Source organism: Citrobacter sp. Cf116 (genome assembly GCF_030336505.1).
GTDB classification, from domain to species: Bacteria; Pseudomonadota; Gammaproteobacteria; order Enterobacterales; family Enterobacteriaceae; genus Citrobacter; species Citrobacter freundii.
Map to the genome: position 1 here is coordinate 863,896 of NZ_JAOWEQ010000037.1, position 57,671 is coordinate 921,566.

Below are 57,671 nucleotides of genomic sequence, written 5' to 3' on the forward strand. Positions count from 1 at the left end.
TATAACCAGGCCCGCAATCATCAGCACAATAACAACGCCTGCATAAATGAGCCACAGCGGCCAGTAGTCCGGCGCATAGTTAAGCTCTGCTCCCCAGATAGAATTCATGCTTTACCCTCCTGATGGATCTCTTTACGCCGATAAACACTCACCGGGCCGCTACGCGTATCCTGCTGGCGATAAACCTCTTTTTGATTTATCCAGTGCTGAATTTCCGGGTCGTCACGACGACCAAATTTCAGCGCATCCGTCGGGCAAACGGAAACGCAGGCGGGCGATTGTCCAGTCTCCAGTCGGGTATCTGCACAGAAGTTACATTTGTCGGCAATTCCCGTTTGCGGATTGAGATAACGGACGTGGAACGGACAAGCGGCAACGCAATAGTCACAGCCAATACAGCGAGACTTATCCACTTGCACAATGCCATTTTCGTCGCGAAATGACGCACCGGTCGGACAAACGCTGACACACGGCGCATCTTCACAATGCTGACAGGAAACGCGAACAAACTGGAAGTGGGATAGCACCTCGGGTTCATGTTCGGGTGAACGGATCTGCACCTGTAGACGGCTAAATCCCTCTGGCACGTCATTCAAAACTTTGCAGGCAACCGTACATGCCTGACAGCCGATACAGCGTTTCTCGTCATGCAGCATGACATAAGGGTTTGTTGCTTGATTCATGATGTTCTCCTTTCTCATGCCCGACGAAGCGTAACGCCAGCGGTGTGGACCACTGTACCGGAAACCGGACTGGTGACATGCGGAAGCAAATTACCGCAATGGATACCGTGCGTTGTCGCCGCGGTTTTGGCTCCCGCCTTGGCGCCAAACCCCATATAAACAAACAGCGTATCGGGCCGAATTCCGGCGGTGACCAGCGCTTTGCCTTTTTCCTTGCCGGTCGCATTTTCCAGCCAGATGTCATCGCCGCTTTTGATGCCTTTTTCACGGGCCGTTTGCGGGTGGATCCACACCGCGTTGTCCCACATCAACTCGCTAAGCAGTGGCACGTATTGCGTCGCACCGTTGGTATGAACCGCCACTTTTCCCTGGATAAAATAGAGCTCACTATCGCCTTTGAGCGCAAAATTGCGCGCGCGCGGAATACCGTAGCCAGGCAGGAGCGTCTCCAGCTCTTCAGAATAAAGCTCTATTTTTCCTGAAGGGGATTTAAAGCGCAGTTGCTCGCCATAGGTACCGTCGCTGTCAACCGCCACCGCGCCCGGATAGCGTTCCACAAACTGACGCACCGCTTCAGGTTCACGCAGCAGTAACGGAACACCCCACTCCCGATACCCTTTCTCACGCAGTTCAGCAGACAGCGCATGATCGCCATTAAGCTGGTATAACTGACGCGTTTGCATATCCTGCCATGGGTAGAATTGCCCAAGGCCTAACTGCACGGCCAGCTCTTTCCAGATTTGCCAGCTTGGACGCGCATCACCAATAGGTTCTACTACCTGCTGGCGCAGGGCATAGGCTGGATTCAGACCCGACATGTCTGAAACTTCTTCATCGCGCTCAAGGTAAGTACATTCAGGCAAAAGGTAGTCGGCATACGCCGCGCTTTCGCTTAGATAAACATCACAACTGACCACAAGGTCGAGCTGTTCAACGGTTTTGACCAGATCTGGTCGACAGGTTACGGTTTGGAAAGGGTTGTGTCGGGACATAATCCATCCCTTCACCGGATAAGGCGTCTGGTTTAACACAGCATCAATGATGCTTTGCACCACACCACCGCCCGCCGCGATGTACTTAAACTGCGGGGCTACCAAATCGATACGCTGCGCCGTTGGCTTGGGTAATTTGACATCGGGTTTTGCCAGCACCGGAGCGACCTTCTCGCCAGCCAGCTTATTATAAGTTGCCGCCGCTTTTTTCTGGTACAAACCGCCTTCACGCTCAATATTGCCAAGCAGCACATTGAGGGTAAAAATCATGCGCCGCATATCAATTTCTTCTTGCGAGAACGTCGCACGATGGCCCGGGCTGACGATAGCATGAGGCGCGCAGGCGGCCATTTCTCGGGTGACCCGAACAATGACATCAGCAGGCACATCAGCTTGCTGTTGCGCCCATTCTGGCGTGGTCTCTTGTACTGCTTCTGCCAGTTGGTCAAACCCTGTGGTGTAGCGCGCAACGAAGTCCGCGTCATACAATTTTTCATTGATCATGACGTGACACATGGCCATCAACACCGGCAAGTCGCCGCCCGGTTTGAGCGCATGCCATTCATCTGCCTTGCTGGAGAAGACGGACAGACGGGGGTCGAAGCTGACCATTTTTGCGCCCTTTTCCTGCGCCGTCATCAGTTCATGCGTTTCGGCAACCTCAATCCCTTCATAAAGGTTGTGACCAAAAGAGACCATATAACGGGTATTGGCGATATCCATGGCCAAATCGCCGCCCATCATCACTTTGGCGGCAATCGATTTTCCGGCAGGGCATGTCGACGCGTGCGTAAAGGTGTTTGGCGATCCGAAAGCCGTCGCCAGTTGAAATAAATGCCCTGAAAGCGAACCGGATTTAGAAGAAAACACGACGCCCTGAGGACCATGCTGCGTTTTGATTGCCGTCATTTTTTCGGCAATTTCTTTATACGCTTGTTCCCAGCTAATAACCTGCCATTCTCCGCTCCCGCGAGGTCCTGTGCGTTTCATGGGTTTAACAATGCGATGAGGGTCGTTGACCAGGCTAACGCCGCTGCCGCCACGAGCGCAGACACGCGTGCCTTGTTGAGGCGCATTAGGGTTCCCTTGAATAAAAACCGTTTTGTTATTAATTACCTGCGCCTGTATCGGGCAACGATAAGAACACATTTCACACAAACTTGGCGTCAGGGATGTCTTCCCTTTGATACTCTCAGGAGAATTTCGTGCCAGTGCCCCAGGCGGGAAACTGCCTATCGCACAGGCTGAACAGCCTATACCCACTCCTCGCAAAAAATTACGCCGACTAATGCTCATATAACCTCCTGTTATTAGATATATCCAATAATTATATGGCGTTTAGAATATTTATTTTTTACATCAATCACATTTCATTACAATGCATGACAGCGAATTGACACAAATAAAAACCCTTTGTTTATAAAAGACTTTTAAAGTTTCCAGAACACAATAAAAGAAGAAGAAAATAACAATAATGGTTATCAATTAGATTGTTTACAAATCCGCAACTCCAAGATATTTTATTTCCGTAATTTATTTTAACAGTGCGGAATTTATTTATTAATTCTATAAAAGTCCTGTTTATCTCAACTTTATTGCGTACACAATCCAGCTTCGATAATACCATAGCTGATTATCTCACTATTTTTTGGTATTCTTGGACGAGCGCTAAATTGATCCCGGACATAACTGAACAATGAATGACGGCAAGCAGCAACCTGGTTTTCTCTTCCACGATTACGAGACCTTTGGTACCCATCCGGCGCTGGACAGACCCGCGCAATTTGCGGCTATCCGCACAGATAATGATTTCAACATCATCGGTGAACCAGAAGTCTTTTATTGCAAACCCGCGGACGATTATCTGCCGCAGCCTGAGGCGGTGTTGATTACGGGTATCACACCGCAGGAAGCACGTGAAAAGGGAGAGAATGAAGCCGCTTTTGCTGCGCGCATCCACGCCCTGTTCACCGTGCCGAAAACCTGTATCCTGGGCTATAACAACGTGCGCTTCGATGATGAGGTGACGCGCAACATCCTGTATCGCAATTTCTACGATCCCTATGCCTGGAGTTGGCAGAACGATAATTCGCGCTGGGATCTGCTGGATGTGATGCGCGCCTGCTATGCCCTGCGCCCTGAAGGCATTAACTGGCCGGAAAACGACGACGGCTTACCCAGCTTCCGCCTGGAGCATTTGACCAAAGCTAATGGTATTGAGCATGCCAATGCTCACGATGCGATGGCGGACGTATACGCCACGATCGCAATGGCGCAATTAGTGAAGTCACGTCAGCCGCGTCTGTTTGATTATCTCTACAGCCATCGTAATAAGCACAAGCTGGCCGCGTTGGTTGATGTCCCGCAAATGAAACCTCTGGTCCATGTCTCTGGTATGTTCGGCGCATGGCGCGGTAACACCAGTTGGGTGGCGCCATTGGCGTGGCATCCGGAGAATCGTAACGCGGTTATTATGGTCGACTTAGCTGGTGATATTTCGCCGCTGCTCGAACTCGACAGCGACGCCCTGCGCGAGCGGCTCTACACGTCTAAAGCGGATCTGGGTGATAACCCGGCCGTACCGGTTAAATTGGTGCACATCAACAAATGCCCGGTACTGGCACAGGCGAATACCCTGCGTCCGGAAGATGCCGACCGTCTTGGCATTAACCGCCAGCATTGTCTGGATAATCTCAAAGTTCTGCGCGAAAACCCGCAGATACGCGACAAAGTGGTCGCGATCTTTGCCGATGCGGAACCCTTTACTCCATCAGATAACGTGGATGCCCAACTGTACAACGGCTTTTTCAGCGATGCTGACCGTGCGGCGATGAAAATCGTTCTGGAAACCGAACCACGCAATTTACCGGCGCTGGATATCTCCTTTGTCGATAAGCGCATTGAAAAACTGTTGTTTAATTACCGTGCACGTAACTTCCCGGGAACGCTGGACGAAGCTGAACAGCAGCGCTGGCTGGACCATCGTCGCCAGGTATTCACACCGGAGTTTTTGCAAAATTACGCCAATGAATTGCAGCTATTGAGCCAGCAATATGCGGATAACAAAGAAAAGTTGATGCTGCTGAAATCACTCTGGCAGTATGCCGAAGAGATTGTATAAATCCCACGTATAAAAAAACGGAGAACATGTCTCCGTTTTTTTTCAGCTAAATGCAGTTATTACGCGATATCTTCGTCGTACTGTGGGACCGGGTTGCGGAAGCTTTTGGTCACGCAAGCCAGGTAGATCAGACCGATACCCGCCCAGATTAAGCCCAGAACCATTGAGCTTTCTTCCAGGTTCACCCACAGCGCGCCAACGGTCAGCGCACCGCACATTGGCAGGAACAGGTACTGGAAGTGATCTTTCAGCGTCTTGTTACGCTTCTCACGGATCCAGAACTGGGAGATTACCGACAGGTTAACGAAGGTAAATGCCACCAGCGCACCAAAGTTAATCAGCGCCGTCGCCATCACCAGGTCGAAGTTGATTGCCAACAGAGCAATCGCCCCAACCAGAATGATGTTCATGGACGGAGTACGCCATTTCGGGTGTACATAACCGAAGAAGCTTTTCGGGAATACGCCGTCACGACCCATCACGTACATCAGACGCGCAACGCCTGCATGCGCCGCCATACCGGACGCCAGTACGGTAATGGTAGAGAAAATCAGCGCGCCGACCTGGAAGAACTTACCGGCAACATACAGCATGATTTCCGGCTGCGAAGCATCTGGATCCTTAAAGCGCGAAATATCCGGGAAGTACAACTGCAACAGATAGGTGGAGACGATAAAGATCAGGCCACCAATCAGCGCGGTCAGGAAAATCGCACGCGGGATCACGCGCTCAGCGTCTTTGGTTTCTTCTGACAGGTTGCTGATACCGTCAAAACCGGTGAACGAGAAGCACAGGATGGTCGCACCGGTGATCATCGGGATCACGTGGGCATCACCAGACCAGAATGGACGGCTGCTCGCCAGCGTACCGGCACCTTCCCCTTCGAACACGCCATAAACGACCATGCCGAGGATCACCGCAATCAGCACCACCTGCAACAACACGATTACGGTGTTGAAATTCGCAACGGATTTAAGGCTACGCAGGTTGAAGGCGGTCATAAAGGCCACCAGCGCCACCACGAACATCCACGATGGAATTGAGGGCACCAGCGCTTCAAAATAAATTTTCGCCAACAGAATGTTGATCATCGGGGCGAACAGGTAGTCCAACAGTGATGACCAACCCACCATAAAGCCAACTGTCGGACTAATGGATTTCTGGGCGTAAGTGTAGGCAGAGCCTGCAGACGGATAGCGGCGTACCAGTTTACCGTAGCTCAGTGCGGTAAAGAGGATGGCGATCAGTGCAAAGGCGTAAGCTGTCGGGACGTGACCATCGGTCATTCCTGATACGATACCGAATGTATCGAACAGCGTCATCGGCTGCATATAGGCAAGGCCCATCATGACAACCGGAACCAGCGTAAGCGTTTTACGTAATTCCACGCGAGAGGTGTTTGGAGTAGCGTTATGCGACATGGTTATCCCCCATTACGGCGAAAACCGTCGCGTAAGCAAAAAATTGCCCCATTTTTTGTTAATCCTCAGCGACAACAACTGTCGATTTTTAAGTAAGTATCTATCCGGTACGAAGCCCGGCCTCTTTTATGAATGATTGGTTTGATGCAAAAAAATAACCGACGCGTATTAAAACGTCGGTTAATGTCATTTTTTGCAAGCGGCGTATTTTGCACTAAATTGGGGAGAAATAACAAGAGATTGAAGTGGCCACAAAAGAATATTTTTTCTTAACTGATTGATTTGTCAGCAGCCGTTTTAACATACACCCCCGCAATAGCACTATTTGCTAAAATTTCATCCCGCCACCAGGCACTGGCCAACCCGGCGGTCTGTTCATTCCAGCCTATCCACACGGGTTCAAGGACAATTTGCGCGACCACTTTTTTCTCAATCAGTGCGCCGCTCTCCAGAAATCGCTGCGCCAGATAGCGCGGAATATAGCCACATCCCAGGCCGCTGATTTGTAGTTCCAGCTTGGTTTTGAAGTCAAAAACGGTAATGGCTTCCTGATCGTCAAGCACCTGAGAACCTGAGACGTTGGCATGCTGCGCATTGTCGCCCACTACAATGGCGCGAAAACGGCGAATAGTACGACGATTTAACGGTTCCTGTTCCTGCGCCAGCGGGTGATGCGGCGCAACCACAAACACCTGTTCCAGAACCCCCAACCGTGCAAAGCCAAATTCGCTCGCTGCAGGGGGTTCATGCATGGCACCGACAATAATATCCGCCCGGCCCTGAGTGAGGGCATCCCATGAGCCGCCCAGCACGCCATTGATAAATTTCAGACGCGTCACGCTGTGGTGTTGATAGAAAGACTCGATGAGTGGGGCCAGCAGTGAAAAGGGAAACGTATCATCTACGCCAATAACCAGTTCATTCTCCCAGCCTTCGTGTAGTTTAATGGCCTGCTTTTCGAGTTCACGAACGGTATGCAGCACCTCCCGCCCCTTTTCCAGCAGCATCTGTCCGGTGCGGGTGAACTTAGCCCGGTGCCCGCTGCGATCGAGTAGCTGAATATTAAGATCGCTTTCCAGCTTATGGACGGTGTAGCTAAGCGCAGACGGCGTCTTAAACAATTTTGCCGACGCCGCCGCGAAACTGCCCTCTTTTTCTAAGGCATCGAGGATGATAAGAACGTCCAGCAGTGGTTTCATACTCGCCCCCTGGCGGTATACAGCGGCACTCTGCTGGCTTGTCACTCCATCGGCATCACCAGCGGATCAGGATACTGGTACTCAAACCCAAGCTCATTACAAATACGGTTGCCATCAATGACTTTACCTTTACCGTTATCCGTACCGTCGCGAAATTCCGGCGGCTCCATCCCCAACTGGCGGGCCATCTGCGGATAGAACACGTTACGCGCCGGATGCATAGGCGCACATATATTATAGATGTGTCCCCCTTTAGGCGCTTGCAGCAGTAACGTGATGGCAGAAACCACATCGTCCAGATGCACCAGATTGACGCCATGATGTCCGTCTGGCGCCGTCTTGCCGGCAAAGAAGCGACCAGGATGTCTTCCCGGACCAACTAACCCGGCCAGACGCAAAATATCCACCGACGTGCCAGGTAAATTGTGCAACCAGTCTTCAAGTTCTTTCAGAACACGACCACTTGCCGTGACCGGATTACGTGGCGTCCCCTCTTTCACTATTCCTTGAACGTCACCATAGACTGACGTCGAACTGGTAAAAATAATTCGCGGGATCCGATACGCCAGCGCGCTGTCGACCAGTTCCTGCATTGCCTGCAGGTAAAATGCTTCCCCAGGACCGCTACGGCGTGCAGGCAGCGTAATAACCAACGCATCGGCGTCCATCAGTGCGTCGAGATCGTCAGCCTCACAGACCAGTTCAGGTTCCAGGCGCAGCGAGTAACTCTCGATACCGCTCATGCGGGCCGCTTCCACCCCATCCAATGTGGTTTTGCTGCCGGTAACCTGCCAGCCTCTCGCCGCCAGCGACATGGCTAACGGCATGCCTAACCAACCTAATCCGACAATTGCGACCTTTTTCATGCCTTCTCTCCTGACTTTTGGCCTATAACGCAAGGCTACGCCAGCCCACGGTGGCTGACAATTCATAGTATCAATATGAAATGAATTAATGATCAAAAAAAGCCCTTGCTTTCCGTAGCTGAAGTGGTTTAGGTTAAAAGACATCAAATGAATAAACATTCATCGAGAAAATTTATGACACGCGCTCAATTCAAACACCATCATCACCATCATCCTGACTAGTCTTTCAGGCGATGTGTGCTGGGAGACATTTAAATCTTCCAGCGGTGCATGAGCGTATGAGAAAGCCCCCGGAAGATTTCTTCCGGGGGCTTTTTTTTGTGCGTGACCCAAACTGATTCAGACAGGATAACGAGGAATAAAGAATGTTAGACAACACCCGTTTACGCATAGCTATGCAGAAATCTGGCCGTTTAAGCGATGATTCACGCGAATTGCTGGCCCGTTGCGGCATTAAAATTAATCTTCACACCCAGCGCCTGATTGCAATGGCAGAGAATATGCCTATCGATATTCTGCGCGTACGTGATGACGATATCCCGGGTCTGGTGATGGATGGCGTTGTTGACCTCGGCATCATCGGGGAAAATGTTCTGGAAGAGGAACTGCTCAACCGCCGGGCACAGGGTGAAGATCCTCGCTATTTTACCCTGCGTCGTCTGGACTTCGGCGGCTGCCGTCTCTCGCTGGCAACCCCGGTTGATGAAGCCTGGGATGGCCCGGCAGCGCTGAACGGTAAGCGTATCGCTACCTCTTACCCACACCTGCTCAAACGTTATCTCGATCAAAAAGGGGTGTCGTTTAAATCCTGTCTGTTAAACGGCTCTGTAGAAGTCGCTCCCCGTGCGGGTCTGGCCGACGCGATTTGTGATCTGGTGTCCACCGGCGCAACGCTTGAAGCCAACGGTCTGCGTGAAGTGGAAGTCATTTACCGCTCTAAAGCCTGCCTGATTCAGCGCGACGGCGAAATGGCCGACGCCAAGCAACAACTGATCGACAAATTGCTGACCCGTATTCAGGGCGTTATTCAGGCTCGTGAATCCAAATACATCATGATGCACGCGCCGAGCGAGCGTCTGGACGAAGTTATCGCCCTGCTGCCTGGCGCTGAGCGTCCGACCATTCTGCCGTTGGCCGGCGACCAGCAGCGTGTTGCCATGCACATGGTCAGCAGCGAAACCCTGTTCTGGGAAACGATGGAAAAACTGAAAGCGCTCGGTGCCAGCTCAATTCTGGTGCTGCCAATTGAGAAGATGATGGAGTGATAGCCATGAGCTTCAATACCCTGATTGACTGGAATAGCTGTAGCCCCGAGCAGCAACGCGAACTGCTGATGCGCCCGGCTATTTCCGCCTCGGAAAGCATCAGCCGTACGGTGGCCGAGATCCTTGAGAACGTCAAAAATAACGGCGACCGGGCGCTGCGTGAATACAGCGCGAAGTTTGATAAAACCGAGGTCGGCGCGCTGCGCGTCACCGAGGAAGAAATCCAACAAGCCAGTAGTCGCCTGAGCGACGAACTGAAACAAGCTATGCAGGTGGCGGTGCGTAATATTGATACTTTCCACACCGCTCAGATCCTGCCGCCGGTGGATATCGAAACTCAGCCGGGTGTGCGCTGCCAGCAGGTTACCCGCCCTATCGCTTCCGTGGGCCTGTATATTCCTGGAGGTTCAGCGCCGCTGTTCTCTACCGTATTAATGCTGGCGACCCCGGCGCGCATCGCCGGCTGCAAAAAAGTGGTGCTGTGCTCACCACCGCCGATTGCCGATGAAATTCTCTACGCCGCGCAGCTGTGTGGTGTAAAAGAGGTGTTTAATGTGGGCGGCGCACAGGCCATTGCCGCGCTGGCGCTGGGCACCGAATCTATTCCTAAGGTCGATAAAATCTTCGGGCCGGGCAATGCGTATGTGACCGAAGCCAAACGCCAGGTCAGCCAGCGTCTTGACGGCGCGGCGATCGACATGCCTGCTGGCCCGTCCGAAGTGCTGGTTATCGCCGACAGCGGCGCGACGCCGGACTTTGTTGCCTCTGACCTGCTTTCTCAGGCAGAACACGGCCCCGACTCGCAGGTTATCCTACTGACGCCAGACGCTACGCTTGCCGAAGGCGTTGCCAAAGCCGTTGAACGCCAGCTCGCTGAGCTTTCCCGCGCCGACACCGCCCGCCAGGCGCTCGCCGCCAGCCGACTGATTATCGCCAAAGATCTTGAACAGTGCGTGGCCATTTCTAACGCCTACGGTCCAGAACACCTGATTATTCAGACTCGCAACGCACGTGAACTGGTTGATGAGATCACCAGCGCCGGTTCGGTGTTCCTCGGCGACTGGTCGCCGGAATCCGCAGGCGACTATGCTTCTGGCACCAACCACGTTCTTCCGACCTACGGCTATACCGCGACCTGCTCAAGCCTTGGGCTGGCTGACTTCCAGAAACGGATGACTGTACAGGAATTAACCCCGCAAGGTTTCTCTGGCCTGGCCTCAACCATTGAAGTACTGGCCGCTGCTGAACGACTGACTGCCCACCAAAATGCCGTTACCCTGCGCGTTAACGCCCTGAAGGAGCAAGCATGAGCACTGACAACTTTCTCAGCGTCACTGATTTAGCCCGTAAGAATGTTCGCGAATTAACGCCCTATCAGTCTGCCCGTCGTCTCGGCGGTAACGGCGATGTCTGGCTCAACGCGAATGAATATCCCACCGCCGTGGAGTTCCAGCTCAGTCAACAAACGCTGAACCGCTACCCGGAGTGTCAGCCGAAAGCGGTGATTGAGAATTACGCGCAGTATGCTGGCGTCAAACCGGAGCAGGTGCTGGTCAGCCGCGGCGCAGATGAAGGGATCGAGCTGCTGGTGCGCGCGTTTTGCGAACCCGGTAAAGATGCCATTCTCTACTGCCCGCCGACTTACGGCATGTACAGCGTCAGCGCCGAAACGATTGGCGTCGAATGTCGCACCGTTCCGACCCTTGATAACTGGCAGCTGGATTTGCAAGGCATCGCGGACAAGATTGATGGCGTGAAGGTGATCTACGTTTGCAGCCCTAATAACCCAACCGGCCAGTTGATTAACCCGCAGGATCTGCGTTCACTGCTCGAAATGACGCAGGGTAAAGCTATTGTGGTCGCTGATGAGGCCTATATTGAGTTTTGCCCGCAAGCCACGCTGGCAGGCTGGCTGTCAGAGTATCCGCATCTGGTGATATTACGCACGTTGTCAAAAGCGTTTGCTCTCGCCGGTTTACGCTGCGGGTTTACGCTGGCGAATGAAGAGGTTATCAATCTGCTGTTAAAGGTGATTGCCCCTTACCCACTCTCTACGCCGGTGGCAGATATCGCCACCCAGGCCCTGACGCCGCAAGGGATTTCCGCCATGCGTAAACGCGTAGAGCAGATCCTGGGAGAGAGTCAGTATCTGGTAGATAACCTGAAAACAATTCGCTGTGTAGAACAGGTTTTCGACTCTGAAACCAACTATGTTCTGGCGCGCTTCACCGCATCAAGTAGCGTATTTAAATCTTTGTGGGATCAGGGCATTATCTTACGAGATCAGAATAAACAACCTTCGTTAAGCGGCTGCCTGCGAATTACTGTCGGAACCCGTGAAGAGAGCCAGCGCGTCATTGACGCCTTACGTGCGGAGCAAGTATGAGCCAGAAGTATCTTTTTATTGACCGTGATGGAACCCTGATTTCCGAACCGCCAAGTGACTTTCAGGTCGATCGCTTTGACAAACTCGCCTTCGAGCCGGAAGTTGTTCCCGTTTTGCTGAAACTGCAAAAAGCAGGTTTTAAGCTGGTTATGATCACTAACCAGGATGGACTCGGAACACAGAGTTTCCCACAGGCTGATTTTGACGGTCCGCATAACCTGATGATGCAAATTTTCACCTCTCAGGGTGTGACATTTGATGAGGTACTGATTTGCCCGCACCTGCCAGCGGACGAGTGCGATTGCCGTAAGCCAAAAGTGAAGCTGGTTGAACAGTATCTGGTTGAACAGGCCATGGATATGGCGAACAGCTACGTCATTGGCGATCGGGCAACCGATATTCAGCTCGCTGAAAACATGGGCATTAGCGGATTGCGTTACCATCGCGACACCCTGAACTGGGCAATGATCGGCGAGCAGTTGACCAAACGTGACCGCTACGCACACGTTGAGCGTAATACTAAAGAAACGCAGATTGACGTCAAAGTCTGGCTGGACCGCGAAGGCCGCAGCAAAATTAATACCGGCGTTGGCTTCTTTGACCACATGCTGGATCAAATCGCCACCCACGGCGGTTTTCGCATGGAGATTGCCGTCAAGGGCGATCTGTATATAGACGATCACCACACCGTTGAAGATACCGGTCTGGCGCTGGGCGAAGCCTTAAAGCTGGCGTTAGGCGATAAACGCGGCATCAATCGTTTTGGTTTTGTACTGCCGATGGATGAGTGCCTGGCGCGTTGCGCGCTGGATATCTCCGGCCGCCCACACCTGGAATACCGCGCGGAGTTTACCTACCAGCGCGTTGGCGATCTGAGCACGGAGATGATCGAACACTTCTTCCGTTCACTCTCTTACACTATGGGCGTCACCCTACACCTGAAAACCAAAGGCAAAAATGACCACCACCGTGTGGAGAGCCTGTTTAAAGCCTTTGGTCGTACGCTGCGTCAGGCAATTCGTGTAGAAGGCGACACGCTGCCCTCCTCAAAAGGAGTGCTGTAATGAATGTGGTGATTCTGGACACCGGTTGCGCCAACCTGCATTCGGTAAAATCCGCCGTCGCTCGCCATGGATACGATCCTGTTGTCAGCCGCGACCCGGACGTAGTGCTGCGCGCCGATAAGCTGTTTCTGCCGGGCGTCGGTACCGCCCAGGCGGCGATGGACCAGTTGCACGAGCGTGAACTGATTGAGCTGATCAAAGCCTGTACGCAACCAGTGCTGGGGATCTGCTTAGGCATGCAACTGCTTGGTCGTCGCAGCGAAGAGAGTAACGGCGTATCACTGCTGGGTATTATTGAGCAGGATGTCCCGAAGATGACCGATTTCGGTCTGCCGCTGCCGCACATGGGCTGGAATCGGGTCTATCCGCAGGCGGGAAATCGTCTGTTCCAGGGCATTGAAGATGGTGCGTATTTCTACTTTGTACACAGCTATGCTATGCCGGTGAACCCGTGGACCATCGCCCAGTGTCATTACGGCGAGCCGTTTACCGCGGCAGTACAAAAGGACAATTTCTTTGGCGTGCAGTTCCACCCTGAACGTTCGGGCGCGGCTGGAGCGCAGTTGCTGAAAAACTTTCTGGAGATGTAATGATTATTCCGGCATTAGATTTAATCGACGGCACGGTGGTGCGTCTTCATCAGGGCGATTACGCCAGGCAACGTGATTACGGTAACGATCCTCTCCCCCGTTTGCAGGATTACGCAGCCCAGGGGGCCGAAGTACTGCACCTGGTTGATTTAACCGGCGCGAAAGACCCGGCGCAGCGCCAGATCCCGCTGATTAAAACGCTGGTCGCTGGCGTCAACGTTCCAGTGCAGGTTGGCGGCGGCGTGCGTACCGAAGCGGATGTTGAAGCGCTGCTTAACGCTGGCGTGGCGCGTGTAGTGGTGGGGTCGACGGCGGTAAAATCCCCCGAGGAAGTCAAGAGCTGGTTTGCTCGTTTTGGTGCCGACGCGCTGGTGCTGGCACTGGACGTTCGTATTGACGAGCGTGGGAACAAACAGGTAGCGGTTAGTGGCTGGCAGGAAGACTCCGGGGTTTCACTGGAAGAACTGGTTGAGACCTATTTACCCGTCGGCCTGAAGCACGTGCTGTGCACCGATATCTCCCGCGACGGCACGCTGGCAGGCTCAAACGTCGCGCTTTATGAAGAAGTGTGCGCCAAATATCCGCAGGTAGCGTTTCAGTCATCTGGTGGTATTGGTGGAATCGAGGACGTAGCGGCCCTGCGCGGGACCGGTGTTCGTGGTGTTATCGTCGGACGAGCCTTGCTAGAAGGTAAGTTCACCGTTGAGGAGGCCATACAATGCTGGCAAAACGCATAATTCCTTGTCTGGACGTTCGCGATGGGCAGGTGGTAAAAGGCGTTCAGTTCCGCAATCACGAGATTATTGGCGACATTGTCCCACTGGCAAAACGCTATGCCGATGAAGGCGCAGATGAACTGGTGTTCTACGATATCACCGCTTCCAGCGATGGCCGCGTAGTGGATAAAAGCTGGGTATCACGCGTGGCGGAAGTGATCGATATTCCGTTCTGTGTTGCCGGTGGCATTAAATCCATCGACGATGCGGCACGTATCCTCTCTTTCGGGGCGGACAAAATCTCCATCAACTCCCCGGCGCTGGCCGAACCGAAACTTATCACCCGTCTGGCGGATCGCTTTGGCGTGCAGTGCATCGTGGTGGGCATTGATACCTGGTATGACGCCGAAACCGGCAAATATCACGTTAATCAGTATACCGGGGATGAAAGCCGTACCCGCGTCACGCAGTGGGAAACACTGGACTGGGTGCAGGAAGTCCAAAAACGCGGCGCGGGCGAAATCGTCCTGAACATGATGAATCAGGACGGCGTACGTAACGGTTATGACCTGGAACAGTTGAAAAAAGTACGTGACGTTTGTCACGTCCCGCTGATTGCCTCCGGCGGCGCGGGCACCAGAGAACACTTTCTCGAAGCCTTCCGGGATGCCGACGTTGACGGCGCGCTTGCCGCCTCCGTCTTCCACAAGCAAATCATCAATATTGGCGAATTAAAAGCGTACCTGGCAACACAGGGCGTGGAGATCAGGATATGTTAACGAAGCAACAATGCCGTGAGCTGGACTGGGAAAAAACCGACGGGCTGATGCCAGTCATCGTGCAGCATGCGGTTTCTGGTGAAGTATTGATGCTGGGTTATATGAATCCGGAGGCGCTGGATAAAACGCTCGAAAGCGGCAAAGTGACCTTTTTCTCGCGGACTAAGCAGCGCCTGTGGACCAAAGGAGAGACCTCAGGTCACTTCCTGAATGTGGTGAGCATTGCGCCTGACTGCGACAACGACACCCTGCTCGTCCTGGTTAATCCGATTGGCCCGACCTGCCATAAAGGCACCTCAAGCTGCTTTGGCGACACCAGCCACCAGTGGCTGTTCCTGTATCAGCTTGAGCAACTGCTGGCCGAACGTAAAACTGCTGACCCAGCCAGTTCCTACACTGCGAAACTGTATGCCAGCGGCACCAAACGCATCGCACAGAAAGTGGGTGAAGAAGGCGTAGAAACCGCGCTGGCTGCGACGGTGAACGACCGCTTTGAGCTGACAAATGAAGCCTCTGATCTGATGTATCACCTGCTGGTGCTGCTGCAGGATCAGGACCTCGACCTGACGACAGTGATAGAGAATTTACGTAAGCGTCATCAGTAAGTTGCAGATATGAAAAAACCGGGCACTGCCCGGTTTTTTGTTGTCAGGTTCAGGCTTACTCTGCTTTTGCGTTGTAACCACGCAACGCATTTCGCCCCAGCACCACACCAGCCCCAATCATCCCACCGAGCAGAACCGCCAGCACCAGGGTAATCGCTTTTTTCGGACTGTCACGACGAACCGGCAACGTTGGTTTCATCACATAGCGATAGGCGTGTAACTCGGCCCCCTCAAGCTTAAGATTTTCGATATCCAACAGCTTTTGCTTAGTCTGAAAGTAGTTGTCAGATAATATCAACGGACGCGTAGATTCGTGCTCAATCATGGACTTCAGGGCATCGCTACCCAATAGTAGCATGCTGTCCTGCGTAACATCCTGAGTTTGCTGAATCTGCGGCTTAATCACCCCGGCTTGTTCTGCATAACGCAGCGCTTCCTGGATTTGCTTGATTCGCAGATCTTTTTGCTCCTGAGCGACCACTTCCTGAGTTTTCAGAGAATCTTGCAACGTAGTTGTTTGCAATTTGATGTTATCAACCAGGTCAAGTTCCAGCTCTTTGGCAACCTTTTCATCTGTTTGTTGAATGTATTCGGCGAGCTGACGCTGAGCGTCTTCAGGTGAGCCACCCACATAAGAAACCGCCAACGGTAATGGTTGACCTTTAACAGACTGTTCAATTGACAGTTTCTGTGGTTCTTCCTGATTATCAAGCGTTTCAGCCAATGCAGAGAAAGAGGTACTGAAACGACCAACCACGTTTGTCTGCAGTTCCGTAACCTTAGGGGCACTGACACCATACAACACGTTGAGTGCGTTGTTATACGTGGCAATCTGTCCGACATCCGGTTGAGTGATAATGGCTGTTGAAGTCCATTTCTCCTTAGCAACTGCCAGATAGCCCACAGCAAGCACTATGGCAATAACAATCGCGATAACGATTGTTACTTTCCCGCGCCACAACTGTACCAGTAAATCAATCAGATCAATCTGTTCCGGATCGTGACTGCGCCCGGACATGTTGTTATCACTTACAGACATAGAAACCCTAGATAAGGAAAGACTTAAACTCGGATTAGTTTAGCTATAAATTGAGGCAATGCCATAGGATTAATGATAAAAAAATCAAATTGTTTGAGGGATTTTGATTGGTATTTCAATCACTACTGAAAATCAATACGATTAAACAAAAGTGTAATTACTCGAAGAACACTTTCATGAGCAAAAAAACAGCAACAATCAGATTTCATGTCCGCCAATCGTTGCCCTTTACAATTCATTTTAATGAATCCATGTCATGAATATTTACCGTCTGACCAGTAAAAATGGTAAGCGTAAAAAATATAACAATTAGCTTTTTTACCATCTAACGGTATCATTCCACTTTTTAGTAGCGCCTGTTGGTACCTGGCTATTATTTAGCCAAAAAGAGGAATAAACATGAAATACCTGGTTACGGGTGCCGCTGGTTTCATCGGCTTCCACGTTAGCAAACGCCTCCTTGAGGCTGGCCATCAAGTAGTCGGTATTGATAATCTGAACGATTACTACGACGTCAGTCTTAAACAAGCTCGTCTGGAATTACTGGCACAGCCTGGTTTCCAGTTTCATAAAATTGATCTAGCCGACCGCGAAGGAATGACTGAACTCTTCGCATCCGGGCATTTTGAACGCGTCATTCATCTTGCCGCACAGGCTGGCGTACGTTATTCACTCGAAAATCCGCATGCCTATGCAGACTCAAATCTCACAGGATTTCTGAACATACTGGAAGGGTGTCGCCATAATAAAATTAAGCATTTACTCTATGCCTCATCCAGTTCAGTTTACGGTCTGAATCGCAAAATGCCTTTCTCTACGGATGATTCCGTCGATCATCCTGTGTCGCTGTATGCAGCAACCAAAAAAGCCAACGAGCTGATGGCTCATACTTATTCCCACCTGTACGGATTGCCCACAACCGGGTTGCGTTTTTTCACCGTGTACGGTCCATGGGGTCGACCGGATATGGCGCTGTTCAAGTTCACCAAAGCGATGCTGGAAGGGAAAAGTATTGACGTCTATAACTACGGCAAAATGAAGCGTGACTTTACCTATATCGATGATATCGCAGAAGCAATCATTCGCCTGCAGGATGTCATTCCACACGCAGACACACAATGGACCGTTGAAACAGGCACGCCAGCAGCCAGCATTGCGCCCTGGCGCGTCTACAATATCGGCAATAGTTCACCGGTTGAGCTAATGGACTATATCCAGGCTTTGGAAGATGCTCTGGGTATTGAAGCGAAGAAAAACATGCTACCACTACAGCCAGGTGATGTACTGGAAACCAGCGCAGACACTAAAGCACTGTATGAGGTAATTGGTTTTAAACCTGAAACCACGGTAAAAGATGGGGTGAAGAACTTTGTTGACTGGTACCGTAATTTCTACAAAGTTTAATTACTGACCTGATTAAAATAAAAGGCCTTTTATAAGGCCTTTTTTATGGAGACGAGATTAATCACTACCAAACAAATCGCGGGTATACACTTTATCGGCAACATCAGCTAATTCTGGCGTCATGCGGTTGGAAATAATGATATCTGCTTCATTTTTGAACGCATTAAGATCACGCACTACCCGAGAATGGAAAAACTCATCTTCCTCCATCACGGGTTCATAAATAATAACGGGCACACCCTTGGCTTTAATGCGCTTCATGATGCCCTGAATCGATGATGCCCGGAAATTATCGGAACCACTTTTCATGATCAAACGGTACACGCCGACCACCTTAGGCTTACGCGCAAGAATAGAATCTGCAATGAAGTCCTTACGCGTACGGTTCGCATCAACGATCGCGCCAATAATGTTATTCGGTACAGACGCGTAGTTAGCCAGCAACTGCTTAGTATCTTTCGGCAGACAGTAGCCACCATAGCCGAATGACGGATTGTTGTAGTGATTACCGATACGCGGATCCAGGCACACACCTTCAATAATCTGCCGTGAGTTCAAGCCAAGACTTTCTGCATAGCTATCCAGCTCGTTAAAGTAGGCCACACGTAACGCCAGATAAGTATTAGCGAACAACTTGATGGCTTCGGCTTCAGTCGAGTCGGTAAACAGCGTCGGAATGTCTTTTTTAACCGCACCTTCCTGCAGCAACGCCGCAAAACGCTCGGCTCGTTCGGAACGTTCACCAATAACGATACGGGACGGATGCAAATTATCGTACAACGCACGGCCTTCACGCAGGAACTCCGGCGAGAAGAAGATATTGTCGATGCCCAACTGTTCTTTAATCGAATTTGTAAAACCGACCGGGATGGTAGATTTGATGACCATCACCGCATTTGGGTTAATTGCCACCACGTCACGGATCACAGACTCGACGCTTGAGGTATTGAAGTAGTTAGTCTTAGGATCGTAATCAGTCGGTGTCGCGATAATAACGTAGTCCGCATCGCGGTAGGCATCATGCTTATCCGTCGTGGCACGGAAATTCAGCTGTTTTGTCGCCAGATATTCTTCGATCTCCTTGTCAACAATCGGTGATTTCTTCTGATTCAGCATCTCTACTTTCGCCGGAACGATATCCAGCGCGACCACTTCGTGGTGCTGGGCAATCAGAATACCGTTCGACAAACCTACATAACCTGTTCCTGAGATAGTTATCTTCATTCGCTGTGTAACTTCTTCCGGTTGAACATTTGAGGGTGAACACGCTGCCAACAACGTGGCGCATCGGCTCTGCATTGCGCCAGTATATCGTGATTTGCTACAACACCGGATATCGGACCTGACTGAATCCCATTTTTTGGCAATAAAAAAGCCCGGAGGAACGCTCCGGGCCTGCATTTACAGTTTGACTAAATCAGATTAATCCAGCCATTCGGTGTGGAACACACCTTCTTTATCGGTGCGTTTATACGTATGTGCACCGAAGTAGTCACGCTGGGCCTGGATCAGGTTAGCCGGCAGTACCGCAGAACGGTAGCTATCGTAGTAGGCTACTGCTGCAGAGAAGGTCGGTACCGGAATACCGTTCTGCACAGCGTAAGCCACTACATCACGCAGCGCTTGCTGATATTCATCAGCAATGTTTTTGAAGTACGGGGCCAGCAGCAGGTTCGCGATGCCTTTGTTTTCAGCATAGGCGTCGGTGATTTTCTGCAGGAACTGCGCACGAATGATGCAGCCCGCGCGGAAGATCTTCGCGATTTCGCCGTAGTTCAGATCCCAGTTGTATTCGTCAGATGCGGCACGCAGTTGAGAGAAGCCCTGAGCATAAGAGACGATTTTGCCCAAATACAGCGCGCGACGGACCTTCTCAACAAACTCTGCTTTATCACCAGCCAGTTTAGCCTGCGGGCCAGACAGCACTTTAGATGCCGCAACGCGCTGGTCTTTCAGAGAAGAGATGTAGCGAGCGAATACGGATTCGGTGATCAGCGACAGCGGTTCGCCCAGATCCAGAGAGCTCTGGCTGGTCCATTTACCGGTGCCTTTGTTCGCCGCTTCGTCCAGGATCACATCAACAAGGTATTTACCCTCTTCATCTTTCTTGGTGAAGATATCTTTGGTGATGTCGATCAGATAACTGCTCAACTCGCCTTCATTCCACTCGGTGAAAGTAGTTGCCAGCTCTTCGTTAGACAGGTTCAAACCGCCTTTCAGCAGAGAATAGGCTTCCGCAATCAACTGCATATCGCCATATTCGATCCCGTTGTGCACCATCTTCACATAGTGGCCTGCGCCATCAGCACCAATATAGGTCACGCACGGTTCGCCATCTTCAGCAACCGCAGCAACCTTAGTCAGGATCGGCGCAACAAGTTCGTAGGCTTCTTTCTGGCCACCAGGCATGATGGATGGGCCTTTAAGAGCGCCCTCTTCACCGCCGGAAACACCGGTACCGATGAAGTTGAAACCTTCCGCAGACAGTTCACGGTTACGACGGATTGTGTCCTGGAAGAAGGTGTTACCACCATCAATGATGATGTCGCCTTTATCCAAATACGGCTTCAGGGAATCAATGGCAGCATCGGTGCCAGCACCCGCTTTCACCATTAACAGGATACGACGTGGGGTTTCAAGAGACTCGACGAACTCTTTCACCGTGTAATAAGGAACCAGTTTCTTACCCGGGTTCTCGGCAACAACTTCTTCAGTTTTCTCGCGGGAGCGGTTGAAGATGGAGACGGTATAACCACGGCTTTCGATGTTGAGCGCCAGGTTGCGCCCCATCACTGCCATACCGACGACGCCGATCTGTTGCTTGGACATTACATACTCCTGTCAGGTGTGGTTGCCCACCGGGGCTGCCCCCGGGAGGCTTAAGTGACTAACATGTTAACTCAGAGACAAGGCAAGAAGGTAGCAATTGGTGTACTGGTGCTTCCTTTTGGGTAGTAAAAGGTCATGTTTATACGCACTCAGTACGCGCCATCTCGATGCAAAACGACCTTCACCGTCTTAAACAAAATGGCAATGTCATTCCAGAGAGTCCAGTTCTTAACATACCATGAGTCAAAATAAACGCGTGTTTCATAGTCAACATCATTTCGGCCACTAACTTGCCACAGCCCCGTCATGCCAGGTTTTGCCATTAAATAATAATCAACGTCATCACAATAACGTTCCAATTCATCTGAAATGATAGGCCGTGGCCCAACCAGACTCATCTCTCCTTTTAATACGTTGAACAACTGGGGCAACTCATCAAGGCTGGTTTTCCGAATAAAGCGTCCAACAGCAGTAATGCGTGGATCATTCTTTAATTTAAAATCTTTATCCCACTCAGCTCTCGCTTCCGGATCGTTATCCAAAAGTTCCCTTAACACTTCCTGAGAGTTCATCACCATTGAGCGAAACTTGTAGCATGGGAATAATTTTCCGTTTCGCCCAACACGCTGATGCCCATAAATAGCAGGACCGCCATCACGAGTAACTTTGTACCATAAATAAATCATGAGCGGTGATGCAATTAGCAGAATCAATAAGGAGCAAACAATGTCGAAAGTACGTTTAAGAAAACGAGAAGTCCGTTTTGCGAGATTATTTTGTATTCTTAGCAACATAACTTCATGACTAAAAATGAAGGACATATCGGTATTATACAAAGGTAACCCACGGAAAGAAGGAACCACAGTAACTGAGCGACAATGGTGCTTTGATAACTCACGGAGCCAGTATTGTGTTTTATCGAGTTCCGTATATTCATAAGCAAGAATGTAATGAACATCACCGGTGCGATTCAGACTCCAAATTTCTTCCACATCTTTTATTACAGGTAGTGAGCTAATCTCGCAATCAACAGAATCAGTATCAAAAAATGCGACAACGTCAAAACCCATCATCTCTTCACTCTGCAAGGCACTGTATGCACCGAGCGCATTTTGACCACTTCCGAGAATGACAGTTGTTTTTTTCCAAATACCCAATCTATTAAGTAAATGTTTTGTAAGCACACGGAACAAAGGCACTAATACCAGTGCAAATGACCAGCAGAATACCCAAATATAACGGGAGAATTGCCATTTCGTAAATGCAATTAACGCCAAGTCAAACACAGCAAAAATCACAATAGTGCGAAAAATCTCTTTCAATTCATACCAAAATGGTTTGCGGTAGGTATAATGACGTAAACGAACCCAAAACCACCCCACACATACTATAGAAAGTATGAAGTGGGAAATGAAACGCGTATCAAGTTGTTCTTGTGGGACAAACCGCTGTACCTCATCAAAAATCAGGTATACGCATCCCAAAGATAACCACAAAGCCACATTAAAAAAAACCAGATCCGATATAGCTAATAAGATCTTACATACCTGTGGATTATACTTATTATCAATATTATCCATTAACCCTCACCTCAAAATGGGTATTAACATGTCAGATAAACATTTACTTTTCTTAATTTTTTCAAAATATAAATCAAAAGGTAAAAGCTTTCCGATTAAGTATTACTGATACAAGTGAGAACTCTTTTCACAATAAACTGAGCAAACTCCAGAGAATTAGCTTCAGCATAACAACGTAACTCAGGTGCATTTCCTGATGGTCGTAAATGGACAATGCAACGACTACCAAGCATTATCCTAATCCCATCAGTTGTATCTACAGATGCAGCGATTTCACTTTGTAAACCAATAGCATTTAACAACGATTGCGGATTCTCGGTGCCCATTTCGATTAGCTTGCGGCTCTGTTCAAGACTGACATTCTGTAATCGATCAGAGTGGGTATATCGACAAGGTAGCTGTTCAACAAGACTACTAATATTCTTTTCTCTGCTACTGTAAAGAAGCATGATCGCGGGTAATACCGCATCACGAGTTGGTAAAGCCGATAATAACTGACTGTTGATGGTAACATCACTTCCTAACAGGAATCCGCCATTAGCTTCAAAGCCCGCGATACGTTCATAGCTCTGCGATAATTCAGGAAAGGCAGCGATCACATAGGGTGACCCAATCTTTGTAAGCTCCACATGCTTGAAGAAATTGCCGGAAGAAATGATGCTATTACAACTCACAGGGATAGCGACTGCATCAGCAGATAGTGCCAATGAGCATAATAAACCTAATACATCGCCTCGCAGCCAATTCCCTTTCTCATCCGAAATTAAAGGTCTGTCTCCATCACCATCGGTAGAAAAGATCGCATCTAGTTTGAATTGTTCAGCCCAGCGAATTGCTTTTTCCCTATCATCTTCACTTACTGCTTCGGTATCAATAGGTACAAAATTATCGCTTCTACCCAAGCTGATGACTTCAGCCCCAAGGGCTTCGAATAGAGGCTTATAAAGCTCACGCCCTGCACTAGAGTGTTCGTATATACCAATACGTTTATTCTCAAGGAAAGGTGTCGGAAACAAGGAAAGGTAGCGTGTGATGTAATTTTCTGCAGCAAACGTTGAAACTGGCAATTCCTTAAGAACAAGCTGTTTGCATGTAGCTTCAGCATTCAGAATTGCTAATTCATCATCTTTCGTAATCTCCCCATCGGGACGGTAAAATTTTAACCCATTCCGGTCAAACGGTATGTGACTACCCGTAACCATGATCGCGGGAATTCTGTCGGCCATAGCTTGCAGTGCTAAAGCCGGTGTAGGAATAACGCCATAAAAAATAGTACTTATTCCGTTATCATCCAATGCTGCAGCACAAGCCTGAGCCATTGCGTAGCTACTTGGTCGATTATCAATCGCCAATGCAACTGTTTCAAATGCGAAATGTTGGCGCATAACGGAAATAAACGAAGCAGTAAATGCAGCACAGACTTCAGGTGTAAAATCGGTAACAAGACCTCGAGCGCCACTGGTTCCAAAAGCGATACCTGAAGCACTAATTACATCATGACTATTACAAACTCGGCTCATCAGTGCCTTCCTCCGAAAATCCTGAACGCTGCTCAAGGCGGATAATGTCATCCTCGCCAAGATAAGAGCCAGACTGGATTTCAATTAATTCTAATGGAACTACCCCAGGGTTTTCTAACGCATGAATAGTTTTAAGTGGAATAAATGTTGACTCATTTTGTGAGACTAAAAAGGTCTGATCTCCCTTTGTAACGCGGGCGGTACCAGATACCACAATCCAGTGTTCGGCACGATGATGGTGCATTTGAGCAACAAATTTTTCTCCGGGCTTAACGGTAATGCGTTTAACTAAATAGTTATCACCGCTATCGATTACATTATATTTGCCCCACGGACGAAATACTTCCTGATGCTGTTTATACTCGTCTCTATTATTTTGTTTTAAATGGTCTACAATCTTTTTAACATCTTGTACATTATCTTTATTCGCGACGAGTACAGCATCTGCTGTTTGAACAATAACGAGATTATTTACTCCAACAGTGCTCACAAATGCGCTTTCCGAATAAATATAGTTATCTTCACTATTATGGGCAAAAACATCTCCATGCAAGACGTTTCTTTGCTGATCTTTTGCAGAAATATCCCATAGTGAAGACCATGACCCCACATCTGACCAGCCTGCATCCATCGGCACGACCACAGCATGCTGTGTATGCTCCATCACTGCGTAGTCAATGGAATCACTCGGGCATAGGATAAATGCCTCTTTATCAACACGGATGAAATCAAGATCAGGATTTACGCGCCCTACAGCTTTCTCGCAAGCGAGATAAATATCCGGAGATAAGTGTTTTAACTCATTTAGATAACTGCTCGCGCGAAACAAGAACATGCCGCTGTTCCAGTAATATCTTCCAGTGCCAAGGTAATGACATGCCGTATCAAAGTCTGGTTTCTCGACAAACTCTGCAACAGCATACGCATCATCCCCGATATTCTCACCACGTCGTATATATCCGTATCCCGTTTCTGCATGTGTCGGGACAATGCCGAAGGTTACAAGTTTACCCTGCTGAGCCAAGGGCTCAGCCTGCTTAATGGCTCGAATAAAAGCGGCCTCATCCCGAATAACGTGGTCAGCGGCAAGGATCAATAAAAGTGGATCATTGTCCTGCGGATTCTGTCGCGCACCAAATGCAGCAAGGGCTATCGCAGGTGCTGTATTACGGCCTACGGGTTCAAGAATAATATTATTAGCAAGTTTGTCGATAGCGCGAAGCTGCTCCGCAACAAGGAAGCGATGACGGTCATTACAAATAACAACCGGTGCCCCCGTTGAGAACGGTGCTAAACGCGCTATCGTATTTTGCAGCATTGATAACTTGCCCTCAACGCTAAGAAACTGCTTGGGATGATATTCACGAGAAAGTGGCCACAGGCGGCTGCCCGTACCGCCTGCCATTATTACGGGAAGAACAGACATTTATCTTATCTCTTTCGATTTAGAGCACTGAATATTATTCCAGTAACTCTTGTACATACTTAAAGCTCGGCAAAGAGGCAATGGAAAAGATTGCCAGCGCTTTCCGAGCTTATAACCTAACAGCTTTGCGAATGTGGTCAGCAGTGCTCTTGGGATCCAAAGTGGTGCCTCTTTGAATAAGTAGCGCATTTCGGATTTTACAAAACGAGCTCCTTCCCCTCCTGCACCACCAAAATCACGCTGAATCCAGGGATTACAAGAATGGAAAACCCCCGTGTCAAAATATCGCTTGAATTCTTCTCTAGGTCTGTAATTATGAGAATGTCTAACTGCAGATTCAGCGCAGTATCCAACCTTATAACCAGACTCAATCATTTTAGCAGCCATGAACATATCTTCAGCAAGAATAGTATGTTCAGGAAAACCGCCTAACTCTTCAAAGACAGACCGGCGATAGGCAGCAAATGAATTAGACATGAAGACTGTTTTAATACCAAGTTTGTGTACATCTATTTTACTTTTAATAATAGATTTAGAACTATAGTTAAAAATTCTTGCATGGACAGCAAGGGGGTTTGCATCAGTATGTGGAAGCTGCCTACCACATACTGCAGCAACTAATGGATCTTCAAAATGAGAAATTAGATTCTTAATCGAATCTATACTTGATAAAATCGCATCTTGTGTTAAAAAGATTATAATCTCTGAATCTAATACATTTTTCACTGCAAGATTTCTGGTACCACCATGATTAAAATCTCTTGAATGAATATGTAAAATTGTTGTATTGTCTAAATCTTCAGCTAACTGAACCGTACTATCTTTCGAGCCCGAATCAATGATAACAATATTATCTGGAAAGATCGTTTGTTGCTTGATTGCACTTAGAACCTCCCCCCATAGTACGCCTGCATTATATGTGGGTATAATTAACGCTATTTTCATTTAGTTTGATTCCGTCAACCAGTTTTCAACCATCTTTTTCATATTTTCAAAATCATATTTTATAACACAACTGTCAAATCTTGATAAATTATCCGGCAACCGAGAAATGCTTTCTAAAGCATTTTTCCAGCTTATTGCATCATGAGGATTCACATAAATTGCTGCATCGGCTAGTACTTCTCTGAACACAGGAATATCAGAGACTACGACAGGTGTATTTGATGCCATTGCCTCAATTGGAGGTATACCAAAACCTTCATCAATAGATGGATAAATAAGCGCATAAGCTTCAGAGTACAAAACCCTCAATTCGTCAAAGGAAATATCATGCACAAATTTAACTTTATTAGAAAGATTAAGTGAAACGACTAAATTTTCTAAATGGATTGCGTAAGCAGTGCGACCACACACGATGAATAACTCATGAGAATCAGACCAAAGATGATTATTGTCAATAAAAGTATGAATATTCTTATGTGGCCAACTTGCCCCTACAGCCAGATAATAATTTTCTTTATCTTTCTTTTGAAGAAAATCTGTTTTATTGATACAATTGTAAATCACAAAAATTTTATTTTTATCTACTTTATAAGTTTCTGCAATACTATTCTTAACGGTATTAGACACTGTCAAAATGTGCTGACAGCTTTTTACAGATAATTTCAACAAAACCCTGAAGTATAACTTTTGTATAAAACTATCCGGATGATAAAAAGGTCTTATGTCATGGATAGTTATTGTTTGATTTCTTAAAAGAGGTATCGAGTGATGAGTAGTACAAACTAATTTCACATTACCGAATTTAAATAAAACCCTCATTGCTAACCAATAACTATATGCAAACCAGAGCAATGGTCTCACTCTTGATGTTTTTGATGTATTACTGACTATATTTGGCACGGTGATAACATCAAAACCAAGATTACAAAAATAATCTGCATGAACTTTACTACAGATTATTGCATCAATTTTCGTTTTCTCTTTCAACGCAGCTAAGAATTTAATCGAATACTGCCACATACCAGTACCACTTTTACCCAAACGTGATAGATTAACTATCATTGAATAGATCTCCGTTTATACATTCGTGCTTGCAAAGCGATTATCAGAAGAATAATCAATAGGAAAAGTAAATTATTTGATAACATTTTTATTACAATAAACCACGGATCGCGATTGAATCTAAATAAGGAATCACACACAAAATAGATATAAAGGACTCTGGTGGTTATCTTAAAATTAGTAGCAGACGTAGATCTAAGCAATAAACTAGATACCATACCAAGGATAAAGTACCATATAAAATAGTAATATGAAAAATATATTATTGCACTAGCATAGCCAGAAAGACCTCCTAATGGGCTTAGTTCACCATAATTGTTAATGTACATTAACGATAATTTGTCATCGAATAAAAATGAAGGCAATGTAAAAATAGCAGAATCAGAAAATAGCATCTCTGGTGCAAATGGAACATGCCCGCCGTGGAGCCATCCTAGCATTCGAATAAAAGAAATCTGGTTAAATAAGGATTCATAAACTATTGGGCTTATAATCAGATCTAGGTTTATATTAGTTATAGAAACATTAGAACGATAAATAAAAATAGCTAAAAAAGATAAAAGTATAAAGAAGAAGAAAACAATCAAATATACAAAAAGTTTTATTTTGTTAATTCTTTTGTTAATAAAAATTATATAAAAAACAATCATTAATAGAATAATTAATGTAAAAATCCTCGTTCCATGAAGTAAATTTAGAGAAACAATAAGAAATGTCAAAAATGCAAATTTAGTATTCTTAGTAATCACACAAAACGCAAAAATGAGGACACCTAACTCTGATAACCCCATAGATACATTCCAGACACGGCTTTCCATAGCACCGGAATCAAAAGCATAAGCAGAGTAAACACCTTCAGGATATAGTAATATCTTTGAAATAACTAAAGCCAGAAGAGTCATTATAAAAACGACCTTAACTAGAAAGGGTAATTGCAGTGGTACCTGCCACTCTATTCTTTTACACGGAAATCTAAAGCCAAATAATGAAGAGGCGCTTAAATAAAAAAACAAAACAACAAAATAAAAAACGACCATGCTTGATAAAATAGAAGGATCACTATTAAAAATCTCCTCTACTCCACCTTGCGAGAAACCAAAAAAATGGACATAAGCTATTGGTAGCATATATGCCAGGTTGAAAACTAAAAACATAAACGTGTGCGGAAACATTTAGCACCCACTAGAAATGATTTGTGAATATTATCTATTCAATTTAGCTATTTACTTTTTTAACAATAAATAAAATAAATCTTTAAACTAGTATAATATTGAATCTTATTAATTTTACACTTCACTCGGAACACGATTTGAAATCATTATAAAATTGGGCAAAACCAATAGCTGATATAGAATTAAAAAATTAACATAGCTATTTCAAGACATTACAATTAGTGTCTCTCAGCGTTAATTAGAGTGAATTTTAATTTAAAATCTTCTTAACTATTTTTTTTATTACATCATTTTTTTTAGCGATTCGAGCCAAATCCCCAAAGTAATATAATATATTAGTTATCTTGGCATTATAGCCAAATCTATTATAATAAGTGGAAAACTTATTTTTATCTTCACTATTTCCATAACATGCAATAGAAAGAGAAGTATATATCCAAGGCCTTTCTCTCAGTAATATTTTATCAAAAGATTTTTTCAACATATCAGAACCGCTGAAAAACCTTTCAGAAAATTTAAAATAGGCTACGAAATCTATCGCAATTCTATTTGTTTTCCCAGAACCTACAAAACTATCATTATCTCCACGGCATATGACTAATGGCTTGTTTAAATAATGCAATCTACAAGAATTTTTGCAAAAAATATTCATCATAATGTAAACATGTGGATAAGAAGTACCGAAAAATGAGTCATCGAAATCCACTTCTTCCCAGCTAGATCTTTTAACGATTATAGAACTCAGATAACTAAACACGCCTCCAATAGATAGACATTTATTGAAATAATTTGCCCTGTCAAAAGCACTATTGAACATAAATAAATGATCTGTGGAATTCAACCAATTACGATGTGGATTTTTTATTTTTGACAAATCATAACCAGTTTCACTTCTATCACATAAATATACATCTGCATTAGAATGAAGATAAGACTCCAATGTGATTAATGCATCATCAGCAAGTGCATCATCACTACCAAATATCCAACAGTAATCACCTGATGCAAGCGAGACAGATGCAAGAAAATTTCTATCAGGGCCAAGATTTTCACTATTGCGGTGGTAAACGATCGGAAAATTGAAATTTTGTCTCCAAATTTCAATCATGCTCTCAGTACCATCAGTTGATGCATTATCCGAAATACATACCTCTATATCGAAATTTGGAACTTTCTGATCATTAATACTATTGAGCAACTCTTCTAAAAAATCTTTTCTATTATAAGTTGGTATACAAAATGAGACAATCATGCAATCAAACCTTTTTTGCTTTTATAAAATAAGTCAGTGGAAGTCCCCAGAAAACAGTGACAGCAAAAGATATAATTAATCCGAGTAACACACCATTAATACCGAATAATTGTGATAGGTACCATTGAGATACCCCTCCGACAATTGCTTGTAATGGTACTAATATCCAAAGAACCTTCAAATAATTCATACTTTGCAGTAACATCGCATAGGTATCACACCATACACGTAGACAAAAATAAATCGCGATTAGTATAAATGATATCATAGACATCTGATAATTTACATCTTTAGCTATTATTGAAAATAATAGAACCTTAAAAGTGTAAATGAAAGCTGTGCACCCTATAACAAAAAATGAACCCGTTGCTATATTTATAACAATCATTTTATTAAGTTTTTGCCATTGATGCTTAATTCTTAACTCTGCACATATTGGCCATAATGCTTGTAACACTGCTGTGTAGATGAAAAATACCAACCCAAAAACCTTCATAGTCACAGTATACTGAACAATATCTGTCGGTGTTAGTCTCTGAGAGATAACAATATAATCCATTTGAAGTACTAATATCGATAATACAGTAAAAACAAAGAAACCTGCCGATCTACGTAATAATGCAAAGTAATAAAACTTACTTGTTTTAATACTTATTACTTTTATATATCGATAAAGCAGATAGCATATGGAAATCAAACCCACCGGAAGGTACATTACAACTAATGAATATTTGATATCGATACTTATTTTTTCATAATATATAAACAAAAGCCCAAACATACCAATCATATATGAAACTGCGTTCAGCAAATTGGCCTTCCAACCGACTAATTCTGCGAAAAGGATCTTATATGCAATCGTACCGATACCAATTGAACTAAAAACCAAACAAGCAATAAAAAAGATCTCTCGAGTCTCACCTTGCAAAGTTGTATAAAATGAGGAAAGATAATGTGAAGATATAACTCCGGAAAAAACATAGAAAAGCAATATAAAAAATAAAATCGCAAAAAAACTCAAATGCAACGCGGCTTTAATGAATCCATCATAATTATTTTCTTTAGCCCTACATTCAGAAATATAATTTTGAAGTCCTGTGCCTATACCAAAATCAACAGCACTGCACCATACCAATAATCCAGTTAATAGACTAAATACTGCGTACTTTTCTTCACCTAATATAGATAAAAGATAAGAAATACTAGCTACCTGCACACCTGCAATGACTATTTTTGATAACCATGATGAGCCAGCGATAATTAAGTGATTGGGGATTTTTAACAATTTAAATTTCACTATTCTGTTAACCTGCATCACACTCTGCTTAATGAAGAATGATTAAATATATAATTAAAATCATTCAACAAACATTAAAATTGTGTGTTTCTAAGCAACTCTTGTATTCCGAGTTTATAATCAAATTTTGGTTTCCAACCTAACTTAATTAAATCATTATTATTAGCAACAGAATACATTATCTCATTTTCTCGCTGTGGCAATGCACCAAAATCAAACGTTCCGGGTGAGCGTGGTATTAAATGATTCAAATAAATAAGAAAATCATGAAGACTAACTCCATTACCTGTACCCACCTGATATTCAATATATGAAGGAATATAATCTATTTTTTCTAATACAGTTAAGTATGCAGAGACAACATCATCGACATAAATAAAGTCTCGGATTTGCACACCAGAGGTACATTTTATATCTAATTGACCATCAATTAATCGTGACAAAATGTACGGGATAAATTTCCCTTCACCGTCTCCGGGACCATAAACATGCTCTAAGCGCATGTTTACAAATGAAACATCATGAAGATCGCTATAGTACCGTCCTATTGCGTCAAAGTGTTTTTTAGTTATTATATATGGCTGCATGTATCGATACGAAAACTCTTTTTTAGAGAAAAAACTATCCGTATTTATGAATGCTTTAGCTTTGTACTTAACTGCAAAATCAAGCAATTTAAGAGGTTTTACAACATTACTGTCCTCTACCTCTACTAATGATGAAGAATTTCTTCCATATTCTGTTGCTAAATGAATAACAGCAATAAGCGTTGAACCAACTGAATATTCTACAAATCGTGACTCAATATTTTCCCAATCACACCATTTTACATTGGATAAGTTCGAATTATCATTTTTCAAAACATTGCGGGTGATTGCGATAACAAATATGCCAGACAACTGCAAAGCTTTGAGCATATGCTTACCAATAAAGCCAGATGCTCCACTTAAAACTACAATTTTTTTTCTATTCGTCATCACAATCACCAAACTTAATAAATTTACTTAGAAATTCAAACCAAAGAACTCTTCAAACTTACTAACTACATAGTCTAAGTGTTCCGTAGTCAGCCCTGGGTAAATACCAATCCAGAAGGTCTGATTCATTATACGGTCTGTATTAGTTAATTCCCCTACAACTCGATACTTCACATTTGCGAAATACGGCTGGCGGGTCAGATTACCTGCAAATAACAGACGGGTACCGATTTTGGCTTCATCAAGAAACTTCACTAAATCGATACGTTCAACACCGCTAGTTTCTTTAAGTGTGATAGGGAAACCGAACCAGGATGGGTCAGATTTCGCTGTGGCTTCCGGCAACTCAAGAAATTCAGCACAGGATTGTAAACCTTGCTTAAGATATACAAAGTTCTCTTTGCGCTTTTGCACAAACTCTTCAACACGCTCTAGCTGTGCCAAGCCACATGCAGCCTGCATATCCGTAATTTTCAGGTTATAACCCAAATGAGAATAGGTGTATTTGTGATCGTATCCGAACGGCAGAGAACCAAGTTGCTGACCAAAACGTTTCCCGCAGGTATTATCACAGCCAGGTGCGCAGTAACAATCACGTCCCCAGTCGCGGAAAGACTCAATCAATTTCTTTAACTCACCCGATTTGGTGAAGACAGCACCACCCTCTCCCATCGTGATATGGTGAGCTGGATAGAAACTCACGGTCCCAATATCGCCAAATGTACCTACCATCTGGCCATCATACGTCGAACCAAGTGCATCACAGCAATCTTCGATTAACCAAAGATTATACTTATCTGCAATACGGCGAACTTCAGTTAAATCAAACGTGTTACCCAATGTGTGCGCGATCATAATCGCTTTTGATTTTTCACTCACAGCAGCTTCAATAAGAGAAGCATCAACATTATAAGTTGGGATATCTACATCAACAAAAACTGGAATCAATCCGTTCTGGATTGTTGGGTTAACAGTTGTGGGGAATCCTGCTGCGACAGTAATAACTTCATCACCAGGCTTCAGTGCGCGGTCCCCTAATTTTGGTGAGGTCAATGCAGTTAACGCTAACAAGTTTGCTGATGAGCCTGAAGTGGTTGTTAATACGTGAGGCACGCCAATAAACTCACCGAGTTTCTTTTCGAAAGCATCATTAAAACGCCCCGTGGTAAGCCATCCATCTAAAGATGCTTCAACCATCAGCTGTAATTCTTTGGCGCCAATGACCTTTCCTGAAGGTGGTACAACACTCACACCTGCATTAAAAGGTTTTGGGCTTAACGCCTCATCGGCATACTCGGCAACGAGTTTGGAAATTTGTTCACGCAGGTTTTTTGCTGTCATTGCTATAATTCCTGTACTTATCTATTTTAGCTAAAAGTAGTAGTGGCCATGTAATCATGAATTTCACGTTTCGAATATTCCAGCATATCCGAGCCGTTTATCCATGCTTTGTGCCATTTAACAATACGACCAAGTGTTTCAACTAGCGCCCATCGAGGGTGCCAACCTAATTGCATATGCGCTTTTGAGCAGTCCAGTTTGAGATAGTGTGCCTCATGTGGATGATCCTCGCCATCCAACAACCAACTCGCCCCCTCTCCCCACAACGTAACCATCTTATCGACAATAAACTCAACCGTTTTAGCATCCTCTTCACGAGGGCCAAAATTCCAACCTTCTGAGTATTTCACACCGTCAGTGTAGAGGTTTTGTGCAACCACGATATACCCTGAAAGGGGTTCAAGTACGTGTTGCCATGGCCGAATGGAGTGAGGGTTACGAATAACAACCTGCTGGTCATTCTCAAAAGAACGCAAAATATCGGGAATCAGACGATCTTCCGCCCAATCACCACCGCCAATAACGTTTCCTGCTCTAACTGAAGCAAGGCCAACACCATGGTGAGCATAATTTTGAGGATTAAAAAACGAACTACGAAATGCAGAAGCAACTAATTCAGCACATCCTTTGCTATTAGAGTATGGATCATAACCGCCCATTGCTTCGTTTTCGCGGTAACCCCAAACCCATTCACGATTTTCATAGCATTTATCGCTGGTGATATTGACTACAGCCTTTATACCCCCAACCTGTTTTACCGCTTCGAGTAAATGCACAGTGCCCATGACATTCGTTGAGTACGTCTCAATAGGCTCTTTATAAGACAGCCGGACAAGAGGTTGTGCTGCCATATGGAAAATAATTTCTGGCTTAAAAGATGCTATTGAGTTACGTAATTTTTCGAAATCACGAATATCACCTATTTCCGACTCCATCAGCGAACTGATATTGGCAATGTCAAATAAACTTGGGGTTGTGGGGGCATCAAGGGAATACCCTTTTAGCGTCGCGCCCATTTCACTTAGCCAAAGAGAAAGCCACCCCCCCTTAAACCCCGTATGACCGGTAATAAATACACGCTTGCCTTGCCAGAAGCTCTTATCAATCATGATATCACTCCCACGTTTTCCAGGGGGCAGTCCCTTTTTCCCATAGACCTTCAAGATACGTTTTGTCACGCAGCGTGTCCATCGGCTGCCAGAATCCTGCATGCTCATAGGCCATGAGTTCACCCTGTTTCGCCAATGTCATCAACGGCTCTTGTTCCCAGGTAGTCGCATCATTTTCAATGAGATCAATTACTGAAGGATTCAGTACAAAGAAGCCACCGTTAATCATTGCACCATCGCCTTTCGGTTTCTCCTGGAATGATTGAACCTGGCCACCACGTATATCCAGCGCACCAAAACGTCCCGGAGGAAAAGTCGCCGTCAGGGTCGCTTTTTTACCATGTGCTTTATGAAAATCAATTGTCGCGCGGATATCAATATCAGCAACACCATCGCCATAGGTAAACAGGAAGGCTTCATCATCTTTTACATATTCGGCTACGCGCTTCAAACGTCCGCCAGTCATAGAAGAATCACCTGTATCAACCAAAGTTACGTTCCATGGTTCTACACGCTTGTGATGAACTTCCATTCGATTCTCTGCCATATGGAATGTTACATCAGACATATGCAGGAAATAGTTTGCAAAATATTCTTTGATTACATACCCTTTATATCCACAGCAGATAATAAAATCTTTAATGCCGTGGGAAGAGTACATTTTCATAATATGCCAAAGTATCGGTTTACCACCAATTTCAACCATTGGCTTTGGTTTTACTATTGTTTCTTCACTTAATCTGGTACCAAGCCCACCAGCCAAAATCACCGCTTTCATACCTAACCCTCTATTTTATTTAGATGCGGTAAAAGCATCAGAATAGAAATTATCAACTGACATTTCTTTGGAAATAAAATCTTTTTTGCTTGCATCGATCATAACTGGCGAACCACAGGCATAGATATCAAATGGCTCCAGTGAATCAAAATCTTCTATTACTGCATGGTGAACAAAACCTTTTCGCCCACCCCATGTTGGATCATCACCAGACACCACCGGAACAAAATGAATTTGTTCAAATTTTTCATCTAGTTCTTGCGGCAACGCAGAATAAAAATCTTTGGCTAAAGGCATCCCCCAATAGATATAGATCTCGCGAGATGATGTTTTTTTCACCAAGTGCTCAACCATGGCTTTAACCGGAGCGAACCCAGTGCCCCCCGCGATAAAAATAATAGGACGGCCACTTTCTCTAATAAAAAATGTTCCACATGGGCCTTCGATACGCATCAGAGAGTTAACTTGTAGTTCACTGAAAATCAATGAGCTCATTTGACCATTGGCAACATTTCTGATGTGCAACTCAATCCCATCAGCTTCATTGCTATTCGCAATAGAATAGCTACGCGTTACGCCCTTATACTGCAGGTTAATATATTGGCCCGGAAGAAAGTCCATTTTTGCAGTCGGTGGTAAACGAAGAGTTAACTTCATGACGTCCGCAGAGACGAGCTCAATACTATTTACTTTGCAAGGGACAATTTTTTTTACCTGTCCTTGCAATTCAGGATAGTATATAGCATGCAGTTGTAGGCTACTCTTAGGCTTACAATTGCACGTCAGGACTTTATCCCCTCGTCCATATACTCTCCCCAACGGATCTTCGGCCTCTCCGTCGAGTAGTGTCGATTCACAAACTCCGCAATCTCCATTTTTGCAACTGTGTTCCAGATGTATACCCGCAGCCAGTGCAGAATCGAGGATTGATGAATCTTCTTCTCCAGAGAATTCGATATTTGATGGGAAAATTTTGATTAGATGTGACACAGTTATTTTTTACTCAAATAATGAAGTTTGTTTTAACAACGGAGCAATCGTATCTTTTGCTGAAAGTTCAGGATGCTGTGTTATCGGCCATTCGATACCAATTGCGTCATCACTCCACAATATACTGCCTTCAGCAGATGGCGCATAATAATTAGTCGCTTTATAAAGGAACTCCGCAGTTTCGCTAAGAGTGACGAAACCATGTGCAAAACCTTCAGGAATCCACAATTGCTTTTTATTTTCTGCTGACAGATGCACGCCTACCCATTTTCCGAATGTCGGTGAGCTGGTGCGGATATCGACTGCGACATCAAATACTTCACCCAGAGTACAGCGCACTAATTTACCTTGTGCATGATCTCCTTTTTGAAAATGCAGACCTCTCAGTACTCCTTTGCGAGATTTCGAGTGGTTATCTTGTACAAAAGATACTTTGCGACCCACTGCTTCCTCGAAAATTCTATGATTAAAACTTTCGAAAAAGAATCCCCGGTCATCTCCAAAGACTTTTGGCTCAAAAATTAAAACGTCTGGAATTACTGTTTTAATAACATTCATCTCTTATAAACCTTTAACCATTTTTATAAGATATTTGCCGTAATCATTTTTCGACAAGGGTTCTGCAAGTTTTACGACCTGTGCAGCATCAATGAAACCCTTACGATAAGCAATCTCTTCCGGGCAGGAGATCTTCAGACCTTGTCGCTCTTCAATCGTAGCAATAAAGTTACTGGCCTCAATCAGACTCTGGTGTGTACCTGTGTCCAGCCAGGCATAACCACGTCCCATCATTGCAACGGACAAACGCCCCTGCTCCATGTAGATTCGATTGATATCAGTAATTTCAAGTTCACCACGTGCGGAAGGCTTTAAATTTTTAGCCAGTTCTACCACATCGTTGTCATAGAAATATAATCCGGTAACCGCATAATTACTTTTAGGCTCCAGCGGCTTTTCTTCAAGGCTAATAGCAGTTCCATTATTATCGAATTCAACAACTCCGTAGCGTTCAGGGTCATTGACATGGTATGCAAATACGGTTGCGCCGCTTTCTTGATTAACAGCTGTATCCATTAATTTAGGCAGGTCATGACCGTAAAAAATGTTGTCGCCAAGCACCAGAGCACAATCATCATTACCGATAAACTCTTCACCAATAATAAATGCCTGGGCTAGGCCATCCGGCGTCGGTTGTACTTTATACTGTATATTTAGTCCCCACTGACTACCGTCGCCCAATAACTGTTCAAATCGCGGGGTATCCTGTGGAGTACTAATAATCAAGATGTCACGAATCCCTGCCAGCATTAGCGTGGATAGCGGATAATAGATCATTGGCTTATCATAGATCGGCAGCAGTTGCTTGCTTACAGCCATAGTGACTGGATAAAGACGAGTTCCTGAGCCGCCAGCTAAAATAATCCCTTTACGCGTTTTCATTTCATCATCTCTTTATGTGCAAAATGCCCGTCAAGGGGCATTAAAATAAATTCAGATCGCCGTTGTCGTGAACAACTCAGCCAACATACGTTTTACACCAGCATCCCACTGCGGTAATACCAACTTAAAGTTATTCTGGAATTTATCGGTGTTCAGGCGAGAATTTGTTGGGCGGTGTGCGGGTGTAGGATACGCACTGGTCGGCACCGCATTTAACTGGGTCAATGCCAGTTCAATTCCTGCCTTACGGGCTTCATCGAACACCAGTGCTGCATAGTCATGCCAGGTCGTGGTTCCACCCGCAACCAGATGGTAGAGTCCAGCCACGTCGGGTTTGTTCATCGCAACACGGATAGCATGCGCCGTACAGTCAGCGAGAAGTTCAGCCCCGGTTGGCGCACCGAACTGGTCATTAATCACCGAAAGCTCCGCGCGCTCTTTTGCCAGTTTCAGCATCGTTTTCGCAAAATTATTACCTTTACCTGCATACACCCAGCTGGTTCTGAAAATCAAATGGTTGGCGCAGTGCGTCTGAAGCGCCATTTCTCCCGCCAGTTTGGTTTCACCGTAGACATTAAGCGGCGCTGTAGCGTCCGTTTCGCGCCATGGTGTTTCGCCGGTGCCAGGAAAAACATAGTCCGTGGAGTAATGCACTACCCACGCCCCGATTTCTGCGGCAGCTCTGGCAATTGCCTCCACACTGGTAGTATTAAGCAACCGAGCAAATTCAACTTCGGACTCAGCCTTATCTACTGCCGTATGGGCAGCCGCGTTGACGATAACGTCAGGCCGGATACGACGAACGGTGTCTGCCACGCCCTGTGGATTACTAAAGTCACCACAATAGTCACTCGAATGTACATCTAACGCAATCAGGTTCCCCAGCGGGGCTAGCGCACGTTGCAATTCCCAACCCACCTGGCCCGTTTTACCAAACAGCAGAATATTCATTACTGACGTTCTCCGTAATTCTGTTCGATCCACGTCTTGTAGGCGCCGCTTTTCACATTTTCAACCCACTGCGTATTCGACAGATACCATTCAACAGTCTTACGGATCCCGCTTTCAAAGGTTTCCAGCGGCTTCCAGCCCAGTTCATCGCTGATTTTTGCCGCATCAATCGCATAACGGCGATCGTGGCCAGGTCTATCCGCTACATATGTGATTTGCTCGCGGTAAGAGCCCTCTTTAGGCACAATCTCATCCAGCAAATCGCAGATAGTATGTACTACGTCCAGGTTTTTCTTCTCGTTATGACCACCGATATTGTAGGTCTCACCCACCTCGCCTTGAGTCACAACGGTGTACAAGGCTCGGGCATGATCTTCAACATACAGCCAGTCACGGATCTGATCGCCTTTGCCATAAATTGGCAAGGATTTACCCTCAAGCGCGTTGAGGATAACTAGCGGAATCAGCTTTTCAGGGAAATGATACGGCCCATAGTTATTGGAACAGTTGGTGACAATCGTTGGGAAACCATAGGTGCGCAACCATGCGCGAACCAGGTGATCGCTGGATGCCTTAGAAGCAGAATACGGGCTACTCGGCGCATAAGCCGTCTTTTCGGTGAACAGAGGCAACACAGTACCGGCAGCCACTTCATCTGGATGTGGCAGGTCGCCGTATACTTCATCTGTGGATATATGATGGAATCGAAATGCCTGTTTTTTATCTGCCTCCAGCCCGTTCCAGTAGCCACGAGCAGCTTCCAGCAGTACATAGGTACCGACGATATTCGTTTCGATAAAAGCCGCAGGCCCTGTAATAGAGCGATCAACATGACTCTCAGCTGCCAGATGCATCACCGCATCCGGTTGATGAGTGGCAAAAATACGCTCCATTGCCGCTTTATCACAGATATCCGCGTGTTCAAAATAATAGCGATTATTTTCGCTGACTTCGGCAAGCGACTCCAGGTTACCGGCGTAGGTAAGTTTATCGACATTAACAACGGTATCCTGAGTATTTTTTATTATATGACGAACTACTGCGGATCCAATGAAACCCGCCCCACCAGTAACTAGTATTTTCACGTTTTAATTCCGAATATCGTTTATACGAATACTATTTAATATGCTGGCACATAATGCAGGCATCTGGGCATTATGCACGCTACCGCCCCTGGCCTTGCAGCAACCAGAGCACTACCTAAATTCCAAAGATGTAACCAGCCCCGCCAGCTATCGCAAAGCTCTGTTAAATTCAAATGCTAATTGTCTTACCAAATGCCACCAGAAACAAGAAAAAATCTGACAAAGCCATGATTAAACTTGGTAGGTTAACTTGTTGTTATTGGTCATTTTTCATAAAAAAGCGACAGTAACATTCCATTGCTTAAAGCATAGAAGCTGGGATGTTAGCTGCCGCTATTTTTTCTCGCTTACCGTCACAAAGAGCTGTAAATATCTACTCGCTCAGTAGCTTCTCGATGCTCTTACGGAACTTCGGCCCTTCTTTCAGGTTACGCAGCCCATACTTAACGAATGCCTGCATGTAGCCCATCTTTTTACCGCAGTCGTAGCTGTCACCCGTCATCAGCATGGCATCAACAGACTGTTTTTTAGCCAACTCTGCAATGGCATCAGTCAGCTGAATACGTCCCCAGGCACCTGGAGCAGTTTTTTCCAGCTCTGCCCAGATATCAGCAGAAAGCACGTAGCGTCCTACGGCCATCAGATCGGAATCCAGCGTTTGCGGCTGATCCGGTTTTTCAATAAATTCAACGATACGGCTGACTTTACCTTCGTTGTCTAAAGGCTCTTTGGTTTGAATAACCGAGTACTCAGACAGATCGCCATCCATGCGTTTAGCCAGTACTTGGCTGCGCCCGGTTTCATTGAAACGTGCCACCATGGCAGCGAGGTTGTAGCGCAGCGGATCCGCACTTGCGGTATCCAGAATAACGTCAGGTAATACCACGACAAACGGGTTATCACCAATGATAGGACGAGCACAAAGAATTGAATGACCCAGCCCCAGCAGTTGAGCCTGACGAACGTTCATGATAGTCACGCCCGGAGGACAGATAGACTGCACCTCGGCTAATAACTGGCGCTTAACACGCTGCTCAAGCAACGATTCGAGTTCGTAAGAGGTGTCGAAGTGGTTCTCAACCGCGTTCTTAGACGCATGAGTTACCAGAACGATTTCTTTGATACCCGCAGCTACAATTTCGTCGACAATGTATTGAATCATCGGCTTGTCTACGATCGGCAGCATCTCTTTAGGGATTGCCTTCGTGGCTGGCAACATGTGCATCCCCAGACCCGCTACCGGAATAACTGCTTTCAAATTAATCATTAAGTCATTCACCTATTCATTAGTTGCTGAATTATAGCTTTTTAGCTTGTTTTAGCCAGTATGAATTACATTGTACAGTTGCCGCGTATGTTACGCCGCTTATCTGTAGAATGCAGTAATCTTAAGCTCAAGTATGTGCGACTTGAGCCAGGAATGGTCGCAAAGTTACCTCCCCTGCCCCGGTAGTCGAAAATTTACCGCTTCGACATTCACTACCTGATGGTTTATACGGTCAATGTCAACTGAACTTTGCCCAGCTTCGTTTACTGCATGTACGTTGGCCAGTGAGAGTAGTGTGTCCTGCCTGGCCATAAACTTACCGCGTACGTCCTGGCGCAGATCGAAGTGCATCTTAAGTGCGGGCCCCGTGGCCGATTGCTGCATCACCCTGACGTTACGTAAAAAAAGGTGCTGCGGTTGGTTGTGCAACTCAAGCGTGGCACGCTTCATCTCCACGTTGGTGATGGCCACGAATGACGTTGCATTACCAGAGGAGATCTGAATTCCGCGTAATTTGTATTCACGTTTGGTGTTATCGAGATGGATATTATTTAGCTTAAAGTTTTGTGGAATGGATAAATATCGACCTTTGATGACGCCATAACCAATGAGCATACCTGCGCTGTTCTCCATATTGATATTATCAATCACGAAGTTATCACATCCATAAATAGCAACCGTCGCATTATCAATGCCTGCTTTCTTACTGAAATCCGGGGTGATATTTCGCGCGGTAATATTACGAATGATAAAATGCTTGCCGTTCTCCACATGAACTAACTGCCGACAGTCGGTACCGGTGATGTTCGCCACCACGAAGTTTTTTACCGCCAGTTCATCGGGATAGCTATTATCATAGGTACTGCCTGCCAGCCCGATACCGATGCCCCAGTTCACATTGCCATTGGTACAGTTAATACGTTCAATGACATGGTCAGAAATGAGGATGTTGCTGTCGTTGATCGCCACATTCCACTCAATGGCATCTCCCTGGAGATCGCTAAAACGGCAGTTTGTAATCTTTACGCCATCCATTCGGTTATGAAAACCCTGACGCAAAATCCCATAGTTAGCGCGTGTGACAGTAATATCATCGATAATCAGATTACGCATCAGCCTTGAAGTTTTACCGCCGATATAGATTTGCGTCACCGGACCGAAACCGCTCATGGCAATTCTTTTTATTACACAGTCCGAACCACGCACATCCAGGGTAACGTTCTTCAGGCTCCCGCCCTGCTCGCCCACCACTTTGCATCCATCCTGCAGAATAAAGCGCCCACGGCCATTGCCACTTATTCGCCCTTGTATGAAGAGCGTTTTGCCTGGCGGAATAACAATAGCAGTATTGAGATCCTTACATTCCAGGCCTTTTGGTACGACGACCATTTGCCCTTCTTTGAACGCCTGCCTGAAAGAGGCCACCCAATCCTGTGGGTTGTAATCCTGAATGTTGACGCTGCCCGATGATTCAAGCGCGCGAACAACGGGAGAATGCAGCACGACAAGCGCAGAGCCCGCCGTCAGAAAAGTACGGCGTGAGAGTTTGTTCTCTGACATACAACCTCGATTTACATCGTTTGCAGCAGACTGGCTAACTGTTTATTGATAGCTAACTGATTAAATTCATTTTCAATTTTTTCGCGCGCACACTGCACAATCGACTGTACCTGCTCACTGTCGAGCAGGCTAAATGCCGCTAAACGCTCTGCCAGTGCCTGCGCGTCGTTTTCCGGTGCCAGCCAGCCTGATTTACCCGACTCGACCAGCTCCGGGATCCCGCTGTGAACGGTGGAAATCACCGGAATACCCACCGCCATTGCCTCCATCAGTGCCACCGGGATCCCTTCCATATCGCCGTCTCTTCCGGTGATCGAAGGCAGCAAAAATACATCCGCCTGTTCAAGCATCTCCTTTACTTGATGACTGGGCTTAAAGCCGGGCATCTCAATAACGCCATCGAGTTGATATTGCTCGATCAGCGTACGTAAACGACGCTCCCAAGGGCCGATACCCAGAATTCGATAACGAAATGAAACGCCCTGCTCTTTTAACTGACGACAAGCTTCGATGGCGAGGTGCAGTCCTTTTTTCTCGGTTAACCGGGCAACAGAGATTATTTCCAGCGGTGCGGCTGGTGCTTTTAGTTGGCGAGGGGTAAAACGCGTCATATCAATGCCCATACGCGAAACCGCGATTTTTTGCGGCGGGCATCCCATGTTTTTTAAACGTCCGGCCCAGAGATTGCTGATGGGTAACATCAAATCTCCACGTTGAAACAGTTGCTGATACTCAGGGGTATAGCGGGCCAAAACGCCCCGGTGCGAAACATCAACCCCATGAAATACCGTGGCGATTTTTCCGCGGATCATCCCAAGCTCACGCAGCTTGGCGGCCGTTACGCCTGCGGGCCCAAAATGAGCAATAAAGACATCCGCCTCAAATGCTCGCGGATTCCCGCCGCAAATAGCAGCCAAAATCAGATTGCGCGCCTCCTCACCATAGCGTGCAACATTAAGCGCTTTCCAGGTCGCTGCGCGGGTAATACCGTGCAGAGCCGCCGCTGCCCTATATTTCAGTTTCGCCAGTTTGCTTTCCGGTTCATTCAGCAACCAGCGAGTTTTTTCACCCAGACGGTAGGTATTAAAGGAGGCATGAGTATTTTCAAGATCGCCTTTCTGCAAAGCGACAATCTCCACGTCGTAGCCCATATCGATAAATGCGGTTATCTGATTGAGTACAAATGTCTCGGAGGAGAGCGGAAATTTAAGCAGAAAAAAACCAATCTTCATTTTTCCCCCTCAATACGCGTTAAAACCGACTGCACCATGCGTACCCCACGTTCGCGTTCGCGCATAACCGCGTCGCCGAGACGTATGCGCAGCTCAGGTAACTGTCCGAGAGTATCGGCAACCTTCCCTTCGAGACTGCCATCGAGAAGATGACGAATATCAACAGCCATCTCCGGTAACCCCAGTTGTTGCATGATCCCGGCCGATTTGTGCTCGTAGTTAATGGCGATGGCAGGCGTCATAAAATTCATCGAGATGATGGCAGAATGCAAGCGAGTTCCCACCGTCAGATCGCATGCGCCCAGAATCTTCCCCATCTCCAGATCGTTAAGTTCATCCATCACCACGTGATATCGGGCCGGATCGTTAACATACTGGCGCAGGTTTAACGCCACCATGCGGTCATCTTTGTTGTAACTATCAATACCGGTGCAAGTTGACAGCGCTATCACCTGGTAACCTTCGTCGAGGATGCGGTTCACCACCCCGGAAAAGGCTTGCTCATAGGCCTGCTGCGTTGTCCCCAGACGCTTATCAAAAGGAGCCAGCTCACGCAATGTAATGGCAACGGTCTTCTGTTTAGCCGCCATGTCTAACCAGTGCTGTACCGCATAACCTGGCTCAAAATCCTCATGATGGTTGTCAACCAGCCAGGCCGTATCCACGCCTGTTTCGACTTTATCCGTGGTAATTGCGCTGCGCTTCATCAGATCCAGACTGACGGATTCACGTAAAATCAGCGCATTACAGTGACCAAACACGTAGTTCGCCAGTTGATTAAACTGCTCATCCTGGAATGGCCCCACGCTGTGACCAATCATGTACAGCGGTTTTTTCGCCATAAACGAACACAGGGCATGTTCAAACTGCGGCACGCCATACAGATCGACAAAGAACGATCCGCCGACCTGGATGATGGCGTCATAGCGCGACAGCAGACGGACAAAATCGGTAAAGCCCTGGGCGATAGCGATATTGCGCAGATTACCGGAATCGGTAACACGCGAGAGTAGTACCTGATGCTGATAGCGACGACGCAGCACTTTCTTCACGCGCCCCATAACACCCGCTGCGTTGTTATGTTGCTTCATCTGCAAATACAGCGGGTCGCCCATCACCGGGCGGTTTAGCAACCACGAAGAGCTCACCGGGTAACGACTCATCACATCCACTTCGGTCTCGGGACGCAACGCGTTAATGGCATCCAGCAAACCGCGCAGGATCGCGCTATCCCCTCGGTTCCCGCAGGTATGGTTGCCTAAAATTAGTAATTTCATTATGACCTCTTAAAACGTTGTTCTTATCCCGCACGGAGCAAGGTTTTCATTTTTTCACTGCGACAGAGTTGGCGTTTTATTTCCACCACCAGCGGATGGCGCGACAGCACAATCATTAGCGCAAACACCAGTGCTCCTGCCGCTATCTGGATCCCCAGCAGCGCGCTTAATGGCACCTGGTTACGCAGGGTTAAGCCCAACGCATAGCTCACCACAAGGGTTGGTAAGGAGAGATACAACGGCAGCCACAGGCTGAGCATGTACTGACTGTAGCTGGAGCCAAGAACAGGTTTGATCATCACGAAGTAGCTGAGGATCGTGTTAATCACCTGGACCAACAGAAAGCCCAGCGTCACGCCAATCGCCCCCGCCAGATGACCGCCAATGAAAATGGCAGGAATAAACAGAAAGGTTTTGAACACATTGAATTTGAAGCTGATATCGACCCGGGCTTTCGCCATCAAGAGCGATCCTATTGGATTCCCCACCGAGCGCAGCAAACCCACAATGCACAATAGTTGCAGGACCGGAATAATGCCGTTCCACTTCTCGCCAAACACCAGCGGCACCACATTGTCCGACACCACCATCAGTCCCAGTAGCGCCGGGAAGTTGATAATCCCAACCACTGACAGCAGCTTGTAAAAATTCACCCGTAGTTTTTCGCTGTCGTCCTGGATTCTGGCAAACGCCGGAAACAGCACGCGGGTGATAATCGGGTTCAGTTTTATCGGCGGGACAACCGCCACGTTCCAGGCGAGATTGAATCCGCCCGCCACGCCAGCTCCCAACGTGCGGGCTAAAACCAGCGTGGAAAGGTTGGTATTGATGTAATTGATGATGCTGTCTGCCGTCAGCCATGCGCCAAAACGCAGGTTCGACGAAACGGATGCCAGTGAAAAATGCAGCCCGGGTCGGTAAATCCGGCGGCCAAAATAGCCGAACAGCAGCGTACGTAGCGTACTATTCACCAGATACCCAAGAATGGCCGTCAGCGCGAGCGGCCAGAAATGGGCGCTGACCACGGTAAAGGTAAATCCAGCCAGCACCGAACTGGTTTCAATCATGCCAATTTTGTTGAAAGCCAGCTCTTTTTGCATTAGCGCACGAAACTGCTGCCCGTGCGGTATCACCACAAACGCCAGTGATAAGGTGTTGATGAGCGGTGCCAGTTCAGGATTATTGAGCACATGGGCAATCGTCTCGCTCAGCAGAAACATCGCCACGCATACCACAATACCCAGCCCAACGTTGATCCAGTACAGCGTCGTCAGTTCAAGATAGCCAATCTCTTTACGCTGAATGATTGAGTTAGCGATACCAAAGTCAGACAACGTATCGGCCAGCGCTATGATCACCAGCGACACGGTTAACAACCCGAACTGGTGGTTATCAATAATCCGCGCCAGGACGGTCATCTGAATAAGTCCGAGCCCAATAATGATCACCGTGGCAATCGCCGACCACTTTGCGCCGTTAAGCGTTTTTTCTCGTAAACTCATGTTAATACGCCGCTTTGTTGACAAAGCCTTTGAAAACCGTCAGAAAAACAATTTTGATATCGAACCACACGCTCCACTCGCGAATGTATTCGAGGTCAAACTCCACACGTTTCTCCATTTTTTCCAGCGTATCGGTTTCACCGCGCCAGCCGTTGATTTGCGCCCAGCCGGTAATACCCGGTTTCACCTTATGGCGTAACATGTATCCCTCAATCAGTTGGCGGTACTGTTCGTTATGCGCCACCGCATGCGGGCGTGGCCCGACGATAGACATGCCCCCGGTCAGTACGTTAATAAACTGCGGCAGTTCATCGAGCGACGTCCGACGCAGGAAATTCCCCACAGGGGTAACGCGCGGATCGTTTTGCGTCGCCTGCGTCACCACCGCATCGTTTTCCATCACTTTCATCGAGCGAAACTTCCAGACTTTGATCGGTTTGCCGTCCATGCCATAGCGAGTCTGGCGGAAAATCACCGGTCCTTTGGAGGTCAGTTTTACCAGTAGCGCTATACCACACAGCACCGGGGAAATAAGTAGCAGGATCAGTGAAGCCAGCACGATATCTTCCGCGCGCTTTAACAGACGATTAATCCCCGAGAGTGGCGTGTCATACAGCGGCACCACCGGAATGCCGTTCATCTCTTCAATCCGTGAATGCAGAATGTTGAAGGTAAAGACATCAGGAATAAGGAGCACTGAACAGGTGGTATCGGCCAACTCGCGCACTAATTTTTTGACGCTGGCACCATCGCTCATCGACATGGCGATATAAACGTTATGAATGCGTGAGGCTTTAGCGTCATCCACCAGTTGTTGCAGATTACCGGCCCAGTCGCGGGAGTTTTTTCCAGGGATAGGGTCGTGATAGATACCTGCAACTTCAAACCCCAGCCACGGTTCATGGCGAAAGCTCTCCAGCAGCATTTGGCCGGCTGGCAGGTCCCCTGCCACCGCCACTCGACGAGTGTTGTACCCGCGATTGCGCAGCCATCCCGCGCCGTAGCGAATAAACGAACGACTCAACACCAGGCCAACGCTGGATAGCAGATACCACGCCAGCCAGACGGCGAGACGGTTATCAAAATCGTTATTAAAGGCGATCAGACCTGCGCAAAAAATCAGGCTCAGCGTCCAGTTTTGCAGCAACAGCACCAGCTCAGTGGTCATTTTGACACCACGCCAGGAGCGATAAAAATCCGTTATGCCACCGAGCATCTGAAAAACGACCAGCGTGATCAGCGCCACCAGCAGGTGCATGTACAGGAAAGGCAAACCGCTTAATTCGCAGATCACCCACAACCCGCCAAACATGATGGTGATATCTGAAAAGCGTTGCACCATCGAAATTAACGACGCATTGGTTTTGGCGCGCTCGCGCTTCTTTAGATGTGTCATCGTGGTTCCTGTTAGTCACCCTTTGCCCAGAATCGGGCAAAGGAAGCACCAGCATTACTGATTCAGTAACGCCAGAAGAGTGCGCGTTCGCGCTTCCATCAACGGAATATCTCCGCGCGATTCCACGTTCAGGCGCACCACCGGTTCGGTATTGGAAGAGCGTAAATTGAAGCGCCAGTCGACAAACGACATGCTGATACCGTCCGTTCTGTCTACCGTCAGCGCCTCACGGGAAAAATGCTGCTCCACGCGCGCAATCGCTGCCGCCGGCTCTGCCAGCGTGCTGTTTATTTCACCACTCGCCGGATAGGCCACCATCCGGTCGCGGACCAGTTCGCCCAGCGACTGTCCTTTCAGACAAAGCAGTTCAGCCACCAGCAGCCACGGGATCATGCCGCTGTCACAGTAGGCAAAGTCACGGAAATAGTGATGCGCACTCATTTCACCGCCATAGACGGCATCTTCGTGGCGCATCCGCTCTTTGATAAACGCGTGCCCGGTTTTTGACATCACCGGTTTACCGCCTGCCGCCGTCACCACGTCCACGGTGTTCCAGGACAGACGCGGGTCGTGGATAATCTTCGCCCCCGGATTCTTCTCCAGAAACGCCTCCGCCAGCAGGCCGACAATGTAGTAACCCTCAATGAACTGACCTTTTTCATCGAACAGGAAGCAGCGGTCAAAATCACCGTCGAAGGCAATCCCCATATCGGCGCCGTGTTCAATCACCACGTTGCGCGTGTCAGCCCGGCATTCCGGCAGCAGAGGATTGGGAATACCGTTGGGGAAGTTGCCATCCGGCGTATTGTGGATTTTGATGAACTCGACCGGCACGCCCAATGTTTTAAAACGGGCTTCAATGGCGTCAACCACCGGACCTGCCGCGCCGTTGCCGGAATTGAGCACCAGCTTCATCGGTTTCAGATTGGCGGGATTGATGTAACCCAGCAGGTGGTCAATGTAGGCATCACGGATAGTAATACGCTGGTAGCGGCCACGTTTTGTCTCATCAACCGCCGGGAAGTCGTTGGCTTCCGCCAGGCGCTGTACGTCGCGCAGACCGGTATCACCGCTGATGGGCCGTGCCCCTTCCCGCACCAGCTTCATGCCGTTGTAATCCATAGGATTATGGCTGGCGGTCACTTCAATACCGCCGTCAATACCCAGGTGGAAGGTGGCGAAATAAATCTCTTCGGTACCCGACATGCCAATATCCAGCACATCCACCCCCGCATCCTGAAGTCCTTTCGCCAACGCCAGCTTTAGCGTCTTGCTGGTCAGGCGCACATCACCACCGAGGACAATCGTTTTTGGCTTCAGGAACTCACCGTAAGCTCGGCCAATACGCCACGCGATATCTTCATTCAGCTCTTCGCCCAGCCTGCCGCGAATATCGTAGGCTTTGAAACAGGTTAATTTCGTCATGATTTACCCTTCTTCAGGCAACAGGAGGCCCTGACTCTTAATGAGCCTTTTAATGAGTGTTAAATGCATTTCCCGGCGCGCTTCGCTTACCGGGCCTACGGTGTTGTAGGCCGGATAAGCGCGGCGCATCCTGCATCAGGCGCGCCCGTATCTGTCCGCAAACCGCACCACATCATCCTCATCGAGGTAAGATCCGGAGCGCACTTCAATCAGATCGAGCGGGATTTTCCCCGGGTTCTCCAGACAATGGGTCGCCCCCAGCGGAATATAGACAGACTCGTTTTCAGCGAGCAGTTTGATATCATCATTGATCGTCACTTTCGCGGTACCGGCCACCACCACCCAGTGTTCAGCCCGGTGATGATGCATCTGCACGGACAATCCCTCACCTGGTTTAACGGTAATTCGCTTCACCTGGTAACGGTCTCCGGCATCAATGGAGTCGTACTTGCCCCACGGACGGTAAACTTCACGGTGAATATGGTGTTCATGTCGTCCGTCAGCTTTAATTTGCTCCACCACTTTTTTGACGTCCTGCACCGCGTTGCGATCGGCGATCAGCACCGCATCTTTGGTCTGCACCACCACCAGATCCTTCACCCCGACGGTCGTCACCAGGCCAGATTCGGCATACACGTAACTGTTCTCCGTTTTGTGGCTAATGACGTCGCCATGATGCACATTGCCTTCGGCGGTATGGGCGCTGATTTCCCACAGCGATGACCAGGAGCCAACATCGCTCCAGCCTGCGTTCATGGGCATTACCACCGCATCGGCCGTACGTTCCATTACCGCATAGTCCACAGACTCTTCCGGACAGTCGAGAAACGCCTGTTCATCAACGCGGATAAAATCGAGATCGGGGTCAACCGCACTCATGGCATTCTCACAGGCCTGAAGAATGTCGGGGCGATATTTTTTCAGTTCTTCCAGATAACGTCCGGCGCGGAACAAGAACATGCCGCTGTTCCAGTAGTAATCGCCGTTCGCCACATAAGCCTGCGCGGTTTCCAGATTGGGCTTTTCAACAAACTGCGCTACTTCGAACGCCACGGCGTCGGTATTCGTTGGCGAAACCTCGCCACGGCGGATATAGCCATAGCCCGTTTCCGGCTGGTCCGGCACGATACCAAACGTCACCAGCTTACCCGCACTGGCATAGGGCATTGCATTGCGAACCGCCTCGCGAAAAGCCTCTTCGTCGGCAATCATGTGATCGGCCGCCAATACCAGCAGCAGCGGATCGTCCCCCGGACACTGACGTTTTGCCGCCAGTGCGGCCAGCGCTATCGCCGGTGCCGTGTTACGACCGGCGGGTTCGAGAATAATGTTCTCAGTCAGCTTGTGCAGTTGCCGTAGCTGTTCCGCGACGATGAAACGGTGTTGTTCATTACAGATAACCACCGGGCTTTCACACTCCACGCCGTTCAGACGACAGATCGTTGTCTGCAGCATGGTGAGATCACCTTTCAGGCACAGGAACTGCTTTGGATACAATACGCGGGACAGAGGCCATAAACGGCTACCCGAGCCACCGGCCATCACTACCGGAAAGAGTTTGCTTTGACTCATCATTAACCCCGAATATCAGCAATAAATTGGCTAAGCACGTTATCTTTATCCAGCGTGCGTTCGGCATAGTCACGTGCCACCGTGTTCACTTTTGGCATGGTTAGCGCCTGTTGAATCCCGCCAACCAGCGCATTCACTGATTCAGGCTCGACACACACCGCGATGCCTGGGTGAGCGCCACACAGCTGACCCAACTCGGTCTCAGGTTCGGCGGTAATCACCGCGTTACCGCCAACGGCGAGGATATTGGTCAGTTTGGAGGGCAATACGGCATCCGCCGCACCGCGCTTTTGTACCACCAGATGGCAGTCCGCCATCTTGAGCAGCGCAGGCAGCGCGTCATAAGATTGCAGCGGAAAGAAGATCACATTGTTCAGGCCGCGTTCGCCAGACATACTCTCCAGTTGTGCTTTACCTCCGCCCTGCCCGACAATCACAAACAGCCAGGGCTGTTCGCTCAACAGGGCCGCTGCGTCGATCACACTCTCCAGCCCTTGCTTTTCACCGATATTGCCTGAGTAGAGAATGATTTTTTTATCATCAGGCAAGCCCAGTTGCTGGCGCAACGCCAGAGCATCGGCATCGTTCACGTCACGAAAACGCGCTACTTCTGACCAGTTCGGAAAGAAAATGACCTTCTGTGCATCAACGCCCTTTTCCTGTGCTTTATTCATCATTGAGCGAGAAATGGTCGAAATATGATCCATATTCAACAGCCCACTGCGCTCAAAGGCGCTGGCCAGTTTTTCCACCGCGCCACGCTTGCCATTGCCCGCCATGCCAAGCCCCAGCATGGCATCGACTTCGTAATCCTGAATATGCAGCAGCGTGCGCGCCCCGGACAGCTTCGCCAGCAGACGCATGCCCGGCGTACAAAACAGCGTTGGCACTACCCCAATGATGCGATCCGGCTTCCAGCGGCGCTGCGCCAGCAGCGGGAAGAAACTGCTCAGGGCGAAACTGCCTAAATGCAGTAAACGCTTGAGCGTGGAGGGCTGCTCAGGCACATACAGCGGGCAACGCCAGACGATGGCATCGCCCTCTTCACGACGGTAGCGCCAGGATGAATAGCGACCGTTGACCTTCCACTGCGGATAATAAGGCGGCGCAGTGATCACCCGTACGTCATGCCCCTGTTGCGCCATCCACTCCACCATTTCACCGGTGTATTTACCGATACCGGTCAACTCCGGCGAATAGTTGATGCCATACACAAGGATCTTCATAGCCCGGGTGCTCCGGCCTGACTCTTCTCACAGAAGTAAGCCCGGCTGTTGTCGTGCACGTGGTCACTGGCCAGAATCTCTTCAATTGCCAGCCAGCGGTACGCGTCATGTTGAACGTCAGGCAGTTGCAGGTCGTTTTCCGACACCCGCAGACGAAATCCCAGCACGATGTAATGCGTTGAGAAATCTTCCCCGGAAAAGTTGTCATCATAGAAGTGCTGCCAGACACCGTAAAACTGCGCAGCGGACAGCGGTAAACGTAACCCCAGCTCAGCTTCAGTAAGCCGCTCAAAGGCCGCGTACAGCGGTTCATCTTTTTGCACCCGACCGCCGGGCACAAACCAGTACCCCTGCGCAGGACGATTGAGGCGCTTGCCAAGCAGAAATTCACCGTGGGCGTTTTCCACGATCAAATCGATGGAAATCAGCGGAGTTGAACGTACGACGGTGGCAAAATCCTCATGACGTAAAAACATGCTTACCCCCGGTAACGCTGCTGGTTTTCAAGAAACCACTGATATGTACTGGCAAGTCCCGCTTGCAGAGATATCTCGTGATACCAGCCCAACTGATGCAGACGCGTAACGTCAAGCAATTTTCGCGGCGTGCCGTCCGGTTTGCTGGCGTCAAACACCACGCGCCCCTTGTAACCCACGACCTCCGCAATAGTCTGCGCCAGTTCACGGATGGTGCAGTCCACGCCGGTACCCACGTTGATATGCGACAGCATCGGCTGGGTATATTCCTGCAACACTTCCTGAGCCAACTCCATCACGTGGATACTGGCCGCCGCCATATCGTCGACATGCAGAAATTCACGCATTGGCGTCCCGCTGCCCCATACCACCACATCCGGCGCATTTTGCCCGCAAGCTTCATGAAAGCGGCGCAGCAGCGCCGGGATCACATGCGAATTACTCGGATGAAAGTTGTCATGCGGCCCATACAGATTAGTCGGCATCACCGAGCGATAATCACGGCCATACTGTCGGTTATACGATTCACACAGCTTGATCCCGGCAATTTTGGCAATCGCATACGGCTCATTGGTCGGTTCAAGTGTCCCCTGCAACAGTTCACTCTCGGCGATTGGCTGGGTAGCTTGCTTGGGATAAATACAGGATGACCCGAGAAACAACAGTTTATTCACGTTATGCAGATGTGCAGCATGAATAATGTTGCTCTCAATCATCATATTTTCATAAATAAAATCAGCAGGATAAGTATTGTTTGCCACAATCCCTCCTACTTTTGCCGCCGCCAGATAAACCTGGTCAATACGTTCAGCGGCAAAAAACGCCTGCACCGCACTGGCGTCCAGCAGATTAAGCTGGTCGCGGGTACGCAGCACCAGCTCCACATTATTTCGCTGCGACAATTGTCTGACGATGGCGGACCCCACCATCCCGCGATGGCCCGCCACAAAAATACGTTGTGTCTTCATCCTCAGTACTCCAGCGCGATGGCGACCTCGTAACCGTGCGACTTGAGCAGGGAATGTTTCTTCGCCGCATCAAGATCGTTAGCAACCATTTCCGAGATCATCTGGCGCAGCGTGATTTCCGGTTTCCAGCCCAGTTTTTCATGTGCTTTGGCCGGATCGCCCAGCAGCGTTTCCACCTCAGCCGGACGGAAGTAGCGCGGGTCAACGGCAATCATGACATCGCCTGGCTTCACGCCCGGTGCATCATGTCCGGTCACGGAAACCACGATGCCTTTTTCATTCACGCCCTCACCTTCAAAGCGCAATTTAATCCCCAGCTGAGCAGCCGCCATTTCTACAAACTGGCGCACGGAATACTGCACGCCGGTGGCAATCACGAAATCTTCCGGCTTATCCTGCTGCAGCATCATCCACTGCATCCTGACGTAATCTTTGGCATGCCCCCAGTCGCGCAGTGAATCCATGTTGCCCAGGTACAGGCAAGACTCCAGCCCCTGAGCGATGTTGGCGATCGCCCGGGTAATTTTGCGAGTGACAAAGGTTTCGCCGCGGCGCGGAGACTCGTGGTTAAACAGAATGCCGTTACAGGCATACATCCCGTAAGACTCACGGTAGTTGACGGTTATCCAGTAGGCATACAGCTTAGCAACGGCATACGGTGAACGCGGATAGAACGGCGTGCTCTCTTTCTGCGGGATTTCCTGAACCAGACCGTACAGCTCAGAGGTGGACGCCTGATAAAAACGGGTCTTTTTCTCCAGACCAAGGAAGCGAATTGCCTCCAGCAAACGCAAGGTGCCGATCGCATCAACGTCTGCGGTGTATTCCGGTGAATCAAACGACACCGCAACGTGGCTCATGGCACCCAGGTTATAGACTTCATCCGGTTGGACTTCCTGTAAAATACGGGTCAGATTGGAGGAGTCCGTCAAATCGCCATAGTGCAGATGAAATTTGGGATTGCCTGAATGCGGATCCTGGTAGATGTGGTCCACACGTTCGGTGTTGAATGATGAAGCGCGACGCTTAATACCGTGTACTTCGTACCCTTTTTCCAGCAGGAGTTCTGCCAGGTAAGAACCATCCTGCCCGGTTACGCCAGTAATGAGAGCGACTTTTGACATGTTATAACCTCTTCAGTGATCCCCTCAGGGAGTAACTTTCTCGACGCGTTCGCGCGTGACTACTGCGGGATTTCCCCGACAAATGACATTTGCTGGCAGCGATTTAAATACGCTGCTTCGTGCTCCGACGACGGTGCCATCGCCAATCGTTACGCCAGGCGCGACAAAGACATCTGTCGCCAGCCAGCATTTATCGCCAACCACTATCGGTGTGGCGTTAATATCAAAATGTTGGCTGGCATAATCATGACTCCCAGTGCATAAATAACTTTTTTGCGAAATAACTGCGTGGGCCCCAATCGTAATATCACCTAACGTATATAAAACCGCGTCATCACCCACCCAGGCATAATCTCCCAGAGTTAGTTTCCACGGATAAGTAATTTTTACTGAAGGCCGAATAACTACGTTTTTTCCTATTTTTGCGCCAAACATCCGTAATAAAAATGCACGCCAGCGATACATGACCTGAGGAGACCAGCGAAATAATGTTGCTTGCACCGCCCACCATAATTGCACTTTAATAGCGCCGCCGCCGCGAAAACCTCCAGGCACTTTAAATCCGCTTAAGTCTTGCATACTGTGCCCTTACGTTTTTCCATATAAGGTTTTTGTTTTATCGGTTGTGCGCAGACGCAAATATTCTGACAAACCGGTCCAAAAACCTGGCATGTTTAATATCTGGCGCTGTACTTTTTTGGCATCCCGGCACAATTCCAGATTATTCGTCGTTGACACTCCGCCCATAGAAAATTCCGAAACCAACCCGCGCAGCTTTTTAAAAGCGTAACCGGACTTGTATAATTTGGCTGCCAACGCGTAATCTGACGATATTTTATATTGCAAATCATAATGCCAGACATTCAGTCCTGAGAGCGGAAAAAATATTGCCTGATGGCTGGCTGGCAGGCTGTGATAAATATACCAACCCGGTTTTGCCCGACGCTTAATTTTGTTGCCATTGCCGAAATCCAGCAACGCATCGCCAATGACCATAGTTTGGTCACTCTGCATTTTTAGCTGGCGGATAAAACAAGCCGCATTCGCATGCAGAATATCCCCGGAGTTGAGGAACAGTGCAAACCGCCCGCGCGCCATGGCGATGCCTTTGTTCATCGCATCATAGATGCCGTTATCCGGCTCGCTGACAAACCGTAACCGGTGTTCTCCACTGAGTCCTTCAAGAAACGCCGACGTACCATCCGAGGAGCCGCCATCAACAACAATCCACTCAAAACTGATATCACCCGCTTGCGCCAGATGTGCCAGCGACGCGTGAGTTTTGACGATCCCTTCCAGATTGCGAAAGGCGACGGTAATGATACTGAGCAGCATGTGAGTTACCTCGCGATATTCAGCGCCTTGCGCAAAATAAACGGACACACAATTAAAAATGCGTATTCCGGACTAAATACTGAACCTGTAAAAAACAGTGACAATGGTGTAAAAAGATAAAGCTGCACCCGATAATTCTGATTATCGCCAAACGCATTGATCATCATTTTCATGACCTTCCCCATGTACCATAGGGCTAATATCACCGCGAACCATGAAAAATAAATAATCAGCAGATACAAGCCATTATCTATTGTTTTACCGACATCTGCACCGTTAAAAATTCCGAATGACGCGACGTATTCATAAAGTGAGCCAAATCTCACTACGCCATCAACGTTCAGTAACGAATAACCGACCATCACTAATGGTCCTACGATACGATAATACGATGACGAACCTTCAGTTCCTAAATCACCAAGCCGCGTTGCGATGTACGGAAAAGCAAATATCACACCAACTAAAAACACGCTTAATGAGATTATCGCCAGAGGTAGCTTCTTTTTTATCGCATCCTTATTTAGGTACTGAAACGCCCATTCCAGGAGGTAAAACAAAATAAACGTCATTACTCCTGAAAACGATCCCGATAATATTATCCCTACCAGAATCATAGCATCGGACTTAGGTGTTTTGATACCAAACTGTTTGATACTGAGCCAAATTGAGATTAACGCCAGAGCGAAGAATGCCGGTTCGAAATAGAGCGCGGTGGTTCGTTTCCCACCAAACTTAATAAAGTTCAGAACATAGCTATTACTGTAAATAAGATATTTCGAAATAACTTCCATTAAACTGCTGCCGCCGCTGAGAATTATCTGTGCCATTTCAACCGCAGCTAACCCCACCACCAGTCCCACGACCAGCCAGAAAAAGCGCAAGATTTTAATGAAGTTATGCGGCGAAATGGTTTTGAAGCGAATACTCCATACCATGCCAATGATCACCACGGTGTAGATAAACAGCATAGCGGACGTTACATACTTGCTGGCATCCAGTGACTGACCAAACAAATAGTTAAATACCGTCAGCCCGCCCCCCAAACCCAGCGCTATCATTAGCTTTTTAATATTGATGCGTTCAACAAACAGCAACAGCAGAACAGGTAAGAATGTGACGAGGGTTATCGGGAAGCTCTCGCCAAGCTGAGCAAGTTTGACGTTAACCAGCAGATAAAGCAGCGGTAGCACCAGATAGCTACAGATTCTGATAGAACGAGACATATTCCTCCAGCATCTGTTGTCCACTGTATGCCAACTGGCTGCGCTGGCTAAATGCGGCAAGCGACGTGTCAAATACCGCCTGCGCAATGTCTGATTTTTTCAGCTGCACCAGTTGCAACACTTCAGCTTCGCTGAACGTTTTTCCACCTGATTTAGCCAGCACTTCCTGCGCGGCATCGCTGTGCGTGGCTATTACCGGTACGC

At 47.7% G+C, this 57,671-nt stretch carries 53 protein-coding genes, 1 pseudogene and 1 other annotated feature (2 of these 55 only partly in view); of the genes and pseudogenes, 11 read left to right on the top strand and 43 right to left on the bottom strand.

Annotation, left to right across the window (positions count from 1 at the left end):
• The 3 genes in view from phsC to phsA are tightly spaced (at most 14 nt apart) and all read right to left on the bottom strand, a layout consistent with a single transcriptional unit that may run on beyond the window.
• Nucleotides 1-108 carry the 5' portion of a thiosulfate reductase cytochrome B subunit gene (gene phsC, locus OGV74_RS13630; RefSeq protein WP_003030179.1) on the bottom strand. 660 nt of this gene lie to the left of the window's left edge, so 108 of the gene's 768 nt are visible here — the first part of the coding sequence; the start codon lies at nt 106-108; its stop codon lies off the left edge, out of view.
• Nucleotides 105-683 (bottom strand): thiosulfate reductase electron transport protein PhsB, encoded by a 579-nt coding sequence (gene phsB / locus OGV74_RS13635; RefSeq protein ID WP_003838976.1) that lies wholly within the window; start codon nt 681-683, stop codon nt 105-107. The genes phsC and phsB overlap by 4 nt, the downstream gene beginning before the upstream one ends.
• 14 nt (nt 684-697) lie before the next feature.
• On the bottom strand, nt 698-2,971 hold the full coding sequence (gene phsA, locus OGV74_RS13640; protein WP_032949575.1) for a thiosulfate reductase PhsA: 2,274 nt from the start codon (nt 2,969-2,971) through the stop codon (nt 698-700).
• 400 nt (nt 2,972-3,371) lie between these two features.
• Here phsA and sbcB point away from each other — a divergent pair, with 400 nt between their 5' ends.
• Nucleotides 3,372-4,796 (top strand): exodeoxyribonuclease I, encoded by a 1,425-nt coding sequence (gene sbcB / locus OGV74_RS13645; RefSeq protein ID WP_003838973.1) that lies wholly within the window; start codon nt 3,372-3,374, stop codon nt 4,794-4,796.
• A gap of 59 nt (nt 4,797-4,855) precedes the next feature.
• Here sbcB and plaP read toward each other — a convergent pair whose 3' ends face one another.
• The 4 genes and pseudogenes from plaP to OGV74_RS13660 form a co-directional block, all read right to left on the bottom strand.
• Nucleotides 4,856-6,217 carry a putrescine/proton symporter PlaP gene (gene plaP, locus OGV74_RS13650; RefSeq protein WP_003030167.1) on the bottom strand — a complete coding sequence of 454 codons (1,362 nt, stop codon included), beginning with the start codon at nt 6,215-6,217 and terminating at the stop codon, nt 4,856-4,858.
• Nucleotides 6,207-6,269: a membrane protein YoeI gene (gene yoeI, locus OGV74_RS23305; protein WP_099045591.1), complete on the bottom strand. Its 63-nt coding sequence runs from the start codon at nt 6,267-6,269 to the stop codon at nt 6,207-6,209. Before yoeI ends, plaP begins: the two co-directional genes overlap by 11 nt.
• Before the next feature lie 162 nt (nt 6,270-6,431).
• A pseudogene (locus OGV74_RS13655) lies at nt 6,432-7,416 on the bottom strand (LysR family transcriptional regulator).
• A gap of 41 nt (nt 7,417-7,457) precedes the next feature.
• Nucleotides 7,458-8,282, bottom strand: a complete 825-nt coding sequence (locus tag OGV74_RS13660) for an SDR family oxidoreductase (RefSeq protein WP_003838968.1) — start codon at nt 8,280-8,282, stop codon at nt 7,458-7,460.
• A gap of 174 nt (nt 8,283-8,456) precedes the next feature.
• On the opposite strand from OGV74_RS13660, the gene hisL reads away from it, so the two are divergent.
• From hisL to hisIE, 9 genes are all read left to right on the top strand, one after another.
• Complete coding sequence (hisL, locus tag OGV74_RS13665; protein ID WP_100250077.1) at nt 8,457-8,504, top strand: his operon leader peptide; 48 nt, start codon at nt 8,457-8,459, stop codon at nt 8,502-8,504.
• Nucleotides 8,480-8,602: a sequence feature (His leader region), on the top strand. (Overlaps the previous gene by 25 nt.)
• 45 nt (nt 8,603-8,647) lie before the next feature.
• Nucleotides 8,648-9,547, top strand: a complete 900-nt coding sequence (hisG, locus tag OGV74_RS13670) for an ATP phosphoribosyltransferase (protein ID WP_003030161.1) — start codon at nt 8,648-8,650, stop codon at nt 9,545-9,547.
• A 5-nt stretch (nt 9,548-9,552) separates the two neighbouring features.
• A complete protein-coding gene (gene hisD / locus OGV74_RS13675) occupies nt 9,553-10,857 on the top strand; it encodes a histidinol dehydrogenase (RefSeq protein WP_061547721.1) in 1,305 nt (434 codons plus the stop codon).
• A complete protein-coding gene (gene hisC, locus OGV74_RS13680; protein ID WP_086504296.1) occupies nt 10,854-11,933 on the top strand; it encodes a histidinol-phosphate transaminase in 1,080 nt (359 codons plus the stop codon). Before hisD ends, hisC begins: the two co-directional genes overlap by 4 nt.
• Complete coding sequence (hisB, locus tag OGV74_RS13685) at nt 11,930-12,997, top strand: bifunctional histidinol-phosphatase/imidazoleglycerol-phosphate dehydratase HisB (RefSeq protein WP_000080054.1); 1,068 nt, start codon at nt 11,930-11,932, stop codon at nt 12,995-12,997. Before hisC ends, hisB begins: the two co-directional genes overlap by 4 nt.
• Complete coding sequence (gene hisH, locus OGV74_RS13690) at nt 12,997-13,587, top strand: imidazole glycerol phosphate synthase subunit HisH (RefSeq protein ID WP_003030129.1); 591 nt, start codon at nt 12,997-12,999, stop codon at nt 13,585-13,587. The genes hisB and hisH overlap by 1 nt, the downstream gene beginning before the upstream one ends.
• A complete protein-coding gene (hisA, locus tag OGV74_RS13695) occupies nt 13,587-14,324 on the top strand; it encodes a 1-(5-phosphoribosyl)-5-[(5-phosphoribosylamino)methylideneamino]imidazole-4-carboxamide isomerase (RefSeq protein ID WP_086504297.1) in 738 nt (245 codons plus the stop codon). The genes hisH and hisA overlap by 1 nt, the downstream gene beginning before the upstream one ends.
• On the top strand, nt 14,306-15,082 hold the full coding sequence (gene hisF, locus OGV74_RS13700; protein WP_086504298.1) for an imidazole glycerol phosphate synthase subunit HisF: 777 nt from the start codon (nt 14,306-14,308) through the stop codon (nt 15,080-15,082). Before hisA ends, hisF begins: the two co-directional genes overlap by 19 nt.
• Nucleotides 15,076-15,687, top strand: a complete 612-nt coding sequence (hisIE, locus tag OGV74_RS13705; RefSeq protein ID WP_003030122.1) for a bifunctional phosphoribosyl-AMP cyclohydrolase/phosphoribosyl-ATP diphosphatase HisIE — start codon at nt 15,076-15,078, stop codon at nt 15,685-15,687. The genes hisF and hisIE overlap by 7 nt, the downstream gene beginning before the upstream one ends.
• 55 nt (nt 15,688-15,742) lie before the next feature.
• On the opposite strand, the gene wzzB is transcribed toward hisIE, so the two are convergent.
• Nucleotides 15,743-16,726: an LPS O-antigen chain length determinant protein WzzB gene (gene wzzB, locus OGV74_RS13710; protein WP_086504299.1), complete on the bottom strand. Its 984-nt coding sequence runs from the start codon at nt 16,724-16,726 to the stop codon at nt 15,743-15,745.
• A 399-nt stretch (nt 16,727-17,125) separates the two neighbouring features.
• Here wzzB and OGV74_RS13715 point away from each other — a divergent pair, with 399 nt between their 5' ends.
• Nucleotides 17,126-18,130: an NAD-dependent epimerase gene (locus OGV74_RS13715; protein WP_086504300.1), complete on the top strand. Its 1,005-nt coding sequence runs from the start codon at nt 17,126-17,128 to the stop codon at nt 18,128-18,130.
• A gap of 57 nt (nt 18,131-18,187) precedes the next feature.
• Here the strand turns inward: OGV74_RS13715 and ugd are convergent, their stop codons facing one another.
• From ugd to wcaC, 35 genes are all read right to left on the bottom strand, one after another.
• On the bottom strand, nt 18,188-19,354 hold the full coding sequence (gene ugd, locus OGV74_RS13720) for a UDP-glucose 6-dehydrogenase (RefSeq protein ID WP_086504301.1): 1,167 nt from the start codon (nt 19,352-19,354) through the stop codon (nt 18,188-18,190).
• Nucleotides 19,355-19,552: 198 nt separating this feature from the next.
• A complete protein-coding gene (gnd, locus tag OGV74_RS13725; protein ID WP_286520958.1) occupies nt 19,553-20,959 on the bottom strand; it encodes an NADP-dependent phosphogluconate dehydrogenase in 1,407 nt (468 codons plus the stop codon).
• A gap of 149 nt (nt 20,960-21,108) precedes the next feature.
• Nucleotides 21,109-22,539, bottom strand: a complete 1,431-nt coding sequence (locus OGV74_RS13730) for an undecaprenyl-phosphate galactose phosphotransferase (protein ID WP_086504302.1) — start codon at nt 22,537-22,539, stop codon at nt 21,109-21,111.
• Nucleotides 22,540-22,634: 95 nt separating this feature from the next.
• Nucleotides 22,635-24,059, bottom strand: a complete 1,425-nt coding sequence (locus tag OGV74_RS13735; RefSeq protein WP_071697554.1) for a phosphomannomutase — start codon at nt 24,057-24,059, stop codon at nt 22,635-22,637.
• Nucleotides 24,043-25,485, bottom strand: a complete 1,443-nt coding sequence (locus OGV74_RS13740; RefSeq protein ID WP_071697553.1) for a mannose-1-phosphate guanylyltransferase/mannose-6-phosphate isomerase — start codon at nt 25,483-25,485, stop codon at nt 24,043-24,045. The genes OGV74_RS13735 and OGV74_RS13740 overlap by 17 nt, the downstream gene beginning before the upstream one ends.
• Entirely contained in the window at nt 25,486-26,430 is a 945-nt protein-coding gene (locus OGV74_RS13745) for a glycosyltransferase family 2 protein (protein WP_071697552.1), read from the bottom strand.
• On the bottom strand, nt 26,431-27,492 hold the full coding sequence (locus OGV74_RS13750; RefSeq protein ID WP_071697551.1) for a glycosyltransferase family 4 protein: 1,062 nt from the start codon (nt 27,490-27,492) through the stop codon (nt 26,431-26,433).
• Complete coding sequence (locus OGV74_RS13755; protein WP_071697550.1) at nt 27,489-28,664, bottom strand: O-antigen polymerase; 1,176 nt, start codon at nt 28,662-28,664, stop codon at nt 27,489-27,491. The genes OGV74_RS13750 and OGV74_RS13755 overlap by 4 nt, the downstream gene beginning before the upstream one ends.
• A gap of 250 nt (nt 28,665-28,914) precedes the next feature.
• A complete protein-coding gene (locus OGV74_RS13760) occupies nt 28,915-29,916 on the bottom strand; it encodes a glycosyltransferase family 2 protein (protein WP_071697549.1) in 1,002 nt (333 codons plus the stop codon).
• A 4-nt stretch (nt 29,917-29,920) separates the two neighbouring features.
• Nucleotides 29,921-31,213, bottom strand: a complete 1,293-nt coding sequence (locus OGV74_RS13765; RefSeq protein WP_081368720.1) for an MATE family efflux transporter — start codon at nt 31,211-31,213, stop codon at nt 29,921-29,923.
• 74 nt (nt 31,214-31,287) lie between these two features.
• Complete coding sequence (locus OGV74_RS13770) at nt 31,288-32,190, bottom strand: SDR family oxidoreductase (protein ID WP_071697548.1); 903 nt, start codon at nt 32,188-32,190, stop codon at nt 31,288-31,290.
• 27 nt (nt 32,191-32,217) lie between these two features.
• The gene (gene rfbH / locus OGV74_RS13775; RefSeq protein ID WP_071697547.1) at nt 32,218-33,531 is read right to left on the bottom strand and encodes a lipopolysaccharide biosynthesis protein RfbH; all 1,314 of its coding nucleotides are present in this window, start codon (nt 33,529-33,531) and stop codon (nt 32,218-32,220) included.
• A 26-nt stretch (nt 33,532-33,557) separates the two neighbouring features.
• A complete protein-coding gene (gene rfbG / locus OGV74_RS13780) occupies nt 33,558-34,640 on the bottom strand; it encodes a CDP-glucose 4,6-dehydratase (protein WP_086504307.1) in 1,083 nt (360 codons plus the stop codon).
• 4 nt (nt 34,641-34,644) lie between these two features.
• Complete coding sequence (gene rfbF, locus OGV74_RS13785) at nt 34,645-35,418, bottom strand: glucose-1-phosphate cytidylyltransferase (RefSeq protein ID WP_071697545.1); 774 nt, start codon at nt 35,416-35,418, stop codon at nt 34,645-34,647.
• A gap of 15 nt (nt 35,419-35,433) precedes the next feature.
• Complete coding sequence (locus OGV74_RS13790; RefSeq protein ID WP_086504308.1) at nt 35,434-36,408, bottom strand: FAD-binding oxidoreductase; 975 nt, start codon at nt 36,406-36,408, stop codon at nt 35,434-35,436.
• A 9-nt stretch (nt 36,409-36,417) separates the two neighbouring features.
• Nucleotides 36,418-36,966 carry a dTDP-4-dehydrorhamnose 3,5-epimerase gene (gene rfbC, locus OGV74_RS13795; protein ID WP_086504309.1) on the bottom strand — a complete coding sequence of 183 codons (549 nt, stop codon included), beginning with the start codon at nt 36,964-36,966 and terminating at the stop codon, nt 36,418-36,420.
• 3 nt (nt 36,967-36,969) lie between these two features.
• Nucleotides 36,970-37,848 carry a glucose-1-phosphate thymidylyltransferase RfbA gene (gene rfbA, locus OGV74_RS13800; RefSeq protein WP_071697542.1) on the bottom strand — a complete coding sequence of 293 codons (879 nt, stop codon included), beginning with the start codon at nt 37,846-37,848 and terminating at the stop codon, nt 36,970-36,972.
• 51 nt (nt 37,849-37,899) lie between these two features.
• A complete protein-coding gene (gene rfbD / locus OGV74_RS13805) occupies nt 37,900-38,799 on the bottom strand; it encodes a dTDP-4-dehydrorhamnose reductase (protein WP_071697541.1) in 900 nt (299 codons plus the stop codon).
• Nucleotides 38,799-39,884: a dTDP-glucose 4,6-dehydratase gene (gene rfbB, locus OGV74_RS13810; protein ID WP_071697540.1), complete on the bottom strand. Its 1,086-nt coding sequence runs from the start codon at nt 39,882-39,884 to the stop codon at nt 38,799-38,801. The genes rfbD and rfbB overlap by 1 nt, the downstream gene beginning before the upstream one ends.
• Before the next feature lie 373 nt (nt 39,885-40,257).
• On the bottom strand, nt 40,258-41,151 hold the full coding sequence (gene galF, locus OGV74_RS13815; RefSeq protein WP_086504310.1) for a GalU regulator GalF: 894 nt from the start codon (nt 41,149-41,151) through the stop codon (nt 40,258-40,260).
• Nucleotides 41,152-41,316: 165 nt separating this feature from the next.
• Nucleotides 41,317-42,711 (bottom strand): colanic acid biosynthesis protein WcaM, encoded by a 1,395-nt coding sequence (wcaM, locus tag OGV74_RS13820; RefSeq protein ID WP_086504311.1) that lies wholly within the window; start codon nt 42,709-42,711, stop codon nt 41,317-41,319.
• Nucleotides 42,712-42,722: 11 nt separating this feature from the next.
• Nucleotides 42,723-43,943, bottom strand: a complete 1,221-nt coding sequence (wcaL, locus tag OGV74_RS13825; RefSeq protein WP_086504312.1) for a colanic acid biosynthesis glycosyltransferase WcaL — start codon at nt 43,941-43,943, stop codon at nt 42,723-42,725.
• Nucleotides 43,940-45,220 carry a colanic acid biosynthesis pyruvyl transferase WcaK gene (wcaK, locus tag OGV74_RS13830; protein WP_086504313.1) on the bottom strand — a complete coding sequence of 427 codons (1,281 nt, stop codon included), beginning with the start codon at nt 45,218-45,220 and terminating at the stop codon, nt 43,940-43,942. The genes wcaL and wcaK overlap by 4 nt, the downstream gene beginning before the upstream one ends.
• A gap of 23 nt (nt 45,221-45,243) precedes the next feature.
• Complete coding sequence (wzxC, locus tag OGV74_RS13835) at nt 45,244-46,722, bottom strand: colanic acid undecaprenyl disphosphate flippase WzxC (RefSeq protein WP_086504314.1); 1,479 nt, start codon at nt 46,720-46,722, stop codon at nt 45,244-45,246.
• A gap of 1 nt (nt 46,723) precedes the next feature.
• Entirely contained in the window at nt 46,724-48,118 is a 1,395-nt protein-coding gene (wcaJ, locus tag OGV74_RS13840; RefSeq protein WP_086504315.1) for an undecaprenyl-phosphate glucose phosphotransferase, read from the bottom strand.
• A 54-nt stretch (nt 48,119-48,172) separates the two neighbouring features.
• Complete coding sequence (gene cpsG, locus OGV74_RS13845) at nt 48,173-49,543, bottom strand: colanic acid biosynthesis phosphomannomutase CpsG (RefSeq protein ID WP_086504316.1); 1,371 nt, start codon at nt 49,541-49,543, stop codon at nt 48,173-48,175.
• A 135-nt stretch (nt 49,544-49,678) separates the two neighbouring features.
• Nucleotides 49,679-51,115 carry a mannose-1-phosphate guanyltransferase gene (gene cpsB, locus OGV74_RS13850; RefSeq protein ID WP_048218096.1) on the bottom strand — a complete coding sequence of 479 codons (1,437 nt, stop codon included), beginning with the start codon at nt 51,113-51,115 and terminating at the stop codon, nt 49,679-49,681.
• Between the two features lie 2 nt (nt 51,116-51,117).
• Nucleotides 51,118-52,341, bottom strand: a complete 1,224-nt coding sequence (gene wcaI / locus OGV74_RS13855; protein ID WP_086504317.1) for a colanic acid biosynthesis fucosyltransferase WcaI — start codon at nt 52,339-52,341, stop codon at nt 51,118-51,120.
• On the bottom strand, nt 52,338-52,817 hold the full coding sequence (locus tag OGV74_RS13860; protein ID WP_071697530.1) for a GDP-mannose mannosyl hydrolase: 480 nt from the start codon (nt 52,815-52,817) through the stop codon (nt 52,338-52,340). Before OGV74_RS13860 ends, wcaI begins: the two co-directional genes overlap by 4 nt.
• Nucleotides 52,818-52,819: 2 nt before the next feature.
• Entirely contained in the window at nt 52,820-53,785 is a 966-nt protein-coding gene (gene fcl, locus OGV74_RS13865) for a GDP-L-fucose synthase (RefSeq protein WP_086504318.1), read from the bottom strand.
• Nucleotides 53,786-53,787: 2 nt separating this feature from the next.
• Nucleotides 53,788-54,909: a GDP-mannose 4,6-dehydratase gene (gmd, locus tag OGV74_RS13870; protein ID WP_003036748.1), complete on the bottom strand. Its 1,122-nt coding sequence runs from the start codon at nt 54,907-54,909 to the stop codon at nt 53,788-53,790.
• 24 nt (nt 54,910-54,933) lie between these two features.
• On the bottom strand, nt 54,934-55,488 hold the full coding sequence (wcaF, locus tag OGV74_RS13875) for a colanic acid biosynthesis acetyltransferase WcaF (protein WP_003036750.1): 555 nt from the start codon (nt 55,486-55,488) through the stop codon (nt 54,934-54,936).
• Nucleotides 55,489-55,497: 9 nt separating this feature from the next.
• Nucleotides 55,498-56,244: a colanic acid biosynthesis glycosyltransferase WcaE gene (gene wcaE, locus OGV74_RS13880; protein WP_086504320.1), complete on the bottom strand. Its 747-nt coding sequence runs from the start codon at nt 56,242-56,244 to the stop codon at nt 55,498-55,500.
• Between the two features lie 5 nt (nt 56,245-56,249).
• Complete coding sequence (wcaD, locus tag OGV74_RS13885) at nt 56,250-57,467, bottom strand: colanic acid polymerase WcaD (protein ID WP_086504321.1); 1,218 nt, start codon at nt 57,465-57,467, stop codon at nt 56,250-56,252.
• Nucleotides 57,442-57,671, bottom strand: partial view of a colanic acid biosynthesis glycosyltransferase WcaC gene (gene wcaC / locus OGV74_RS13890; RefSeq protein WP_086504322.1) — the 3' end only. It continues 988 nt past the right edge of the window; the window shows 230 of its 1,218 coding nt (coding positions 989-1,218); its start codon lies beyond the right edge, outside the window — the gene reads right to left on this strand; the stop codon is at nt 57,442-57,444. Before wcaC ends, wcaD begins: the two co-directional genes overlap by 26 nt.

Bases quoted from the DNA above. Each gene is read 5' to 3' on its own strand.
- phsB (WP_003838976.1), bottom strand. From the start codon at position 683: ATGAATCAAGCAACAAACCCTTATGTCATGCTGCATGACGAGAAACGC.
- phsA (WP_032949575.1), bottom strand. From the start codon at position 2,971: ATGAGCATTAGTCGGCGTAATTTTTTGCGAGGAGTGGGTATAGGCTGT.
- sbcB (WP_003838973.1), top strand. From the start codon at position 3,372: ATGAATGACGGCAAGCAGCAACCTGGTTTTCTCTTCCACGATTACGAG.
- plaP (WP_003030167.1), bottom strand. From the start codon at position 6,217: ATGTCGCATAACGCTACTCCAAACACCTCTCGCGTGGAATTACGTAAA.
- OGV74_RS13660 (WP_003838968.1), bottom strand. From the start codon at position 8,282: ATGAAAAAGGTCGCAATTGTCGGATTAGGTTGGTTAGGCATGCCGTTA.
- hisG (WP_003030161.1), top strand. From the start codon at position 8,648: ATGTTAGACAACACCCGTTTACGCATAGCTATGCAGAAATCTGGCCGT.
- hisD (WP_061547721.1), top strand. From the start codon at position 9,553: ATGAGCTTCAATACCCTGATTGACTGGAATAGCTGTAGCCCCGAGCAG.
- hisC (WP_086504296.1), top strand. From the start codon at position 10,854: ATGAGCACTGACAACTTTCTCAGCGTCACTGATTTAGCCCGTAAGAAT.
- hisB (WP_000080054.1), top strand. From the start codon at position 11,930: ATGAGCCAGAAGTATCTTTTTATTGACCGTGATGGAACCCTGATTTCC.
- hisH (WP_003030129.1), top strand. From the start codon at position 12,997: ATGAATGTGGTGATTCTGGACACCGGTTGCGCCAACCTGCATTCGGTA.
- hisA (WP_086504297.1), top strand. From the start codon at position 13,587: ATGATTATTCCGGCATTAGATTTAATCGACGGCACGGTGGTGCGTCTT.
- hisF (WP_086504298.1), top strand. From the start codon at position 14,306: ATGCTGGCAAAACGCATAATTCCTTGTCTGGACGTTCGCGATGGGCAG.
- hisIE (WP_003030122.1), top strand. From the start codon at position 15,076: ATGTTAACGAAGCAACAATGCCGTGAGCTGGACTGGGAAAAAACCGAC.
- wzzB (WP_086504299.1), bottom strand. From the start codon at position 16,726: ATGTCTGTAAGTGATAACAACATGTCCGGGCGCAGTCACGATCCGGAA.
- OGV74_RS13715 (WP_086504300.1), top strand. From the start codon at position 17,126: ATGAAATACCTGGTTACGGGTGCCGCTGGTTTCATCGGCTTCCACGTT.
- ugd (WP_086504301.1), bottom strand. From the start codon at position 19,354: ATGAAGATAACTATCTCAGGAACAGGTTATGTAGGTTTGTCGAACGGT.
- gnd (WP_286520958.1), bottom strand. From the start codon at position 20,959: ATGTCCAAGCAACAGATCGGCGTCGTCGGTATGGCAGTGATGGGGCGC.
- OGV74_RS13730 (WP_086504302.1), bottom strand. From the start codon at position 22,539: ATGGATAATATTGATAATAAGTATAATCCACAGGTATGTAAGATCTTA.
- OGV74_RS13735 (WP_071697554.1), bottom strand. From the start codon at position 24,059: ATGAGCCGAGTTTGTAATAGTCATGATGTAATTAGTGCTTCAGGTATC.
- OGV74_RS13740 (WP_071697553.1), bottom strand. From the start codon at position 25,485: ATGTCTGTTCTTCCCGTAATAATGGCAGGCGGTACGGGCAGCCGCCTG.
- OGV74_RS13745 (WP_071697552.1), bottom strand. From the start codon at position 26,430: ATGAAAATAGCGTTAATTATACCCACATATAATGCAGGCGTACTATGG.
- OGV74_RS13750 (WP_071697551.1), bottom strand. From the start codon at position 27,492: ATGATAGTTAATCTATCACGTTTGGGTAAAAGTGGTACTGGTATGTGG.
- OGV74_RS13755 (WP_071697550.1), bottom strand. From the start codon at position 28,664: ATGTTTCCGCACACGTTTATGTTTTTAGTTTTCAACCTGGCATATATG.
- OGV74_RS13760 (WP_071697549.1), bottom strand. From the start codon at position 29,916: ATGATTGTCTCATTTTGTATACCAACTTATAATAGAAAAGATTTTTTA.
- OGV74_RS13770 (WP_071697548.1), bottom strand. From the start codon at position 32,190: ATGACGAATAGAAAAAAAATTGTAGTTTTAAGTGGAGCATCTGGCTTT.
- rfbH (WP_071697547.1), bottom strand. From the start codon at position 33,531: ATGACAGCAAAAAACCTGCGTGAACAAATTTCCAAACTCGTTGCCGAG.
- rfbG (WP_086504307.1), bottom strand. From the start codon at position 34,640: ATGATTGATAAGAGCTTCTGGCAAGGCAAGCGTGTATTTATTACCGGT.
- rfbF (WP_071697545.1), bottom strand. From the start codon at position 35,418: ATGAAAGCGGTGATTTTGGCTGGTGGGCTTGGTACCAGATTAAGTGAA.
- rfbC (WP_086504309.1), bottom strand. From the start codon at position 36,966: ATGAATGTTATTAAAACAGTAATTCCAGACGTTTTAATTTTTGAGCCA.
- rfbA (WP_071697542.1), bottom strand. From the start codon at position 37,848: ATGAAAACGCGTAAAGGGATTATTTTAGCTGGCGGCTCAGGAACTCGT.
- rfbD (WP_071697541.1), bottom strand. From the start codon at position 38,799: ATGAATATTCTGCTGTTTGGTAAAACGGGCCAGGTGGGTTGGGAATTG.
- galF (WP_086504310.1), bottom strand. From the start codon at position 41,151: ATGATTAATTTGAAAGCAGTTATTCCGGTAGCGGGTCTGGGGATGCAC.
- wcaM (WP_086504311.1), bottom strand. From the start codon at position 42,711: ATGTCAGAGAACAAACTCTCACGCCGTACTTTTCTGACGGCGGGCTCT.
- wcaL (WP_086504312.1), bottom strand. From the start codon at position 43,943: ATGAAGATTGGTTTTTTTCTGCTTAAATTTCCGCTCTCCTCCGAGACA.
- wcaK (WP_086504313.1), bottom strand. From the start codon at position 45,220: ATGAAATTACTAATTTTAGGCAACCATACCTGCGGGAACCGAGGGGAT.
- wzxC (WP_086504314.1), bottom strand. From the start codon at position 46,722: ATGAGTTTACGAGAAAAAACGCTTAACGGCGCAAAGTGGTCGGCGATT.
- wcaJ (WP_086504315.1), bottom strand. From the start codon at position 48,118: ATGACACATCTAAAGAAGCGCGAGCGCGCCAAAACCAATGCGTCGTTA.
- cpsG (WP_086504316.1), bottom strand. From the start codon at position 49,543: ATGACGAAATTAACCTGTTTCAAAGCCTACGATATTCGCGGCAGGCTG.
- cpsB (WP_048218096.1), bottom strand. From the start codon at position 51,115: ATGAGTCAAAGCAAACTCTTTCCGGTAGTGATGGCCGGTGGCTCGGGT.
- wcaI (WP_086504317.1), bottom strand. From the start codon at position 52,341: ATGAAGATCCTTGTGTATGGCATCAACTATTCGCCGGAGTTGACCGGT.
- OGV74_RS13860 (WP_071697530.1), bottom strand. From the start codon at position 52,817: ATGTTTTTACGTCATGAGGATTTTGCCACCGTCGTACGTTCAACTCCG.
- fcl (WP_086504318.1), bottom strand. From the start codon at position 53,785: ATGAAGACACAACGTATTTTTGTGGCGGGCCATCGCGGGATGGTGGGG.
- gmd (WP_003036748.1), bottom strand. From the start codon at position 54,909: ATGTCAAAAGTCGCTCTCATTACTGGCGTAACCGGGCAGGATGGTTCT.
- wcaF (WP_003036750.1), bottom strand. From the start codon at position 55,488: ATGCAAGACTTAAGCGGATTTAAAGTGCCTGGAGGTTTTCGCGGCGGC.
- wcaE (WP_086504320.1), bottom strand. From the start codon at position 56,244: ATGCTGCTCAGTATCATTACCGTCGCCTTTCGCAATCTGGAAGGGATC.
- wcaD (WP_086504321.1), bottom strand. From the start codon at position 57,467: ATGTCTCGTTCTATCAGAATCTGTAGCTATCTGGTGCTACCGCTGCTT.